We start from the raw sequence: 57,671 nt of genomic DNA, 5'->3' as shown, positions 1-57,671 counted from the left end.
TACGTCGGTGAAATTACTTATCGAAACTTTAGATGTTTCCAACACCACGCGATGGGCTGTAGTCGCATCGGAAAAAATGCTATCTTATGAAGTGGAAAAATATGGAATCATCGCAAATAATGTTCTACCGGGCTCCATTGAAACGGAGCAATTAGAAAAACTCATGGAGCAGAAAGTGGAAAAGAAGAAAGTCGATATTAAAACTATTTGCCAAGATAGTTGTCGCTCAAATTCCAGCAGGCAAAATTGGAACGCCTGCCGATGTAGCTAAAATTCTCTGTCTAACGCAATTTAGCGTTTGGCATTTTTTGGCGCTAGTGATCAATGTTCGGTATTTTCGGTATTGTGGGAGGACATTCGCAAAAACTGATAAAATATAGAAAACAGAAATTGCCGATGCTAGAAATTAAAATTGGACTATTTTCATAGAGTTTCCTAAAATAGGTCATAACCAAGATACTACAAGCAGTAAGCCACCATCAAGGGCTGAGGCACGCAGTAGTATCTGACCGAGGATCGGTTTGCAATTTAGGAGGTTGCGGCCCGCCAGCCTCGTGCAAATAGACTTAACTTATTTTTCGCTTCTTTTTCATCTCAATTTTTCTGCAGCTCTTCCACAACCTTTTTTAGATTCTCAGGCTCTTGGACGTCTCTATAAATTTCTTTCGTCAAGATTTTTGATTGGTGCAAAAGAATCAATGCTTCGGCAAACATTTCTACATTTGGATGAGCGAGAACCTTCTTAATCGTTCCCTCCGATATTAATCCTATCTTCGAAAGCGAAATAAACATATTAGAAACGCTTGGGGATTGTTGTGATCAGCAATTTCTTCTGATAAGTATTAAGCAAATCAGTGGAAGCAGCACTAGAAATATAGATAAATGACCATATTAGGGAGACAGGATCGGAAGAATCCTAAAGCAACTTCTGCAGTGAAAATGTTTCTGTAAAGCAGTAGCTTTTAGTTTTCTGAAGAAATCAAAAAAGTACGTTTGTTTTCATTTATGATTCGAATATAAAATAGTATTTTTATGATTTCAAAAGCATTTTCATAGGAAAGAATTTTATCTTTCTGCTCTTTCGGATGATAGTCGATAGGAATTTCTTCCAGGATCTTGGTCCACCAATTTCCATGTTTTTTCTTCAGTAATCATTTCTTCAAGATTATTCTCTAAACGCTCTTCAACAAAGAACATATTAAATCGTTCTACCCTGTCACTCCCAAAACCTAAAGATTCCTACAAACTTTCTTATTTATCCATTTTTTATCGATAAAGTTGATGAATTTCTTTAATTTTCTGCTACTCGTTCCTCCTCAAATATCTTTTATTTTTGATAGTAAAAGCTTATCAAGATAAGTTTATTTAAGTCTTAATATAAGATGTACATGGTTTATAATAATCAGAGAAATTTAAGACAGCTTTAATCTTTAAATATTAAAGTAGTTCAGTTACATAACCAAAGAGAATTCCAATGATAAAGAGATCCACTAGAACATCTAATTAAGGAATATGATAAAAAGTATGCTGAAGACAAAAAAAGGGGGCTTCCTGTTGCCTTTGTGTTAAAGCAGTTTATGAAATCTAAAGCATTAACTCCTACGGAGAGTCAAATTATTCGTTACAATTACGAGGATTTCCTTCAATTTTCCACTCATAATAATAAAGAATGGCCCTCACTCAAATATCTCAATACTTAAAAACCGTAGTGCCAAAATTTTTCTTGAATGGATAGAGAGCTAGATGCTGCCATACAGACAATTTAAAAAAGCGACAAGCTCAAAGAAAATTTTATTGCTCAAGTAGGGGAAGGGAGTAACCCAAAAGGAAATTAAAGAGGCCATTACTTCCTTTTCAACTAAAGGATTTGACACTATCAATGCTTTATATCTATTAATAAAATCTATTAATAAAAAATCTATTAATAAAGAGGAAAAGAAATCCCTCTATTCTCATTTGGAAAAAGAAGCCAGGCAATTTTATTTACGAGGGAATAACCACATTAGACTATTCCCCCTCCTTACTTTCCCAAACCTGCAAAAACAGGATTTTTTTACCGGAAATGACGGACTCAGAATACTCAGAATATAAAAATTTATTTACTTCTAAATTTATTTACTTCTTAAGAATTACCTATGAAAATAAAAAAATATCTAATAAATTTAGGATCAAATGAATTCGTTAAAATACATGTAAAAGAAAATGAAAATAATGATGAGAGTTATTTTTTATTTTCCTATATCAACAGAAATAGAAGCGAAGCTCAATTCACCTAAAATCAAGAGGAGTTTATTTCTGCAGCAGAGATGGTCACTCTAGTTAGACTAAATCCTCAACGGATTTTTCTTTGATCTGTACCACAGTTAGAAGCAGAAGGATATATAATTTTATATCCTTTCCGCTTTGTAATCCACTTTGTAAAAAAACCAAGGGCAGAGAAGTATTTTTGCCCAAGCCCCCTTTAATGGAAGAAATAATAAATTTTTTCCTATGGATAAACTTCATGTTAATGATCAAATGTTTAAGAAACGATTGGATCTGGCCAACGCCCCCTTATCATCTCTTGAAACGACTTCCAAAAATGAAAAATTCAAATGTGGCAATGTCTTGATTATTCATTATTCCACAACTTTAAATCTTATTTACTGTTGCTTAATAAATATAAGTCGCAGGTCAGTAAAATTTAGCACTCAACACAATACAATTTTTGTAATCAGAAATGATAATTTTTTAATACTGAATATCCCCCTAAGATAGTCATTCCCGCGAAAGTGGGAATCCAGAACTCGCATAAGTTATTCTTTTCACTGGATTCCCACTTTCGCGGGAATGACGTCCATAATTAAATTAATCTTAAAAAAATAAAACGTTTAATAAACAGAATTCTAAGTCAATTATTTTTTTAATAATTCACTTGTCAAAAATTATCGTGTACTAAAAATTTAGCAAATTTCTATAGTTTTTTTAATATTTCTATAAGATCATTTTGATATGCTAGTAAGCGAAAATCTTGTCATTCTAGCTAAAGCCCTTGTTAAATTTAATGAAACCCCTGGAATACTTACTCGAAATAATCTATTAAATGAGCAAATACGCTAATATCCTCAGCTCTAGCAATAATGAAAATTCTAAAGAAATTGCGGAAGGCTCTTATTCAGATTAGAAAAAATAATTCTTTCCGAATTCGAGAAAATAATGACCGTGCTCTTACAAAATAAACATTTTTTAAAAGACGATGTTCGACAAGCGATCGCTATCGCGCATCGAAATCTGGAAGCGGTAGCTGAGAGCTTGAGACACCTTAACAAAAGATAGGATTATTAAACTCCCAAAACATCCAAGCAGTTGCTACGCACTCCCCAGCCGAAAGCCCTGTGCGATGCCTTGTGTGCTCTGAATGGCGCTCGGATTTTAACTCAAGAACACTTAGAACTTGTGCTAAAGCAGTTAACAATATCTGATGGTAGAAATTTTGTAGTCGCCCTTTACTCAACAATTGCCTCATCCATCGCAGAATTAAAGACGAGGATACAACTAGCACTTTTAAGAAATTACTTGGAGAGACTGCTGCTTCAAGAAGATCTTCCTTATCTACCCAATCTCAGGAACCACGTTGTTCAAAATTCCCCGCACTTTTTCCCTATTCTCGCAAGATGGCAGATCTTCTGTTGTAATTGTTCCAAGATCCACAAGAGTGAGGGAAGAGATCAAATCACCTTCACTTTAGTAAAACGACGTTTTCCCACTTGGTACAAATGACTTTCACCAGTGGGGATGGTTAATTGAACATCTTCAACTCGCTCGCCGTCTATACGAACGGCACCCTGCGATATCATCCGACGAGCTTCGGAAGTCGTGCTGACTAAGCCAGCGCGTTGCAGAATGTACCCAATTCCTAAATGGTTGTTTTCAGCTGGAACCTCAATTTCCTCAAGATCGGTGGGTAATGCATGATTTTTAAAGCGATCGATGAAATGCTGATGTGCAGCTTTCGCTGATTTTTCTCCATGAAAACGCGCTACTAATTCTTCACCTAATAAAATTTTTATATCCCGTGGATTTTTTCCTTCAACTACTTCTCTGCGCCAATGATTAATTTCCTGCATGGATCGAAAACTTAATAATTCATAATAGCGCCACATTAAATCATCAGATATCGACATAATTTTGCCGAACATTTCTTCCGGAGATTCGGTGATACCAATATAATTATTCAATGACTTGGACATCTTCTGAACGCCATCCAATCCTTCTAACAAAGGCATTGTCAGAATACATTGGAGTCGTTGGCCAAAATATTTCTGTAATTCTCGGCCTACTAACAAATTGAACTTTTGATCGGTGCCACCCAATTCAACGTCAGCATGGAGAGCCACAGAATCATAACCTTGTAATAAAGGATATAAAAATTCATGGATAGTGATCGGTTGTTGCGCAACATAACGCTTATTAAAATCATCTCGTTCTAACATTCGTGCAACCGTATAAGTTGATGCTAAACGAAGGAGGTCATCGGCCTTTAAATTATTCATCCAGTTTGAGTTAAAAGTAACTTTAGTTTTCTCAGGATCTAAAATATGAAAAGCTTGTTTCTCATAAGTTTTAGTATTCTCCATAACTTTTTCAGGCGTCAATGGCTTACGTGTTATATTTTTACCGGTAGGATCGCCAATCATTCCCGTAAAATCACCAATTAAAAAAATCACTTCATGCCCTAAAACTTGAAATTGACGCAGCTTATTTAATACGACGGTGTGGCCAAGATGAATATCTGGGGCTGTGGGATCAAATCCCAATTTTATTCGCAATGGTTTTTTTTCACTTAAACGTACAAGTAATTCTTTTTCAAGAATAATTTCGACAGTACCTCGTTTAATTTCTTCTAGTGCTTCTTGTGGTGAAATCATCTAATCCTCTCATTATTCCGGATCTTTGTATTACATGGTATGATTCGAAATTGTAATCAGTCGAAATCCAAAAGGAAACTGAATGCGACCAGAAAAAGTGAGGTGGAAATCGACCGTATTGATCATTTTCACCGTAGGTCTCGTCCTGACCGTTTTAATGAGATTGCTTTGGGTTCACACACCCCCACCACCACCCGTCAAACGACTTACCCTTAACACTTCTACCCCACTTAATATTGTAAAAAAATAAACAGACTGGATCTGCAATGGCAAACCGTCGTAGTAACACGTGGTGATACTTTAGCGGCTATTTTTATTCGTTTAAAAATTAATCAGAAGGATTTGGTGCAGCTGCTCAAGCAAAATAAATTTCTCGCTGTCCTTCGTCCTCATGAAAAACTCGCTTTCCAAACCAATTCTTCTCATCAACTCATGGCACTTCAATATCCACTATCGACAGCTAAGACATTAATTTTTATTCGTCAAGGAAATGACTTTATAAAAAAGATGAAAACCCAATCCGTTACAACTACCTTGGCTTATAAGTCAATTGTAGTTCAACATTCTCTAACTCAAGATGCAAAAAAATCTGGTCTAACTTCCCGAATGCTTAGCGAATTACAAACTATTTTTGGCGGAAAGATTAATTTTGCACGTGACCTCCGTCGAGGAGATCGCTTTGACTTTCTGTATCAAGAAGATTACATTAATAGAAAGAAATACCGCAATGGTAATATCGTTGCTTCTGAATTCATTCATCGAGATAAAATAGAGCAGCAAGCCGTTCGTTATACTTATCCTATCAATCATACTGCCTATTACAATCCTAATAGTAGTAGTAGTCGCAGTGTGGCAGTGCCTTTTCTGCGTGCCCCCTGCATTATAAACGGATCAGCAGTTACTTCAGCTATCATCGCTATGATCCTATATTACATAAAATTCGACCTCACCTAGGTGTGGATTTTGCTGCTCCTCTTGGTACACCTATTAAATCTATTGGTGAAGGCCAAATCGTCTTTACGGGCCATGACGGTGGCTATGGCAGGACAATTAAGGTACGTTATGGTCACCATTATCTCGCCCTGTATGGACATATGTTGCGATTTTCGAAACCTCACCTCAACGAATGGGTGCATAAAGGAGAAATAATTGGGTACGTAGGCGAATCGGGTTGGACCACAGGGCCACATCTTCACTTTGGCTTCTATGTCAATGGTAAACCCCAAAATTGGTTGGCTATGAAACTTCCCACAGACCAAAGTGTTCCCCAAAAATATGAGAAACCTTTTTTGAATACAGCTAAACAATTGTTAGCGGAGCTGCATCTGCATCAAGATACTCAATTAGCCGCCAACAATACGAAACTTAAAAATTCAACATAAGCCCTACAAGTGTGCCATAAGAACGTTTTTACATCGGCGTCCGGCACAAGTTTGGATGCCCGTTGACGCTGTGCTTGTCCGATTTAATCCTATCCAACTGGTAGCCAGTCATATGGTAGCCAGTCATAGCGAGCCGATTCCTAAAGAAATAAGAAAAAACTTGAACCTTCCCTGTTTGTCTTCCTCTTGTTCCATTAAGTAAACTCGGGGAAATTGATGTGACGCTCGGACGATTATTTGCAGCCGTGTCGCTTAAAACCTGCTAAAAAAAGCCGATATTAAACCAAAAACGATTTACGCTATTGGTAGCCATGGCCAAACCACATCATAAGCCCGAAGGAAACTATCCTTTTACCTTGCAACTTGGAGATCCTAATACAATCGCGATCCTAACAGGAATATTACAAAGGTAGCTGATTTTCGCCTGCCGGGACCATGGCACTAGGGGGTCAATCCGCACTGCTCTTGCGCCTGCTTTCCATAATTTCCTATTGCGAAATACTAAAAAACCGACTGGTAACAAATATTGGGGGATCGCTAATCTTACGTTCCTTCCTCAGGATCCCCATCAATTTGTTATAGGTTTTGATACTGGGCCAGGAAATACTCTGCTTGATGCTTGTGGTGTGGCCGGCATTTAAAAAAAGACTGGGACCACTCTGGGAAGTGAGCAGCAAGCGGCTGCATACAACATACAAGAAACCTTATTAGAAAGCCTACTAGCAGACCCCCTATTTTCAACGTTCTCCACCCAAAAGCATCGGTTGTGAATATTTCAACACCTTAAGTGGCTCGAAGAAAAATTAATGGGAAGCGATTTTTCCGTAGAAAACATCTAAGCTACTTTAGTGGAACTCACTGCTCGAAGTATTAGTCAGGCTTTCCATCGCCTCTCTTTAAATTCCGGCAGCGTATGATTGTGTGGGGGCGCGGGGTATCCATAACCCCACACTACCGTCGTCGACCGATTGAGGGAATTATGTCAACCTTACGAGTAACCATAACCACCACTGAAGAGTCGGGTATATCTCTCGATTGGGTAGAGGCAGTTTGCTTTACCTGGTTAGCCAAACAAATTCTAGAAAAGAAAGCGAGCAACTTACATAGTGTTTGCTAGAGCTAAAAACGGCTATTTTGGAAGGGAGTCTATTGGGCGTGAAAGCTTGACTAAATCGTTTCTTCATTTTTAATTAAATCTCTGAATAGAGGCGCAAGCTCTTTAAAGTTCGAACAATACAACTTTTCTAGCAAAGGAAGTCCTCTTGCGCCGGTGAGCATTGCCTCAAAGTCAAAGGCTTCTTTACTTTTATATAAGGAAAAAAGGTTGATGCACCATTTTAGTCTAGTTAAGCGCAATATACCTCCTTTACTTGACGATTCCACAAAGATCCAAAGAGTAGAATATCTTTCCCACAAAACATTCCCCGACACTCAAGGTGTTCACAATAACAATCCATGGAAGAAAGAAGATTTAATACACCGTAATCACAAATTATCTCTTCACCCGCTCGGAAATGTCTCTAGTGGCAACTTCAATTTCAAGACCCACTCCTCGAACATTAAGGTTGACAGGCATAGTTAGTTCGTGTAGCGCCCAAAATCCCAACAAAGTATGAACGCCCCCTTCTGCATTGATGTAGACATATTTATATAAAATCTTCCGATAAGGAGGAGGAATTTTCTTAACGCTGTCTATTGAATATTCTCTATCGAGGTGACTAAAGTCCATACTACTGTACCACGAGATATTTTTTACGTAGCAATAAAAACACTATAACCAATTGTTTAGTTAATATATTTAAGTTCAGTATTTGGATGTATCATCGTCCCTAATCTTCTTTTGTTAGTTTGATTTTTAAAATCAAACAAATTTTGTGAGAAGTTATGACATTAATCAAGTGATTTTTTCAGGAGAAAATCATCACTGTTTGCAACAACGCAAAACATGGATCCCTTTAACCGTGTGGGGCTTAAAAAGGTAGGCCCCCTCAAGGTATTGAGCAAGAGGCTCATCAACCACACACTTCTTTGCCAAAGAAGCATGTCTAAAAATTAAGTTCTTTCCACTCCTCAACGCAAATTCTAGATCAGAGATATTCAAATTGGTGCCAATTTTATCTCGCATATTCCAATTAGGGTGAACGATTTCAATAATCGAACCGTTAGGAATTTGTTTAAATAACTTATCTCTACGTGTATCATCCAACAATTTCTTTAAAGAAAGATAAGGCAATCGACTCTTTTCTAATTTAACTCGAGAGGAAAAGGCTTTCAGTTTTTTTAGTAAAGCTCGTGCCTCAAAATCGGAAATTGGCTTTAATAATTTAATATTAGCCAAAGTACAATGTTTAAACCAATTAGATTGTCAATAATTGCCTCGTCTGTTTCACAAATGGAGTAATCCTCTGTATCTTTAATATCGCTGCTTATATCTTTAATTAGCTGATTTTTTGCATTCTGAATATTCTAGTCGACACTGGTATGAAGTGAAATCGATTTTCGTAACGAGAAATGGCATTATAATAACTAAAAGCCAAAATTTTTCCGAAAAAGTCATCTTTTTTTCTGACAGAGCTAAGGCACAGACTGTATTCACAAGCATCAAAAAATCAAAATAATCCGTTCAATACAATGGATTTTGGTCAAACTGTCTCTCTTCCCCTTCACCTAAAACACCTGGAAGATAGGGTTTTCTAAAAACTGATTACTATAAAAGACAATTCGCTTATCTAAGGTTTGCAATTTCAAAGAATGCAATTCGGCTAAAATATTAGCGATTGTATTATCGTAATCGCGCATACAATAAGAGAAATTATTTTAATGCTGTTTATATTTTTATTATAAAAAATTATGTGAGGTGCGTAATTCCCTTCTTACGTTATAATGTCAGCATGATCACGTTGGACTATGTTACTAAAGCTTATCCCAGTAGTTCTACCTTAGCCATGAATATAATGTTTCTTTTCAAGTAAAAGATAGCGAAATCTTAGTTTTATTAGGAGGCTCCTCCGGAATCGGAAAAACTACCTTAATGGAAATGATAAATTGATTGATCGAGCCAACGCGTGGTAGATCAAGATCGATGGCAAAGATATTATTCAATACGAAATCAGTATCTTACGTCGATCGATTGGTTACGTTTTTCTACAAATAGCGCTCTTTCCTCATATGACAGTGGAAAAAAATATAACCGCCCTTTTAAAGCTAATGCATGTTCCGAAGAAAAAACGTATTGAACGAGCTTATGAGTTATTATTGGATCTCGTCCACTTAGACCAACAAAAATTCGCGCCACCCGGTCGGTAACCCCGGATGAATTATCTAGGGGGCAGCAGCAGCGTGTAGGCGTTGCCCGAGCATTAGCCTCCCGGTTGATCCTGAATATTTATTGATGAATGAACTTTTTGGTGCTCTCGATGGCTATGACTCGCTTGGCTTTACAAGATGAGATCATCCATCTCAATCAACAACTCGGAAAAACCATTATTTTCGTCACCCACGATATTTTCCAAGTATTTCGCATCGCAGACCGCATCGCTGTATGGAACATCTGGACAGGAGTTCACGGTGAGCCGCTTTGAGGATCAAATTATTAGAACATATTTATTTAGCCTTATCCGCTACTTTCGCAGCCATCCTTATTGGTATTCCTTTGGAAATATTAATTTTAAATTGCACAATTTTGCGAAATATTATTTTAGGAATGGCTAGCATTTTCTCCAAACGATCCCTATCCTTACTTTATTGCCTTTTTTAATTCCATTTTTAGAAATTGGTGTTAACCCCACTATTGTCCGTCCTAATCGTTTACGCTTTATTGCCGATCACTCGTAACACTTATATCGGTGTTTATTATTAGAGGTCCCTTCTGAAAGTGTTGAAGCGCGGGCTCCCTCGTGCGATGGGTTTTACTCATTGAATCACGAAATAAATTATCTATTAAAAAGGAATTTAATTTAAGTTCAACCACGGTTGTTGAGAATATCTTATTAAAAGCTGCAGTTGATCTTTATCCGGAATATATCAGAACTGCATATCTGGTTGTATTGCACCATACTAAACTCCTCTCCGCTCAGAAAATATTCCAAATACTGAAAAAAGAATATGAACAACATTATCAATTAATTTGGCTAAGCCCCTTTGGCTTTAATAACTCTCAAAGTTTAGCGGTAATAGAAAATTTTTCAAAAAAGCATCGCCTTTAAAATTTAAGCGATCTCGTTCTTATAGCTTCCCAACTCACCCTCGTCGCTTCTCCTGAATTCTTGCAAAGACCTGATGCGTTTCCTGGACTTAAAAGAATTTACGACGGGTTTAAATTTAAACATATCATCCAAATTCAACCTGATTTAATGTATGGATCGATTAAAAACAAAGATATTCAAATTAGTGAAGTTTTCACTACCGACGTTCGCATCCCCTAATTTAGTGGCACTCAAAGATGACAAACATTTTTATCCTTCTTATTATGTGGTGCCGGTAATCTGGGAAGCTTTTCTAAAATTGCATCCAGAAGTGGGAAATGCTTTAGCGCCATTGGCTGATTTAATTGACAATGAAACCATGCCAGTATCTTAACGCTCTTGTAAATATTCAATACAAGACCCCGACAAGTGGCTCGCGACCTTTCTTATCGAAGAAGATTTCAAAAAAGGTTTAATTAAAACTTAATTTTTTGCAATTTATATTATAAGCAGACAGTGCCTGATCAATCCCATTGAGATGGGATACCATTATTGCTTTACCAATATTTGGGTCAGAGTCGTCAAATTCAACTTTAAATGCTCCAGAATTTAAAAGTACTACTCGAAGGTTTTAGCTGAACTGTGTCATCCAAAAAGAATATTTATCATCATCAAAACTTGAACCATAGAGAGTGAATATGGTTGATTGGCAATATATAAAATACTTTTTGATTTATAAGAATTATGTTTCTTTGTTTCCTCATAGAGTATAGCTTCGTAAATAATACTCAACGCTTCTTTGACATTCGCCGTAGTCAGAAAAACGAGTAAAATTGTATTGTATTTAGGATTTTAAAAAACTAAGCTAGACAAATTTCCATTGGTATCTGTCTCAGGAATTAACAAAGAACATTCCGCATTATTCCGATAATGCCCAATTTTATTCTATCTATAAGAACCTAAATAATTTACTCCCTGAATTACTTCAGGAATGATATTCGCCGTGTATGAGGATACACTTTCTTTAACACTAATATCATTAACAGAAAAATTACTTCCTTCAGCCAATTGCGTTATGTCGTGCAAAATCTATTCTATAGGAATTGCAAAATCAAAATTACCACCCGTTTTATCTGTAATCCGTCTAGATTTTACTTTTCGTGTAGGAACCCAAATACAGCAAATCGATTAAATGCACCTTAAAATCCGGACTTTTTTATTAATCATGATCTTATCAGAATGAATATCGCCATGATATTCTATATGAAAATGAATTTATTCTACTCCTTGAATCAAGGTATATAATAAATAAAGAGCCTCAAAAGGCAGTAAGCAATTTCCTTTTTGACGAGCAATGTAGCCCGAAAACACTTCTTCATCTATACAATCTCAAACAAGAAAATCAATTTTTTGCTTTAAATAAATGTCATCATGAAAATGACATTGAATAACGATTGGACATTTTCCTAATTTATAGATCTTTTTAGCATAATGAATGTAGGGAGCTTTCACCATTAGCCTTTCGAAGATAAAACAATTTGGCTGCCCGAATGATACCGGTTTTTCATTCTTTGACTTTATAAACTTCACCTTCCTACTCGAAACCTAAATACTCTAACACTCGATAGTACTCTAAGATTCGCCCCTTCTTTAAATCGTAAAATTAGCCATATTCAACCTAAAAATATGACAAATTAGGTGTAAATCAAGCAACTTATGTTATGCTACAGATGGAAGTAAGAGATGACAATAGCAAGTACAACACAAAGAACGTCCTCGCAAAAAGGTTTAAAACTAGAACTAATTTGCGCCCGAAGTCCAAATCTTGGATAATAGAAGTTATTGAAATTTTGCTAGATTGTGATTTAGGGGTTTTATGTCATGGACCCAGAGGAACAATCGGCTTTCTTCGAATCGATACTTTGATGAGGCGATTAAGAGAGTAATTGAGGCGAGATGCTACCCCATTTTTTAATCTAGTCTTGTCTCAAGAAATCGCTCTATCCCTAATTCCCTAAAAAAAATGCAAACCTCTCATCAAAAGAAACTGCAGGAAGAACGGAGGTGAATATAGTCAGAACAACTTCCCGTTCGAAGTAAAAATGAAAGCCAGCAAGTCAAACTGCTTTATCAATTAGGTATTTATCATCATAGAAAGCTATTCAGCGAAACAAACCAAATGCAATGGTTTTTCGCGCTCTAATGTACGAATCAGTGCATGAAGTTAATAATCAGTCTAATTACACTGCATCTATTCACTTGTTTGAAAGGGTCATCCGCTGGGTTTCCTGGATGCGATAATTCAGCGAGCGAGAATGTATTATCAGGAGCATAGAACTCCAAGACAGGATAGCCTGACATCATCAATACCATCATTCTTTTACGAATGACTACTCGACTTAGAAAACTCAACAGATAATATCGAGAATGCTTTGGTAGCTCTTACAGTAATATTTAGAGAGAATTTTACTAGAGTGACACAGTACTGCGTTTGCTCGGTAATCTGTAGAATCAACTAATCAGGGGTATTTCTTTATCTTAGAGTACTTCTAAAATTCTTATAAGAAAATTTCCAGAAGTACTTGTTAATTTAATAAAATCAAAAGCGAAACGATATTGATTCTTCTGGAACGTATAACTATACCCCAAGATACCCCATCCGAAATTTGTTGGATAAATTTAATCAAGCGAAAGCAGCTTTAAAAGAAATTTTTGAGTATATTATGAATTATAAAAGCTTTTCGGACATTTTTCTCAGGCACGTACCAATGGTGCGTGCCTGAGAAAAATGTCCGAAAAGAACTCTAACTTATACAAGCTTTTTGACGCCAAAAATTTTAATCTTATGAGAAGCTATCTCCTCTTATTTCAAATTATCTTCTTTAGCACACCAAACGATAAAAACCCACACCAAAAGAAAAAAGTAGGAAGATGAAAAATCTTCGCCGCCACTAACAAAGCTTACCCAAAAGAAGTAATTTCCCAAAAGAAGTAATTTATCCACCAGCAGAAACAATGTATTACTTCTTAGATTTAGACTTTTTAATAATTTTGATTCTATTTAAAATCGAAATTGAAGCTTTTTTTATTTTCGCAATTGAATTTGGTTTTGATATTCTGAATAAATTCTATTAAATTCTATTGTACGAATGGATAATGAAAGTGGTTCAGCAATTGATTCATAACGCTGTTCTCTATCCTCTACCTAATAAGATATCAAGCTCAAATTCTCCTGAGATTAAAATAAGGATCTCGTTCTCTAAGTTATCGTTTTTTTGGTTAAAGACCTTGAGTGACTCTTTTTTATAGTTTTTTATAGTTAAGTAGGGGTTTCTCTTGCATTAAAAACTGATCCTTAAATTAAACTTATTATCTTCATAAGAAATACGAACTTCTCTACAAAGGTTCTATATGCTTTTTTATCACAAAATTCAAATAATTATTATACTAGATTTTTTCTAAAGCCTAATAAATAGAACCGTAAATATGAACTATAGATCGACATCCAACTATTATTAGTTATAACTTACTAACCTCTATCTCTTTCCTCATCTAAAACTAAAATTAATTTATTTTAGGATTAGGCTAAAATATGAAATAATGTTACATATAAAAAATAATAAAATCAATAGTAGAGATCTATGTTCAAAAAATTAAATTAAAGCTCCAAAATTTATTAAAATTTTAAATTTAAAATAAAAATAGTATCTTAATAAATAATATTTTATAATTAAATTTTTGAAAATTATTTCATTACAGTGATTACTGAATTTCGATCAAAATGAAAAAATATCTAAAATTAATACAGACCTTAAAAAACTTCTTTTTGAAAGAAGCATGAAGTGTTCAGATTTACCCAAAAAAGTTAGACTTTCTTCTCCCACTATTCATCGCTTAATTACTAGGAAATCCAATTGCCCTCATGTAAAGTTCCTTAAAGCTTATTGCTAATTTTTTTAATATTTCAATAGAGCACAAATTAAGAGGAGAAATATTTTTCAAGAAAAAATTTTTTGACTATTCATTATCAACTAGAAAATTTATAGAAATTCCTTTACTGGAATAAGTATAACTTCCTTATATCCCTAAAAAACTAGTATCATGAATTATCATTTCAGAGAATGATTTATCGCCTGAGTGTTTTACAGTTTCCATGAATGATTCTTCCATGAAACATCAATTCTCAAAAATTAGTATTTTAATTTTAGATCCAAATAAACAATTTTTTGATCGAATTTATGTACTTGTACGTTTAAAGGAAAAAAATTATTTTTTTACAACTTATAATAGACACAGAATATATATTTCTAAAACTTTTAAATCTCGATTTAAATATATTTAAAATGAGATTGTTCGAAGAAAAATATGAATTAATATCTACTCTAGTCGGAGTTATACATATTTATAATGAAAATTATAAAAACTTAATGATTAAATTTTTAGAAAATATATTTTTTCTTTTTTAGAAAAATTAAATCTTTAGTATCAATTTTTGGAAAAAGTCGTCTACAATGTATCTGCTAAATAATTTCAATTGAAAAAAATAATAACAATAATTATGATGTATCTGTTGAAATAAAAAAAGATGCTTATACTATGCTATCCTGAATTTCCTGAAGTGCACAACGAGACTAACTTAGGAAAACCCTATATTGATACTACACATCTCCTAGGCCATAAAGATTTAAATTTTTCTGGTTTCTACAAACAAACACATGAAAATAATGATTCAACGCATTTAGCATCTCGAATATAAACTTTAACGCAATCTAAATGGTAAAAAATCTTATGAATATACTGCTGTAGAAAATGCTGTTTCAATTCGATCCTATAAGTACATTCAACTGTTAAACGCATTCTATATGACCTTTGTAATATTAACGATGGTCATAGAAAATAAAATCACCATGATAAGTAGATTTAAAATATTAAGGAGAAACTTTTATCCTTCCTCTTTCTTATTCCATGAGCGATATAATTATGGAAGTGTATAGCTATAGAGAGATACGAAATCCAATATGGATAACTCTTTTCCAATATTATATCTCTGCGGTAAAATCATTTTGATAATTATAAACTTATCAATAAGAAATGCTAATTAGACTGATATTCCTTATTATATTTTATTATTCATTTATAAATGATATAATTACTTATTCCATTTCAACAGTTCTTAATACATTTTTAAATAGTTATCTTTTAAGAAAATTTAAAATTTTAATTCTGGGAAAATATTTTTGGATGAGAAGTTTAAATTCTACTGCTATTGAGGAAAATCTTTTTATTTTAATATTAGTTTTTCTAGGATGCGGCTGATAGTATTTTTTCTATGTAACGAAACGAAAGGTACATTTTTCTGTTTTAAGAAATCTAAAAAAAATGAGAAACAATTTTCACTTGAAAATATTTAAAGAAGTTATATTTATTAATAATAAAATTTGAATGAATTTCATGTGTGTTCGAGAAACAGGCGAGTTTATATTTTCTTGATAATCGTTTAAGAAAACGTATTACTATTTTATTTTTATTCCCTACATAGATTTAGTTACATCAATTAAAAATTCTCAACAAGACTTGAGATTTTTTAGATAGACCTTACTATTAATTTTTCAAAATATAAATTAGTGAATAAAATGATTTTCTTTTTTATCATTCAGAAAACTTTAAATTATCACATTCTATATAAATTTTGAAGAGCAATGAGCTATCTTTTAAATTTTAACTATCCCGACTCATTTTTAAAGTTTAAGAACAATATTATCTAAATTAAACACAATCTATTTAATTATCATGTAATTGCTATAAGAGTTAATAGTTTTTTAGAGGGGCACTGTTTTATAAAGAAAAATCGTAAATAGAACTACTAAAGCTCTTAAACAGTAAGAATAAATTCTTAACCTATACGTAACCAAACAAAGACCTACAAAAGTAGCCATTGACTTTTAGAGAGTTCAAACGAAACCTAAAAGGCTTAAAGCGTATACAAAATTCTTATTAATGTTCTAAAGTTGAATTGCTAAAGCTTGATACAGTGGATTATAAATTAGTTCCGCGATGGTTGTTAAGAAAACAGCCACAATACACCCCATCAAAAGACCGGATACGGAAAATAAGTAAATAAAGTACTGACACTAGTCATAGAGTTATCCACAATAATAGATTTTCGGTAGCTTATTTTTTCAAAGAATCGAGTAACAATACAGCTTGAAAAATAACTACCAAAAACCACTTATCAAAAACAAGACACTTATTACAATCTCCCCTTAAGGTAGGGATAGCAAACATGAGGAAAATATAATAAAATTGACTATGGCCCATTAAGGTTAATCACCATGACTATTAAAAAAACCTACTGTTTAATTATAACTTATAATTTCATATTTTTTTAGTTTTTACATCTTTTGGAATTTTAAGTGCAGTAAAAATAGAAATCAGCGCAAAAGGAATGTCACTTAGCAGTATCCATTTTTGATAGTAATACAAAACAAAAGAGCCTATAAGAGGACCAATCCATCTACTTAAGTTTATGGATATTAATAAAGAAAACTCTCATGTGTGTTTTTCACATTTGACCTGAAGTTCTACTACTGAAGTAGAGCTAAAGAGGTAACCGAAATAAAAAGCCCAAGGAGTAAGGAAATTAAAACCAAAATTAAAAGTATTTAAATATGTTACTGCGTAACACCCATATGCATATATAATGCATACATAAATCAATGATATTGCAGTCAAGCTAAAAAGAATGACATTCTTTTTGTGATAATGATTAACGTTTTACTGGAAGCCACCGCAGCGAAATAAATTAGAAAATATCCCAAAACTGACTACATCTGCACTTGAGTAACTATCAGAAGCTTTTCATCAAAAAGCTAAACAGAAAAAAACGGAAAAATATTCTTTGAGTAAAAATTTGAAAAAGCGAGTAATATAAATGTACTTCCTGTTAATAATTGTCTTGATGTATGAATTGAGCTTAAAGAATCTCTTTAAGACTATAAATCCTCAAAAACTACACTACATCCCTTTAAAAAGGGTGTACATTTTTATTTATAGCCTACCATAAAAATTTTTCTAAAAATTTTTCTCAATGGAGGTAAAACTTTATTATTTATCTGTATAGGATGAGCCTTGGTAATTTCTTTCACGTATTCGACAGCGAAGTTGGTTTGCTGCTCAATATTCGAATGGGGCCCCGCAGTCCTATCCCTTTTATCCAATTAAAAATCTCTTGACAATTGGACATTTTTTGGAAATACGTGTTTTCCTATAGTTGTAAAAACTTTGCCTCGGTCCTCACTAATAAGTCATAATAATCTGGTAATTTATAAAGTAGTTCTATCAATGTTCCGTAACATAAATTACTTAATAAAGCTTGCCAAGCTGCATTACTTTGTAAAATTTTAATGGTCATTTGGTACGAAGGAGAATGAAAATTATTTTGCATCTAGAATCCAAATACTCCGCCCTGATTTAATAGTTCTAGAAGCTTAGAAATCAATACGTCATGAGCATTAAGCCACTGAAAAGATACATTAGCAAAAAGATAATCTGTCTTTTCCGAAGGGAAAAAATTCGCTATATCTCCTTCAATAAATTTAAGATCTGGGTAGAAGACTTTTGTTTCCTTCAGCATGTCCAGGGAAGAATATAGTCCAATCACATTAGCATTAGGTCACCGTTCTTTTAATAAAATGGTACTATCCTTTTTTCATTATGAGTCTCACTTCTCGTTACATGTTCTTAGGATTTTTCGTCTAATAACCAGTTTAAAATCTTTGAGCTCCGTAAATTAAGATTATCAAAATAAGTTAAAACAAAATCATAAAGCTCCGTCCGCATCAGTGAGTTCGCCACAAAAATTTACCTGCTACAGCGTATCCTTCATTATTATTTCTTTCAAAAGAGCGACCTAGAAAGGATTTTCTAATAGAACCATTAATATGGTTGTATATTTTTTCATGATGTTAAAAAATATATCTATTAAGTAGTAATTAGTTTAAATCTTAGAATAATACAAAATGATATATATCTTCAATATTTAATTGAGAGTAGGGATGGTTGAGAAGAAGCTTGATATTAATAGTAAAAGCTTCTATAAGCACATTTTTTCATTATCTATAAATATGGGTCCTACACTACTTTGTTAACATGATTATAATATTTTCGTCATAACAGAATATACATAGTCATTATTCATATTAATATTAATAAATTCTATACGTTTCTTAAAAATGTCACCATCACCCCGACTTTTCTTGGCATAATTAAACGGGATTACATAGCACGTAATGATAAAAAAATTCAAACACAGTATACAACAGATCGGAGAAATGAATTAGTATTCCGCTCTCTGATAAGGACTCCCAATGAATGGAACTGCCACAAAATCTGCTTATACCGAACTCCCGGAGTCTATTAAAGCTCGTACCATTCAAGCATAGCATGAAGTATTAAAAGCAGTTAACAAAGAATTAATCGCTCTCTATTGAGATATTGACCAGTCCATTGCGGAGCACCAGAAATCTGAAGGTTAGGGAAAATCTATCTTAGAAAGACTAGCTCATAACCTTCAAATTTTTTACCTAGGGATAAGGATTCTTCACCTGAAAACATTTGGTGTATGAAATCATTCTATGAAAACTATCGTTTTCAACCAAAACTTGCACCACTGCTGCGAGAAATTAGCTGGATCTATAATCCGGTTATTATAGAGAAATGCAAAGATAATCTAAAACGTGAATTCTACATCCACATGTCTCGTAAATACGGATGGAGCAAAAACGTGTTGATTCAATATGTCGAAAATCAAAATTATGAAAAAATTCTCTACTTAATTAGACTAATTTCGATAAAACTCTTCCAAATAAGATATGCGATCAAGCTAAATTAGCTGTAAAATATGAATATATCTTCGGCTTTTTAGAATTAGTCGAGGAGCATACTGAGTGTGAGCTAGAAGAAGGATTGTTGACTAAAATTGAATGCTTCTTACGAGAAATAGGTAGCATATTTACTTTTATAGTAGTCAATATTGCTTGTAAGTCGACGGACATAAATTTTTTGTTTATATTTACTTTACTATCAGTAATTACAGTGGCAATTGAATTAAAGTCTGATGAATTTCAATCTGAATACGTCAGAAAAATGCAATTTTATTTACGAGCACTTGATAAAGACGTTAAATTAAAAAGTGAAAATTTTTCGATAGAAATTATTCTTTTCAGAAGTAAAAATAAAACGATTGTTAAATACACATTACACTATACTACTAAACCCCTATCAGCGTTTCCGAATATAAGCTTTTTAACGAATTACTGGAAAAACTACAAAAACAACTACCATCACGAGAACTTATTGCTACCTTGCTCGATGGAATTTGATTCAAAAGGGCTTCATATTTGATACACGTTAGAAATTCTAGCGAGATCAAGTTTAATAAAAGACTGATTGATAAGAAAGAAAAGCTTTTAGATATTAATAAAAATTTTTACATAACTTTCAAACTCTCAGCTACCGCGGGTAAAACATTTTATCAATAGCGGTAGAGATTATTCATATGTAGCGTTTCACTAAAAATACTTCACTAAAGGCTTCCGTCACAAAATTAAATTAATTCAACAGTGCTTATGGCTTTCGAAACTTTGAGAATTATCATTTACGGTTTAGAAGTATTATGTTTGTGATAAAGTGCCCCACAATTGAGAAAGACCCCCTTTATGGTGCCGGTGCGCAGACTCGAACTGCGGACCTACTGATTACGAATCAGTTGCTCTACCACCTGAGCTACACCGGCAAAACTTCTTAATTTTCCTCCGTACCTCCCTGTAATTGTTTTTTCAGTTTTCTCAGTGCACCCCTGCCCGCCATTCCTTGGCGGGCGTTCGGCGGCGCAAAGTCTTCGGCTTCGGGGAATTTCTGCCTCACACACACCTGAGCTACACCCACTACGGGTGGGTGGTGCTTATAATCACGTAAGCTAACACCGAGGTCAAGTCGTTCAAAACAAATTCCCAAATTACAAATTAATACCCCTTTACTTATAAGAATCGAACATTTATCGGCAAGAAAAGTTACGTAATGCAAAGGCAAAAAGCCACTTCTGGGTTTACATTGATGAAATTTCTGGTTGTAATCTCGCTATTATTGGAATCTTGGTAATCGTTACCATCCATTCTTAATAAATTAGACGTTGAAGAATGTCATCAAATGACTGGAGATCTTGCTGAGATATGCTCAAGCCGGCGAAAATGGTATTCCTCCTGCTATAAGTGCCGACAGCGGACGAGGATTTATAAATATGATTGACTTTAAAGACCGAATTATTACGGTAATACCATAGGCAAAATATCTAAAGACGACTATATTTTAACATCCCATCCTGAAAGAAGAAATTTTATTGTGGTCAACCAGCGGCGGAGGAGTAGCGGCCGATTATGTCAACTGATTTCGAAGGCTTGACCCACATCCTAGTTCAACAAACCATCTTGACCCCAAAACAAATACTGTAAAGCCCTGGAGCAGGCCCCCACCAGAAGGTCTGGTCTCTTCGCCTTTCTTACATTATCTGGTAACTCAAAAAATTATACCTTCAAAGGAGATAGCAAAGACTTGGGCAAATGATTTTAAGTTCAAAACTATCGATTTAAATAAGTCTTCGGACTATTTTCTAACGGAACTGCCGCCACGTAATTATTTAAAATATTATGCTTTCTTTCCTATTATGCTTTCTTTCCTATTCCTAAAAATCCAAATACGCTCATAATTAGCGACACTACGGTTTTCCCACTGATTGAAAAATTATAATTTTAAACTAATAAACAATATAAAATAGTTTTTGCTCCTTACAATCAATTTATTGTCTTAATAAATAAATTAACCAGCCAACAGATTTACAGTTCTGTAATTCATATCAAGAGCATTGTTAGAGCACTGTTAATGAAACAGCGTTATCACATTCGAATGTGAGTCGACGGAATTTTTATATTCGATAATAGAATTATCCCCGACGCAATCAGCAGCAATTTGTAGTCCGTTAAAAGTGCTTGAAATTTGGATATCTCAGAGAAGCATCTTCCTCAAGATGGTCAGTTTCAATTTACTATGTCCTCGAACCTAACTCGAGATTGTCGCCTCATTAGTTGTCCAACAGTATCTAGAGAGAAAATTTTCATTTGTTTATTGAACCCAGTTCACCATTTATTGAATTTGGAAGAACTTGGACTGGATGAAAGATTACAACAATTATTCATAAAGAAAATTGAACAACCTCAGAGCTCGATCCTAATCACTGGGCCAACGCGGGAAGCAAGAAAACAGTTTCGCTTTACGCAGCTCTTAACCACATTAATTCCTTTCAAAAAAATATTTCTACCGTAGAATATCCTATCAAAATTCAACTTTTTGGTATCAATCAAGTGGCCATTAACAAAAATTAGGGCTTAATTTTTCTACCATTCTACAAACTTTTTTTGCGCCAAGATCCCAACATTATCATGATTGGCGAAATCTGTGATCTTGAAACAGTCTCAATCGCTATACGTGCCGCTTACACTGGAAATCTTATTTTAGCCACCTTACTATTAATAGCACATTCGAATCTATTGCTCATTTAATGGATATAGGTATTGAGCTCTATTGTTAACGCGCTCAAATTCGTCATTGCTCATGGATTATAATTCGTTGTCTCTTTTCCCATTACAAAACCACTTTTTCGCCACGCACCTTCTGTTCAAACGGCTTTCAAGGGCGAACTAGTATCTATAAATTATTATCTCTTACCTCGACTATCCATGAATTTATTTTAAATAAATTTTGAGCGCGGATTATTGCAGAAAAAACTGTAAAAGAAGGTATAAAAACTCTCTGACAGGCAATTTTAACGAATGTGCGAGCAAACATTACCGATCTTATAAAGCTCCGTCGCGTTGTTTAGGAGGATAGTTATGTTTAATTTTTGGTATAAGAGAATCAAGTGAAAGGCTATTGTTAATTTTTTGCAGCTCTTAATTAGTCAATGCTGGGCTTTTCAAAAGCTGCTCACTTTCCTTGTTGGCATCGAACAGCGCATTGAACCTTCTATGTCAATTAATTTTAGAAATTGGCGAAAAAATTGAAAATGGATGGAGTCTATCTAAATCCATGAAGGTATATCCTCGTTATTTTAAACCAATTTACTAGGAAATGGTTTATGCGACCGAAAAATCCGAAAAATTAGGACATTTATTGAAATTACTTATTCAGCATGAAGAAAAACTTTTTACGCTTAAGAAAAAATTAGCAAAGCGGCTCTATCCTTTAGTTGTTATTTGCAATACAATTTTAATTACTTTTTGTTTCCTAGAATTTATAATTCTCCAATTTCAAAATATTTTCGCCGAATTTGGCACTCGATTACCTCCGTTTACTCGTTTTATTATTATATGATCCCAATATATACAGCAATATAGATTAATAATAGCTTTCCTAATAAGCTTTTCGTGAATTGCTTTGATCTACATCAAAAAAATTTCTCCAAGACTTCAGATTATATAGATTTGATTTTATTAAAAATACTTTTTTAGCAGCTTAATAAAAAATATCCCACTTTCGTTGTATCTAAAGATAGTGACAACGATGATAGCAGCGAGTATCCCTTTGGTGAAAACTTTACTAACAGCGAATCATATTGTCTCTAATAGAATTTTAAAGCATCGTCTCGCTAAATTACCTGATTGGATTAATGCGGGTGAATCCTTACAAACCTCCATTCAAAAAAAACAAATTTCTTTTCGCTACAGATTATTCAATTTCTTCATATTGCAGAAAATTCAGAGATTTTAAACGAAATACTTTAGACCATTGCTAGAATTTACCACGAAACAATTAATTAGCAATATACTCGTTTAATTGAATGTCTCGAACCTCTCACCATGATATTATTTTGGCTTTAGTCATCGGAAATCTTGTTATTGTTATGTATCTATCTTTATTCCACATCAGTTCCGTTTTATAAAATAAGGAATTTTTTATGCAATTTATCTCAAACTTTCAAACTAATTTTTATATTATTGTTACTATAAGTACTCTTGTAGTAGGATTAGTAGTAAGTAGTTTTCTAAATGTCGTTAAATGTCACCGTCATCTCAATCTTTCTCTTGAAACAAATCCAAAATTTAATTTGCTCATCTCTCGCTCACACTGTTCGCGATTTAAAAATCCTAAAAAATTGTTCACAATATACCCTTAGTGAGACACTTCCTATTACGGGGACTCTGTGTCAATTGTTACAAGAAAATACCGACACATTACTTTCTGGTAGAATTATTGTCTGCCATTCTTTCAGTTTTGATTGTGATTCGTTATCAAATTACATGGAATTCGCTAGCTGCTCTCTTATTTATATGGCTATTAATAGTGCTTTTTTATCGATCTTCACAAGCAATTCTTACCGGATAGCATCACCTTACCTATATTGTGGCTTGGACTCTTTTTAAGTTTGTTCTCAGTTTTTACGACACCTCATTACGCCATCTTCGACGCTATCGCTATCTTGACTTATGGGCTCCTGTGGATTACAGCTATTTTCTATCGATTAATCCGCGGAAAACAAGTGATAATACATGGAGATTTTAAAATGCCGGGGATGATTGATTCCTGGTTAATGCCTGGTTAAGAGAGCTCAATCTGTATTAAATAAACTCTTATTAGCTGTATTTCTGGGTCTTCTATCTAGCATTCTCCTCTTTTTTCTGAAAAAATATCTTTCAAAAATCCGATTTCATTTAGTCCCTTTATTCCTATTGGAGGCTGGGTTCCCATTTTATGGGAACCAGGGGTATTATTATGCTTTATTTTCTTCTTTATTTTAAGAATAGAAAATGTTACGAATTGGTTTAACTGGAGGAATTGGCAGCGGTAAAAGCACCGTTGCAAATTATTTTTCTGAATTGGGGATTCCTATCATTGACGCTGATGAAATTGCCCGTGAAATTACGATCTCGAGCCAAGTAGCATTTAAAAAAATCGTGGCGCATTTTGGAAAGAAAGTTCTAAGTAGAGAAAACTCCTTAAACCGCTCTCGATTACGAAGATTAATCTTCAAATATCCACAAGAACGACAACGGTTGGAAAACTTATTACACCCTCTTATTATTTCGAAAATGAGGGAAAATCTTGAAGAAATAAACTCTCTTTATTGTATTTTAGTGATTCCTTTATTAGCAGGTACTAGACATTCAATAAATTTTCTTGATCGCATTTTAGTAGTTGATGTCCCTGTGTTTTTGCAAATTCAGCGCATAAAAATACGTGATCATCTTTCTGACAAACAGATTAAATTAATCCTTGAATCACAAAGCAGCCGAGAAGAACGACTAGCCATAGCGAACGATGTGATTGTTAATGATAAAACGCTTTCGGCATTACGTAAGACAGTGCTTCAGCTACACGCTCAATACCTGAAATTGGCTAAATAAGAAATAAAAAACACAGATCAAATCAGCCACCTCCCATTGAGAGCCTGTTGAACAAAAATTAAGCGAAAGGAAGTGTTTAAATAAGCAAACCTCACTTCTCTGGAACTTCAACTTCATCCTGCTATTGTTTATTTTTCTGATTAAAATTTCATGCTATGATGAATAAACGTATGAAGAACCTCAACAGCCATGATTGAAGAGACTATTACTTATAAACAGCTACTTAATAAGCTTATCCGGATTTGTCTGAGACTTTTGAGTACCTCTTTTGTTAACTTCACTCCAACTTCAATGCTTCTACCTCAGTGGGGGAAGTTATTTTAGTTATTGTTAGATTTGTTCAAATCATTAAACGTTATCGATCGCCCCAACTTAAGGAGTAAGCTTACTCAAGCCCTTGCCCAACAAGCCTCAGACACCAGGAAGAATAGCTGAGAATCTTCGCCAAAATACTTTCTTAAATCAAATTTGCGCTTGAATCAAATTCGCGTTCGTTTACATAATCTAGCAGGGCCCCTCCCTTGCAACTTCACTACCTCTGCTTATTCATTATGGTTGCGCCAACCTAGCGAAAATCGTGTTGCTGACTTACAAAACTGGGCAGGCAATTTAAATCGTTATCCCTAATGATTAATACCATTTTATAGATCACTCGCGAAAGTACCTCTCCTCAAAATGTCATCTCACAAGAGAGTTTTTAAAAAAATGCTTAACGCCAATTCACTCTGTCAACTCATCCAATTAACTTTGCCTATCAAAAAAAGGTTTATCTAGAGATCTTTGTAGGTGAAACATCGTCTTGTCATCCATTTTTTATCATTAGATGTTAAGGACAATAGCAGCAGTGGCAAGAGCGTCTCTGGTGATATTTTCTTTATGTTAAATTTCTGCAAGATTTAATAAACGATGAATAATCGACTTATTGGGTTTAGGAAAAGATAATTCTTGTAATTTCTTCAGCCGAATAAACTTAATCTCTTGACCCTCTAAGCCACGAGGATGTCCTGTAAATTCTTTAATTTGCCATACATATAAAATAACTTCGTTTTCATCATACGAATGATGAATATTCATAAATGGCTGTGCCATCAAAACTGTTATAAAACTGTTATATTTAACTCTTCTTTTAATTCTCGACATAACGCTTCATAACTATTTTCACCCGGTTCTAATTTTCCTCCAGGAAACTTCCAAAGCCCTCCTTGAGCCATATGCATAGGCCGCAATGACACAAGAACTTCATTTTTTAAATTAGTAACAAGACCAACAGCAACATGAAGAAGGCAGCCTCTCATCAAATGAGGTTAGGTTAATTTTCCGTGACAATGTTTATATTTCTGGCCACTACCACAAGGGCAAGCTTCATTACGCCCGATTTTAGGTTGGGAGCGTATAAAAGGCTGCACGGACTCAGGTTCAGCGATAGCAACATCTGTTTCGCCTTGTAAAGCAGTCATTTCAGTATGTTGATATTGCAATTCGGTAGTCGTTTGGTGAAACAATCGTTTCTGCTGCTTCACTATTTGTTGTTCCGTCGTGATTTCTAATTTCGATAAAGTAGCAACAACCTCATATTTAAGTCGCGCCAACATTTTCGTGAATAATTCAAAAGATTCACGCTTATATTCTTGTGCAGGATTTTTTGAGCATAACCACGCAAATGGATACCTTGTCGCAAATGATCCATTGCTGCCAAATGCTCCTTCCAATGATGATCCAACAATTGCAGCATAATTGTTTTTTCCGCATCGCGCATAACGTTTGAACCGACTCTCGCTTCTTTTTCTTTGTAGCCATGGGTAATTTCGTCAATTATCCGCTGATGCAATGTTCCTTTATACAGAGCTTCGTCTTTTTCGAGCCATTCCGTTATAGGGGCGGCCATACCAAAATCTTCACGAATCTGCTTCTCTAAGCTCGTGACATCCCATTCTTCTTCTAAACTTTGAGGTGGTACAAAAAGACTAACCATATCACTTACTGCTTCTTCGCGAATTGCTTCAATGGTATTGGCAATATTATCGGCTTGTAATAATTCAAATCGTTGCTGATAAATTACTTTGCGTTGGTCATTAGCTACATCATCATACTCTAATAACTGCTTTCGAATATCAAAATTCATTCCTTCTACACGTTTTTGGGCTTTTTCAATAGCGCGACTAATCCATTTATGTTCAATAACTTCTTCTTCTTTTACTCCTAAGCGACGCATCATATTGGACATTCGTTCAGCGGCAAAAATGCGTAGTAAATTATCTTCCATTGAAAGATAGAACTGGGAAGATCCAGGATCGCCTTGTCGTCCCGAACGACCACGCAATTGATTATCAATGCGACGAGACTCGTGACGTTCAGTTCCTAATACGTGTAGCCCCCTTGCTGCAATAACGGCGTCATGTCGTTTTTGCCACTTTACTTTACGCTTTTTGATTTCTTCCTCAGACAGGTTATCCAATTCAGCCAATTCAGCTTCCAAATTTCCACCTAAAACAATATCGGTCCCACGTCCAGCCATATTCGTGGCAATGGTCACCGCCCCCGGACGCCCTGCTTCAGCAATAATTTTCGCCTCGCGCTCATGATTTTTAGCATTCAAAACTTCATGTTTAATATTGGCCTTTTTCAAAAACTGTGATACTATTTCAGATGATTCAATCGAAGCAGTTCCAATTAACAATGGTTGTCCTTTTGCATGACGTTTTTTAACTTCTTCAACAATTGCCTGGAATTTCACTTTTGAAGTTAAGTAAACTTGATCCGGCTCATCTTGTCGAATCATCGGTTTGTTAGTAGGAATGATGACAACCTCTAAACCATAGATTTTCTGTAATTCAAACGCTTCGGTATCCGCCGTACCTGTCATTCCGGACAGATTTTCATAGAGGCGGAAATAATTTTGGAAAGTAATCATCGCCAAGGTTTGATTTTCTAATTCAATAGGAACACCTTCTTTTGCTTCAACTGCCTGATGCAAACCATCAGACCAACGACGTCCCGGCATTAACCGCCCCGTATGTTCATCGACAATAATCACCTCGTTATTTTTTATAATATAATGAACATCCCGGTAGAACAGTGCATGTGCGCGCAAAGCGGCGTATACATAATGCATTAACGATATGTTTGCCACATCATATAAGCTTTCTCCGGCTTTCATGAGCCCTTCCTTTACAAGCAAAGCTTCGATGGTTCGGTGACCTTGTTCCGTCAGATAAATTTGTCGATTTTTTCATCTATGGTGTAATCGCCACGATCTTCTTCCGAAACCTCTTCTTCTTTTTGCCCTTCTTCCATTTTTTGTAATCTTAAGAAGGGAACAAGTTTGTTTATTTTGATATAAAGATCCGAGGACTCTTCGGCCTGGCCTGAAATAATTAAAGGTGTTCGGGCTTCGTCAATTAAAATTGAATCGACTTCGTCGATAATGGCGTAATGCAATGGGCGCTGAACACGTTGGTCCAGGCTAAAAACCATATTGTCCCGTAAATAGTCGAAACCAAATTCATTATTGGTACCATAGGTGATATCTGCTGCATAAGCAGCTTGCTTTTCTGAAAGCCCCATTCCTGGTACATTAACTCCCACCGTCAAACCCAGAAATTCGTAAATAGGCTTCATCCATTCCGCATCACGTTTAGCTAAATAATCGTTTACAGTGACAAGATGGACACCTTTTCCAGTGAGGGCGTTAAGATAAGCAGGCATCGTTGCTACCAGCGTTTTCCCTTCCCCTGTACGCATTTCTGCAACTTTACCATTGTGAAGAGCAATTCCCCCTATTAATTGCACATCAAAGTGACGAAGTCCTAGGGTTCGGATGCTCGCCTCGCGCACTACAGCAAACACTTCGGGCAATAGTGGGTCCAGACTTTCACCTTCTTTAAGTCGATTCTGAAATTCACTGGTTTTGGCACGCAAAACCTGATCAGATAAAGCCTTAATTTCGGGTTCTAAGGTGTTAATTTTGAGGACTGTCCTGGAATAGCTTCTGAGCAACCGCTCATTGCGAGTACCAACTACTTTCTTAATAAGATTGCCAATCATAAACGGCATTGTATATCATTGATGGATGAAGGAGAATTTTCTCATAGTATGAAGTAAATGCAAGCCAGTGATGCTAAATCGATTAAACAGTGTTTTCAAACCAATTCACTTAAGCTAATTGTTCAAAAAGCACAGCAAATGCTCGTGGTGGAAAGGTTTTTGAATCAAATTCTGCCTCTAGAAATTGTTCCTCATTGCCGAATTATGAATCTTTCGAAGGGAACGTTAACCCTCCAGTTAGAGAGCCCGGTTTGGGCCACCCGAGTCCGCTACTTAGTTCCTCATCTATTGGAACAGCTTGCTCAACAAAATCTTGCGATTCAGAGGATCCAATGTCGGGTTCGACCCAATTTATAGAAGAGATAGGCACAGCAGCCTCAAATATCGATTTGAAGCTGCGTCAGATTTACCAATAATTTTTAATACTTAAAAGAAAGTATATAAGTTGCGTCTGGCGTGATATCTTCCGTTACGTCAGGATTTCCGCTAGAGCAAAATAGATCGGACCTTGAGTCCAAGAATTTACTTGATTTGAGCCCTGGGTTATTGGTATTTTGGGACAAGCTTCTGAGACCTTCTCGCAGGGGTAATTTTTATTTACCAGAATGATAGGAAAAGAATCAACGTTGGTATCAGTAATTGCAACTCAAATGTTGTTTTCATTAACTCACTTTCTTCGTGAGGAAGATTAATATCCTTTAATGCAGCCATCAATACCTCTGATAGTTAACTTCTAATAGTTATGTATGCTTTTTATAGTTGTTTTTGGAAGTTCTTTCATAGAAATGATGCTAAGAGCTTCTTCTACCTCCTTCTTAACATCCTTATCAGGGGGGCGAAGCTTCCAATAAAAGGCATACCACAGCAGCTATAAACTCATAAGTTTTTTGTGCTTCTAGCTTTTCTAAAAAGAGATTTTCAGGCTGCAATTCCTTGTCAGTTTGTAAATATGCCTTTGTAGTTTTTACCATTACAAGCTCCTAAATCGACGATAATACCAAACATTTGGTATATACAAAGTTTATAAGCAGCAACAGCAATTAATAACCGAAATGTTATCGAAGGAATTCCCAATGATAATTATTAACTACCACGAACCATGACTATGGCTTCTTGATCCGTCCAGTCAATTACCTCGCGAGCCGATGAAGCAACCGATCTTACTATCGGTTTACTGAATTCTAAAATTTTTTCCAGTGAAAAATTAATAGTATCAATTATTTCTTTCCCAGCTTCCATTAATTAATTTTATACTTTCAACTTTTAAGCGATTTATTTGTCGCTCTACGTCAGTACCCATAGCAACAACGCTATCTTTTATAGTATTCCAAACCGATTCAATTTCTCCAATCGCTGTGTCTTTGACAACGTTAATTCTATTAATATCATCTTTAACGATTTGAATTTTTTTCTAACTCTTCACTAAACTTTTTAAGTTCCTGATCACTTATTTTTTGACTTCATTAAATTTTTCTAGAGAAGAAGCAAAAAGGGTATCTAATTCGATTTTTACGTCTATTTTTATTTTCTTGATTTGCTCTTTGAAGCTATTTAAAGCGAAATTAAATAATTTTTCAGCTTTCTTTCTTATTTTACCTGGAATTTTACCTGGATTAAATTTATCAAAAAAATTTCCAATACCACATTTTTTTGATATGATGTTCGAGCTCCAACTTACTTATTCCCTTTATAAGGTTAATTTATATTTCATTTAATTTTACTGAAGAAATGGAATGAGCAAATAGATTGTAAAACGGAGTTTCTATCACGATAGGGTTAAAGTCTAAATCAAGAGTAAACTCATCCACCTATCTTCCAAACTTGTTCATGATCCGAACGGAAAGATTATTCGTTATGATCATTCGTTATGAATGGATGCTCTAGCAGCTTGAATTACTGAAAAAGTTTTTTAACTGACATAAGCCTGCGGCTAGTAAAACAAATAGATATGGAAGAAAATTACTAAAAGAAAAATTAGCAAAAATCTTCGATATACTACAATATATTAGGGAAAATCCATGACTGATTTTTTCTAATTTGTTCTTCAATCTTTTTTTCAATGTTCTTCGCTAATTTCACAATTGATTCATTATCAAAGAATTTCGAGTTTTTATTCTTTCCACCCAATTAGCTAATTCATAAGATAATAGGCGGGCAGATGGGTCAATCATTGAAATTTCTATTACAGTTTCTTGAGCGGATCTCGTTATTTCTTCTTCTTTGAATTTAATTATTATTTAAAATAATATGACAAATTATATTCTGAGATTATTAAAATATTCTTAAAAAGAATATTTTTGGGAATAATTAGAATAGCGGTGCTTTTTAGCTATGAAGTGATTTATTTTGCAGAACAAGAATAAAATTCTCTAAATAGGAATATTTTATTTACAACAAAATAAAAAATGCCCATTTTCCTCGTGCACACAAAATAAGAATAAGCCTCCATGGGGACACCAAAGGAATAATTAATTTATCCAATCAGATTAAGCAATCACAGCAACGGGAGTAAAAGAAAATGGTAATTCTGAAGAATCTTTGAAAGTAATAATTTCCCAAGCTTCATTTTGAGCTAATAATTTCTTTAATAAAGAACTATTCAGAGTGTGACCAGATTTAACCCCGTGAAAGGCTCCAATTAGTCCATAGCCTAATAAATAAAGATCACCAATCACATCGAGGATTTTATGTTTAACGAATTCATCGGGGTAACGCAAGCCATCTTGATTTAAAATTTTATATTCATCTAAGACAATCGCATTATCCAAACTAGCACCTAGGGCTAAATTATTTTTTCGAATGAATTCATAGTCCGATAAAAAACCAAAAGTGCGTGCACGAGAAACTTCTTTTACGTAGGAAGTGCTCGAAAAATCAAGAGTTGCATTTTGGTTCTGTTCATTAAATAAAGGATGATCGAAATCGATACTAAAACTAATTTTAAATCCGTTATAGGTTTCGACTATTACACTTTTTTCGCCCTCTTCTACCTTAATCCTTTTTTTAATTCGAATAAATTCTTTAGCAGCATTTTGTTCTTCAATCCCAGCCGACTGGATTAAAAATACAAAAGGACCAGCACTTCCATCCATAATGGGAAGCTCTGGCGAAGTAAGGTCAATATATAAATTATCAATACCAACACCCGCTAAAGCTGATAATAAGTGTTCGACAGTAGCCACCCGAACATCGTCTTTTGCTAAACAAGTCGATAAACTGGTATCACCAATATGATTAACTGTAGCAGGAATTTCTACAACAGGATTTAAATCCGTTCGGCAAAAGATAATGCCGGTATTGGGTGGCGCGGGACGGAGGGTCAAATAAACTTTTTCGCCAGTGTGAACACCAACACCGGTTGCTCTGACAACATTTTTCAGAGTTCTTTGCTTGATCATTATTTCAATCCTTTCCCAAAAGGAGGCACATTCTAGCACATCCTTTATTTAAATTTAACAGGAACGCGTTATCCCCCCCCCCCCCCCAAAAAAGAAAGAGGCACGTTTTACAAACGTTAATCTTCTTCCTGACGGCGTAAAAAAGCAGGAATATCTAAATATTCAAAATCACGGTCTCGATGTTTATCTATTTCCACTGTTCGTTTAGAGGGTTCCTCTTGGTTTCGCATATACGTTGGACGATCCAATTGGTGATAATCCAACGTGACATCTTTTTTTATATTTTTTACAGATTTAAGAGGCACACCACTAGCACCTCCACTATTTTGCGTACCAAGTCCAGTAACCACAACAGTCACTCGCAATTCATCGCTCATTTCAGGATCGATCACCGTGCCAACCACTACCGTTGCGTTTTCCGATGAAAATGCTTTAACAGCTTCACCTACTTGCTCAAATTCTCCAATAGAGAGATCCATTCCAGCAGTAATATTTACCAATACTCCACGGGCACCCGTGAAATCTACGTCTTCCAATAATGGGCTGGCAATAGCTGCTTCGGCGGATTCGCGTGCACGATTTTCACCATTGCTAACGCCCGTTCCCATCATAGCCATACCCATTTCGGACATCACTGTTCGTACATCCGCAAAGTCCACGTTGATTAAACCCGGTCGGGTGATTAAATCTGCAATACCTTGCACTGCACCTAACAATACGTTATTGGCAGCTTTAAATGCATTTAATAAGGTAATATTTTTACCCAGCACATTCAGCAATTTATTATTAGGAATAGTGATCAAAGAATCGACATATTTAGTTAATGCTTTAATCCCTTCTTCAGCCACTTCCATTCGCTTTTTACCTTCAAAAACAAAGGGCTTGGTCACAATAGCGACGGTTAATATTCCTAATTCTTTAGCCACTTCCGCAAATATGGGCGCCACCCCGGTTCCCGTACCGCCTCCCATGCCGGCCGTTAAAAAAACCATATCAGTCCCTTCGAGAATTTCTCGCATCCGATCGCGCGCTTCTTCAGCTGCCTGACGTCCAATATTCGGATCTGCACCCGCACCCAAACCTTTTGTTATTTCTTCACCTAACTGGAGCACGATTCGAGCGCTGGAACGACCCAATGCTTGAGCATCAGTGTTCGCACAAACAAATTCGACGCCATCAATACTTTCAGCAATCATATGCTCGATTGCATTTCCGCCGCCCCCACCGATACCAATTACTTTTATTTGGGCATCTTGGGGTGAAGTTTCGCCAAGTTCAAACATGCTTTTTCTCCTAAAAATTCCCCTGGAACCAACTTTTCATTCGTTGCCATAAACTCAAACCACAATCTAAATCAAACGCCGCTGAATTGTTATTTTGATTTTGATGACCGTGGATCAGTAAGCCGACTGCTGTTGCATAAATAGGATTATCTCGAACATCTGCTAATCCGTTAATGTACTGAGGCAGCCCCAGCCGCACGGGCATTTGAAAAATTCTTTCACCCAATTTAACACATCCGAAAATTCGTGAAGCACCGCCTGTCAAAACTATACCAGCAGCAATTAAGTCTTCAAAGCCGCTACGTCGTAATTCGGTCAATACCAATTCGAATAATTCCTCATAACGTGCAGCAACTACCTGAGCCAGTCCTCTTTTTTGGACTTGTTTCGGTGGTCTTTTAGCAACACTCGGGACCTGTATGGTTTCTTCAAGATCAACTTCTTCCGGCAATGCTGACGCGTGCTTCATTTTAATTTGCTCAGCATATTGCGTAGGGGTGCACAAAACTACCGCTACATCGTTGGTTACATGATCGCCCGCAATCGGAATAACATGAGTATGACGAATAGCCCCTTCCGTAAAGATAGCTATATCCGTGGTACCCCCGCCAATATCAACCATACAAACACCTAATTCTTTTTCATCATCAGTCAATACCGAATGGCTCGAAGCAAGCTGTTCCAAAACAATATCACCCACTTGTAACCCGCAACGGCGAACACATTTAGTAATATTCTGAGCAGCACTCATGGCGCCGGTAACGATATGTACTTTCGCTTCTAAGCGAACTCCTGACATTCCCACAGGTTCGCGAACACCTTCTTGGTTATCAATGATGAATTCTTGCGGCAAAATATGCAGTATTTTTTGATCAGCAGGAATAGCCACTGCTTTCGCTGCATCGATTACCCGATCTACATCCGATTGATTAACTTCGCGATCGCGAATTGCCACAATCCCATGAGAATTTAAACTGCGAATATGACTACCGGCAATCCCCGTGTAAGCGGAGCGAATTTGATAGCCGGCCATTAATTCTGCTTCTTCAATCGCACGCTTAATGGATTGCACGGTTGATTCAATATTGACTACCACACCACGTTTTAGTCCACGTGATGGATGTGTTCCAAAACCAATAACTTCAATTTGGTTATCTTGGCCCACTTCTCCAACGAGCGCAGCTATTTTGCTAGTGCCAATATCTAACGCAAAAATAAGATTTTTTTCCGGATTTTTCGGCATAGTTGCCAAAGTCTCCCTGTGTCCCTGCCCACATTGACTGTTAAATCATTAGTATAAGCGATATACCTTGAAAGCACTATTAAAAATTAATCGCAATTCTAGCACTATTTTTCAAATTTTATCACTCTTAAATATATTTTTTTTAAATTATCAAAATCTTATAACATTGTCTTTATTTTCTACTTAAAATAAAGAGAGCGTCCAAAATTAATTCAGTTCAGGATGGACAATTCAGGATGGACAAATATAATCCAAAACTTATACAATTGCATTAGTTAACAGAAAAAGGGATACTTTCCAAAATAATCTCAATCAGTCCAAAATAGTCTCAATCAGATTAACAAGTAAAAAAATTCACAGGTGTCTTTTCAATTGCTCTATTCCTCTGCTCTACTACACCCCCAATTTTCGCTCATTTCTATACATAAATACACTATCTTATATGAACACTATCTTAATGACAGCAACGCAATGTTGGAACCAAAGCAATCTCAAACAATATTTGAAAATCTATCGTAACTCCTCCGGACACGTTATGCATCACGCATTCTCTTGTTCACGGCTACTTTTCTCAAATCCGAGAAAATTTAATCCATCGCTTTCCCAACTCAAAGGCGATGGGAAAACTAATTTTATTCCCTTATCTGATCGATCGGTTATCACAGGATTATGTTTTAGTTGTGGGTCGTTATTATTTAAAGTAAACTTCAGAAAACACTTTTTCTAGTGGTTTTTTATGGTTTTTTTACAACCCTTTTTCCAACACACCCAAGCAGGTTGGAAAATAATCTCAGACCATACTTCGTAAAATAGAAAAATCTTTTAACAAAATTATTCAAGGCTACTTTCCCTGTTCTTTCCGAAAAAATACGCCACTGGCGATAACTTTGTGATGCAGGATCTGGCTTACTATGACCAACGCCCTGAAATCAGGGTAGTATATAGCTAGCTTGTTGCGATTCGCGTGTTGATCCTATCTTAGTTCTTCAGTTGACGACCCAGGGAAATTATTTATCGTGCGTAATGTAGCCAATATTATCTCACCCTATGAATCGTATGAAGGGTATCGGCATCATAGCACAAGTGCAGCATTAGAATTTGCAATTTATTACTTGCAAGTAAAATATTTTATTATTTTAGGCCATAATCAGTGCGTAGGCCATAATGAGTGCGGTAGGTTGCAAGCCTTGTTAAACAGCGAAAATAAAAGAAAACGATTTTATTACCCGTTGGGTTTCGTTAATTGAAGCAACCAATCAAACCAAAAAATGCCAATAAATTTTTAAAACAAGCTCTAATTTCTTTTTACCAAAATTGTTTAATCTTTTCCTAGATTCAGAATTGCCTTACCCAAAATCAATTTGCTATCCATCTTTAATTTTTTGACATTAGGGAAGGCGAAATTTGCGTACTCCTTTGCCAATAACCGTTATCAAAAATTAATCGCGGATCACTAATCAGCTCTCGACAACTCTTCGGAAACTCTATAGCATTTTTTTAAATAGACCTTAGATGTTTCGATCGCATAAGATGTTTAAAATAGCCTTTTGACCCTTACACTCGAATATTATTGCTTGGGTTGACTTTGCATTTTATGCCTATTTTGCACCAGTTTTATCAACTATTTTCTTTCCATTCACAACTCAAGCTAATACAACAACGCTCATCGGCTTATTGCCTTCTTATACCTCTATTGGTTTTCTTTCACACTCTTTTTATTAACTATTTTCCAGATTCTGCAAACTATGGCCGTTAGGGCAGAACCAACCAATTCAAGCGCTTTGCTAAGGATTATTAAGGCGCTCTCCCTCAGTCATTTTTAAATGATACACTATCTGCTTTTTTATCGGTACGAGATTTAGCAAGAGCTCAACCGACTTGCCAATTTTTTCGGCTTGAAATTAACAAGCTATATTACCGGCGCTACCAATTATTCAATCTCGGTTATAACCAAGCTTTGAATTTAATGGAGGTTTACTAACCATTCTATGAAAAATCATGATAAATCTATTCAAATGTTAAAGAAAATTCCTTCTTTTAAAAGACGTTTCGTAACGCTTTGGCAACTTTATTGTCTCAGCGGTGAGGAATCTGTGATAAAATAAGCTATTGCTAAAAGGGCTCAGCGCGAAAACAACAAACCCACGCGGGCACCAACGTCTTGTATTAGGGGGTTGGTTGGACCCTGAGTAGGACGCAACTGCGATGAGGCTATTCGCAGTCACTTGGGAAGCCAACCTGGCGCAAAATGATGTCAATAATACGAATCCCTGTATATGGCGACCTTAAAAGTGGTTCTCTTGGAAGCTATCCGATATGCCCATGAAGAATTCGAGGTTGCAAGAGATTTCACAGACACCCAGTGTGCCAATCTGCTCGACCTCGCCGCACAAAATAATTTTATCGAAAAAATGGAATACGTTATTAATAATTTGGAAATTGATCCCCATAGAGCGGGGGTGAAGATGGATCGATTGGATTACGCTGCTCGCGGCAATTTCTATACGCGCAATGAAATATTGCGTAGAAGCGCTTAATATTCCCAAGGATATTTCATGCAAAGACGGTGATGGCAAGGACGTAGTACTTCTTTCGGTAGCGGAAAAAGGCGCTATTGAAGCAATAAATTTTTCCATCATGGAGTGGAAGTTGGGCAATAATTCCTGCGAACCAGGCTCGATAGGATGGAATATAATATTGCTTCTCACTGCTAAAAGCGGCTCTGTCGAAGCTACGAAATACGCAACTGCAGTCTTTGTATCACCCACCCGCCCGGGGCGCGCATAATGACTATAGAGAGGTTCAAGATCCTGAGCTTCTAGACGCCGCCCCTGCGTCTTCTCGCCCTCCTCCGTAGTAGAAATCGACAATCTACTAACGCATCACACATTGTATTGTGCTGCTTGGAATCGAAATACCAAAACGGTATCTTTTATTCTTCAGTTAACGGCTAGCTTGGGCATTAAATATGATAGACTTCATTAAATAGACCTCTTAGAAATATGATGCCCAACACTATGGGAAATTCTCCGCCAATCGAGAGGCAATTGCTGCACTACTGGCTACACCTGTTCCTCAAATTAGGGAAAACCTTATTGGGGATTTGCTAAAAGCTAGGCTTGGGAATTAAAAATATCAGCCCCTGGGAAATCAAACCACTGGTTTAGCTACGGAAGAAAGGAAAAAAGGACCGAAGCCTCGTGCTACATTTTCGGAGCGAGTTAATTTCCTTCTACATTAGACGAGTTATGGCGAGGGCACTCTCTTCCATTGAACGGCTAAGCCATTGGGATAACGAAGATCGACATGTTCAACCTGCTCGCTTTGATTCCCAATAATTTGACGGTAAAAACGAACCAGCTTTTCAAATCGTTGATCGATATCTTCATGCCCCAAATAAACTTGGATATGATTGTTTAATACGAGAAACCAAGCTTCACGGTCGCTTACCTGCAAGGCGGTTATTTTTATATGCAACGGTTCCAATAATCGCAATAATCGATCGAATTGTTCAAATCGAGCGAGAACAATTTTTTCACTGCCCTCAGGCCCTTGGAGTTCAGGCAAATCTTTAGGAATTGTTGCAATGGGCGGGGTAAACAATGTACCTAGCTTGGATATTAATTGAGTTTTCTTCCATCGGGCTAAAGGCTTTTGCTCCGCGACCGCAATTTCTAATTCGCTCGACCATATTCGCCGAATAGAAACATCATACACCCATGGTAACGCCGTTAAAGCGAATCGCAATTCACGAGCATTAAAAGAAAAAATCCTCCGTTTATATGATGAATTACAATATTCTTTAATTCCGGTATTTTCAGGTGAGTCCCAGTCGCGGTTATTTTAATCTGACGAAAAGGGAAGGTTTTAGGATTACGTAGGGTAAATATTCCTGCTAAAACCATAGCAAAAACGACTAGCCCTAAAAGAGAAGGAATTGATTTTTGCAGCTGGATTGCCCACAAATATTTAATTTTATTTTTCTTACGCCATTTCATAATCACCAACAATATGCACTTCTCTGATCAATTGGATGCCATGAATTTCATAAACTCGCTGGGCAACATTTTGAATTAAACGTTCGATATCGGAAGCGTTTGCCTCGCCTTTATTTAAAATAAAGTTAGCATGTTTTTCTGAAACTTCTGCATTACCGATTTTTGTTCCCTTCAATCCTGCAGATTCAATGAGTCGAGCCGCATAATCGCCCGGCGGATTTCGAAAAACGGAACCACAACTAAAAGTCCCGATGGGTTGAGAGCTACTGCGTTTTTTTAACAACGCACTTATGGCTTTCTTAGCTCTAGTAGTATCCCCCTGATTAAAACAAAAATAACCGGCGACAAAAAATTGATTGTTAAGACCCTGAATTTCGCGATAACTAATTTTAAACTCATCCGGCTGTCGCTTATGGAGAACACCTCCATGATCGACTATTTCGACACGAACAACATGACGCCAGGTTTCTCCGCCGAAAGCACCAGCATTCATGGCTAAAGCTCCGCCTACGGTTCCCGGAATTCCTGCAAAAAAAGCGCCGTCCTCTAGCCCTTGGCTCGCGCAAAATTTTGCTAACTTAGCACAAGTTACACCCGATTCGGCACGGATCATTAATAGCTTGTCTTCTTTAAAAAATGAAACGTTTTTTAATCGGTTCAAAGTTAAAATTACTGTTCCTTTGATTCCACCATCCCGAATTAAAATATTACTCCCCAAACCCAACCAGGTTAATAGCTCACCAGGTGGTAATTGGCCAAGAAAATTTTGTAAATCCGATAAATCAGCAGGCTGGTAAAATCGTTCGGCATTACCGCCCACTCGCCAGGAAGTGTAACGCGCTAAATTATGGTTATAAATTAACTCCCCTCGTACATTATTAAATTTTTCTTCCCGCATCCGAAAACTCTGCTAATTAAAAGAAACTCACTGGTGGACTTCCAATTAAAGTGGTTGCAACAGCTCCCACATTACCGGCACCTTGCAGAATAACTACGTCATTGGGTTGCACCAACTTTCGCAATATTTCGGGTAAATCCTGCAATCTCGGGACAAAGACAGCCTTTTTAGTGGTCTGTTGCTCGATAATCTTTAACAATGTTTTTCCATCGGCCCCTGGAATAGGCGTTTCCCCTGCACTATAGACCTCAAGCAATATTAATAAATCAGGCTCTATTAAAACCGAAGCAAAATCGTGGATTAATTCTTTTGTCCGACTGTAACGGTGTGGCTGAAAAACAAGAATGAGTCGCCTTTCAGGCCAGGCAGCGCGCGCCGCTGATAGAGTCGCTTTGATTTCATTCGGGTGATGCCCATAATCTTCAACCACCAGTGCTTGTCCATTCGAAAGAAGCATTTCACCTCGAATAGCAAAACGACGATCTACTCCAGAAAATTGCGCCAAGGATTGCAACATTTTTTTTCATCCATCCCAATTAATTCACCAACCCCTATGACCGCTAAAGCATTAAGGGCGTTATGGCGACCCACTAGATTAAGTTTAACCGGCAAAGGCGATTTATCTTGCAACAATCGATGAACTTGAAAATGGGTTTGTAACCCTTTTTGTAAATAATTATCCGCTTGATAATCAGCTTCCGCCGAAAATCCATAGCTAATCACTCTCTGAGATAACGTGGGAATTAATTCATTTAACACAGGATCATCCTTACACAAAATAGCCACCCCCCTTGGGGAATTTGATCAAGAAATTGTACATAGGTTTTTTTCAAACAATTAAAATCTCCTCCGTAGGTGCTTAGATGATCGGCATCGATATTTGTTATTATGCCAATGTTAGGATGCATATAGAGAAAAGATGCATCGCTCTCATCAGCTTCGGCAATAAAATAAGGTCCATTTCCCACCCGCACAGGCGTTTGGCTATCATTTAACACACCGCCAACCATAAACGTAGGATCTAAATCAGCAATAACAAAAGCATTAGCCAGAAGAGCACTGGTGGTGGTTTTTCCATGGGCACCGGCCACTGCAATCGATTGGTAAGCCGCCATCATTTTAGCTAGCATTTGACCCCGCTTTAAAAGCGGGATTTTGGCTTGTTGGGCGGTAATGAATTCAGGGTTGGTCAACATAATTGCACTTGAATAAATAGCACAATCCGCTCGCATGACAGCTGTCCCGTTATGATTAAATATGATTTCAGCTCCTAAACGATGGAGCCTTTCGGTGTTTTTATTAGGAGCAATATCAGAACCACTAACTTGGTATCCCTTTTTCAATAAAATTTCAGCAAGCGCGCTAACGCCAATTCCGCCAATCCCTAGGCAATGAATATACTTAATTACTTTTCCATTCAGAATCATAACAGCTTCTTACATTCACTAATGACATTCTGCACGGCTTTAGGCTCCGCTAAATTCCGCGCGCATTCTGCCATTGTTAACAGACGATTCCTGTCGAGAGCAAATTGCTCAAAATAAAGGATCAAACATTTTTCCGTTAATGATTTCTCTGGAATAATAATAGCAGCCCCTGCTTGCGCTAAAAAGCAACCGTTGTGAAATTGATGATCATCTACAGTATAAGGATAGGGAACAAAAATACTGGCTACACCTACTGCTGCAATTTCACTTACCGTTAAAGCACCTGAGCGGCACACAATCAAATCAGCCCATGTGTAGGCTTTTACCATATCGTCGATAAATGCATCAATTCGTGCTTCGAAGTCCAGCGTTTCATAAGCTTTTTTAAGCCGATCAAAATCCGCCTGACCCGTTTGATGCCATAGCATGAGTTCTTGGGGATTAGGGTAATTCCTTAGAGTAGTCACCATTTTTTGGTTAATCGGACGAGCACCTTGACTACCTCCCAAGACCAAAACTCGCAAAGGACCTTTCCGATTCAGCAAGCGGACTCGCGGCAAAGGAGTGTTGATTAATTCAGCTCGGATGGGATTTCCAGTAGTCCTTACGTTTCCTCCCCCAGCAAAAGTCCCCGGGAAAGCTTGTAGTACAGAGCGGGCTATTTTTGCTAACACACGATTAGTCAATCCTGCCACCGCATTTTGCTCATGAATTACCATTGGAGTACAAGTCAACCAGGCGGCAAGACCACCAGGCCCTGCCACATATCCTCCCATCCCTAAAATAATTTGGGGCTTCACTCGTCGGATCACTCGATAAGATTGAAAAATGGCTCGGGCCAGACGAAAAGGCAGAAAAAACTTCTGTAATAATCCTTTGCCTCGAAGTGCTCTAATTCGGATAAGATTCAATGGAAATTCAGGAAAAACCAGTTTCTTTTCCAAGCCGCTCGCAGTTCCTAACCAATGAATCTCTACGCCTTGCTGTTGCAGCGCACGCGCCACCGCCAGAGCAGGAAATATATGTCCTCCCGTGCCTCCAGCTATAATTAATATTCGCTTCATTTATTTTATACTGCCCAGCAGAGTTTCCCATTAGGCTGCCTGACTAGTTTTTTTATTGTTCAAGCTCAATTCATAATCCCAGCATTAATAATTCGTCAATCGTGATCCCTTCGTGCTATTTTCCCAGTGAATTTCATAAGCAATTCGCAGTAAGATCCCAACTACTAAACAATTAATCAGCATGCTACTTCCTCCATAGCTGATAAAAGGTAAAGTCAAACCTTTAGTCGGTAAAACACCTATGTTGACACCAATATTGATGAGTGTCTGCAAGCCGAGCCATAAAGCAAATCCGTAAGCGAGATAGGCTGAAAATAATTGATTATTCGTTTCAGCACAGCGCCCAATTACAAAAATGCGAACAATTAAAATAATAAATAAGGTAAACACCAAAAGCTCGCCAATGAGACCCAGTTCTTCAGCAAGCACTGCAAATAAAAAATCCGTGTGCGCTTCCGGCAAATAAAACAGCTTCTGTATGCTATTGCCTAAACCAACACCGAATAACCCTCCACGCCCAAAAGCAATTAACGATTGAGTTAATTGATAACCTGAACCAAACGCATTATGCCAGGGGTTTAAAAAAGCGGTTAGTCGCTGCAATCGATAAGGGGATAAAACTGCCAATAAGGCTAAAGAAATTAGCACTAGAATTAACAACACACAAAAGGGCCACAAGCGCACACCACCGAGAAATAAAAGAGCCATATAGGTTATAGTAACCACCACAGCGGCGCCAAAATCAGGCTCTAATAATAATAAGCTGGACAAAAACATCACAAGAACCATAGGTTTTAAAAAACCTTTGAGCTCTTCACGTACTTCGTTATGGTAGCGTTGCAAATAACTGGCTAAATATAAAATTGCAGCCAATTTCACTATTTCTGAGACCTGCAATGAGAAACATCCCAACTGGATCCAACGTCGGCTCCCATTAACCATTCTGCCAATCCCGGGCAATAAGACGATTATTAACAATAAAAAACTTAATAAAAATAAATAACCACTATATTTCTGACAAATTTTAATTGGCACGCGAGAAGCTGTAACAGCAAGCAATAAGCCTAAAATTAAATAAACCAATTGATGAATAAAATAATGAAAAGGATAACCAAATTGACGGTCTGAAATAACCATAGAAGCCGAAGCCACCATGAGTAAACCCAAGGCCAACAAGGATAAAGTAGAAATAATAATCCAACGGTCGTAAAGTCCTAAGGCTGGCAATTTTTGCCGCATTAAAGTCCTTCCACCGTTTCAATAAACACATCACCCCGATGTCCATAGTGTTTAAACATATCATAACTGGCACAGGCAGGGGATAACAAAACGACATCACCCTGTTGAGCAATGTCGGTAGACTGTTTTACAGCTTCTTCCATGGAAGAAGCGCGCGAGATTTTCGTGTAACGCCGCAAAGCTTTTTCTAATAATGGCGCATCTTCGCCAATTAAAACGATTTGTTTCACATAACGCTTGACTACGTTCTTTAAAGCGGAAAAATCAGCGCCTTTACCTTGGCCACCGGCAATTAAAATTAATTTTCCTTTGGCGACTTCTCCCAAGCTTATAATAGCTGCTTGAGTTGCACCGACATTGGTTCCTTTTGAATCGTTATAATAATCAACGTCTTTGTATTTTCGTACCCACTGACAACGATGACGGATTCCCGTAAAGTCACGCAAAATCTCAAGCATAGCCTCCATAGGTACACCTACTCCTTTTCCTAAGGCTAAAGCAGCCAATGCATTTTGAATATGATGGATAGCGTTTAGTTTTAACTCTTCAATAGGCATAAGCCTCTGGCGCTGATAAGCGATGAAAGTTTTATGATTATGTTCTATTAACGAAAAATCAGCACGATTCTCTAATCCAAAGGATAGAGGTTTTTCCTTAAATGAAATTTTTTTCCAGATTTCCGGTTCATCCCCATTGACAATAGGAGTCTGGCAGCAATGATAGATCCGTTGTTTGGCTCGAATATACTCTTGAAAACTAGCATAGCGATCCATATGATCCTCACTAATATTCAGTATCGTCGCAGCGTGAGGTTGGAGGGAAAAGGTTGTTTCCAATTGAAAACTCGATAATTCCAGAATGTAATATTCAGGATCGAGGTGAAGTTGCTGTAATACCGGTTGTCCGATGTTACCACAAACAATAGCATTGATCCCTGCGGCCTTCATCATTAACCCTACAACGGTCGTCACCGTTGTTTTACCATTGGAGCCCGTAATGGCGATAACGGGTTTTTTGACGGCGCGAGCAAATAATTCAATATCACCAATAATAGGTTTACCTATCGCCACTTGATTGGCAATGGCAAGATTATAAAGAGATACACCGGGACTTAATACAATTTGGTGTGCTTCATTTAATAAATTTTCACAAAATTCCCCTAGCGCTAATTTGGCATGGGGATAAGCTTGGATAAATTCTTTTAATTGTGGAGGTTCTTGTCGGTTATCAGTAATCGCAAATGGTTGATTTGTTTCCGCCAAAAATTGGGCGCAGGATAATCCGGTTTTGCCTAAGCCTAAAATAACGGTTAGTTGTTTGCCTGTCATATTATCTCAATTTTAAGGTAGTCAACCCACAAAGCACTAAAATAAAAGTAATAATCCAAAACCGAACAATAACTTTGGGCTCAGGCCAACCTTTTAATTCAAAATGATGATGCAGTGGTGCCATTCGAAAAACCCTTTTACTCCCTGATGATAGTTTAAAATAACCTACCTGGATAATGACAGAGAGAGTTTCTAGAACAAAAATCCCTGCCATAAAAAAATAAACTATTTCCTGACGAACTATTACGGCAATTACTCCTAAAGCAGCCCCCAACCCTAATGAACCCACATCCCCCATAAAAACTTGCGCCGGATAAGCGTTGTACCACAAAAAACCCAGGCTACCGCCGACTAAAGCACTGCAAAAAACAACAATTTCACCTACCCCTGGAATATAAGGAATCGCTAAATATTCTGCAAAAAGGTGGTTCCCACTAGAATAAGCGAAAATTCCTAGTGCCACACCAATGACTATAGTTGGCATAAGAGCTAAACCATCTAAACCATCGGTTAAATTTACAGCGTTACTGCTACCCACTATGACAAAATAAGCAAGAAAAATATAAAGAAGGCCTAAATTAGGGGCTACATTTTTTAAAAAAGGAATGACTAATTGAGTTTCAGCAGGAGTTGTGGCGGTAAGGTAGAGGTAAATCGCTGCTACGAGGCCAATTAGTGATTGAAGCAGGTATTTCGAACGCGCAGATAACCCCTTACTATTTTTTTTAATTACCTTACGATAATCGTCAACCCAACCTATAAGCCCGAAGGCTACTATAACCAATAAAATAATCCATATAAATCGACTGGTAAGCTCTCCCCATAATAACGCACTAATAGCAATAGCCAAAATAATGAGAATACCACCCATAGTAGGAATGCCGGATTTTTTCAAATGGGCTTGAGGACCGTCATCTCTTACCATTTGGCCAATTTGTAATTTTTTAAGTTTTTTTATTAAATATGGAGAAAAAGAGAGAACAATAATCAATGCAGTCAAAGCACTTACGATAGAACGAAATGTTAAATAATTAAAAACGCGAAAACCATAAAAATGGTTACTTAAAAAATTAGTGAGCCAGAGCAGCATGCTTATTCCTCGATTAGTCCCTTCACAATTTTTCCCATATTCATGTAAAGGGAACCTTTTACCAACACGACTGTATTTTTATCTAAATTATTTTTTAACGCTCTCAGTAATTTCTCTTGATCATCAAAATGATACGCATTGTTGCCAAAAGCCTCAACGGTATGTCGGGTTAAAGATCCATAACAAAAGAGTTCATGAATACCAGACTGCAACGCCTGCTCACCCATTTTACGATGTAATTGATCTTCTCCTTCACCTAATTCCCGCATATCTCCTAAAACCAAAATCGAGCGATTGCCACAAGTAGCTAAAACGTCAATGGCAGCGGATACTGATAAAGGATTAGCATTATAACTATCGTCAATAATAGTGGCTCCTCGATACCCTTTTAGAGACGCTAAACGTCCGCTAACTGCCGAAGTTGCCTCTAAACCGGCTTTTATCGCCATAATCGGCAACTGTTGAGCGTAGGCCGCCGCCGCCGCTGCTAAGGCATTCATTACATTATATCTGCCTAAAAGCGACAATTGAACATCAACTTCCCCATCCGGCAAAATCAAACGGAAGTGAGGTTGCCCTTCTGGGTTTACTGAAATATTTTTTGCGGCGACATCGGCTCGATTATTACACGCAAAAGTAATAGTTCGCCGAACACCTATTATTTCTCGCCAGAAATCTCCAAAACGATCGTCGTTGTTAACGATAGCAATCCCATTCGGAGGTAATCTTTGATAAATTTCGCTCTTCGCTTTTGCTGCGCCCTCAATACTGCCAAAACCCTCTAAATGCGCAGGACCTGCATTGGTAATAATAGCGATGTTGGGTTTTGCTATTTGCGCTAACTGAGCAATTTCACCAAGATGGTTCGCTCCAAGCTCTACGACAGCATAATCATGCTCAGCACGCAATCGCATCAAGGTCAATGGTAATCCAATATTATTGTTAAAGCTTCTTTTGCTAACTAACACATTCCTCTGCTGGCGAAAGACACTGGCGAGTAATACTCGGGTGGTTGTTTTACCACAACTCCCTGTCACCGCTATTACAATTACTTCTTTCATTTGGTCGCGTTGGTAACTTCCTAATTGAATAAGAGCGGCATGGGTATCATTGACACAAATTTGGGACAAGGGTGTTTCTATCCAACGACTCACAATCGCTCCTATGGCCCCTCGTTCTGCCGCCGCATCTATGAAATTATGAGCATCAAAATGCGGACCTTGCAAAGCAATAAAAAGACTCCCGGGTTGGATGGTGCGAGTATCAATACTGATGGATTCGAAATCTCCATCTTTTCCTTTGAATTTTGCATTAAGAATGTGAGCGGTTTGTGAAAGTTTCATAGGTTTAACGCCTTCTGGGCCTCCTGAACGTCATCAAAAGGTAAGACGTCCCTGCCGATGACTTGGGTGGTTTCATATCCTTTACCTGCGATTAAAACAATATCATCAACGGTAGCTTTTTGCACCGCATAATGAATTGCAGCAGCGCGGTCAGTTTCGACTACCACCGACTGCGGATTTTTAAACCCTGCTTTAATATCTTGGATAATTGCCAAAGGCGATTCACTGCGGGGATTATCATTAGTCACGATAACCTGATCCGTATAGCGTTCCGCAATAGCCCCCATTTGCGGACGCTTACCTCGATCGCGATCACCACCACAACCAAAAATACAAATTAATTGGCCACGGCAATGCTCTCGCAGTGACATCAACGCCTTTTCTAAGGCATCGGGAGTATGCGCATAATCCACCACCACCTGAGGACCACTCGCACATTCAACTAACTGCATTCGACCAGGAACGTTTTTTAATTTTGATAACTCCAAAAATGATTTTTCTAAAGACACACCCGATAATCCCAAAACCCCGATGACAGCCAGGAGATTACTAATATTAAATCGTCCAAAGAGAGGAGGGGTAGTTAATGTACCATTTCCCCACGGGGTTTGAACCGTCACCGAAAATCCTTGGTCTAATGTTTTTATAGCTGTTGCCATTATTAAAGGAACTCGATCATTCTTTATTCCCTTCATAGAATAACCAATCAGCATGAGTTTTTTATGATATTTCGCAATAAGGTATCTGCCAAACTCATCATCACAATTAACCACTCCGTAACTTAAACCAATTTTCTCAAACAATAATTCTTTTGCCCGAGCATAATTTTCCATACTTCCATGATAATCCAGATGATCACGAGATAACTGGGTGAAAACGGCAATATCAAAATGCACGCCATTCACTCGATGCTGGTCTAAGGCGTGTGAGGAAACTTCCATTACAACAGCCCTCGCCCCTTCTGTACGCATTTGCACAAAAGCTTGTTGCAATTGAAGAGGATCCGGAGTGGTGTAATTTGTTTTGGTTAAATTTCTTACAAAACCATAGCCGAGAGTCCCTACTACCGCACACGGCATTCCTTGGGATTGCAATAATTGGGCGATAAAATGCGTGCATGAAGTTTTTCCATTGGTTCCTGTGACGCCGATAATTTTCAGGTGCTTTGTGGGATGGCTGTAAAAACGAGCGGCAATTTCTCCCACCTGATTTTGTAATCGTGAAATAGGAATTAGAGGAACTGGGCTTTCTATAGAAGGTTTATAGTCATGTGGATCGAAAAACACAGCCACCGCCTGTTTATCAATCGCTTCTTTAATATACTGACGTCCGTCTGAACGCATCCCCGGATAAGCAATAAAAAGATCGCCTTTCTGGACTTTTCGACTATCGGTTTGAAGTCCTAGAATTAACACATCGGATGACAGCTCATTGCTAAATCCTTTTATCAATCGATTAAGAAGAGAGACGCCGTTCATTTAAGAAATTATAAGCCAGGATGGCTCCTAAGCGAATCTATAACCCGAATCAGCAGAGCGGGTTTCCCGCGGGGCTAGAGGGTATAGGAGGAAGATTAAGTTGAGGGCTCTGGTGGAATGTCCAGTAATCTCAAAGATCCACTCATAATTTTGGAAAATAAAGGAGCTGCCACAAGTCCCCCGAAATGTTCATCTTGAGGTTCCCGGATGACGACAGCCACTACTAACTGAGGATTATTAGCCGGCGCCAGTCCAACAAAAGAAGACATGTAATGGTGCTTATCGTAGCCTTTAGGACCCGCAATATAAGCCGTTCCGGTTTTACCCGCAACACGATATCCATACACGGCTGCTCGAGTTCCCGTACCCCCTTTTTGAACCACGGTTTCCAACATTCCCACAATTGTTTTTGCTACCTTTTCTGGCAAAATTGGCACACCGGCCGGGGGATGCTCTACTTTTAAAAAAGTTACCGGCCTTTTAATTCCTCCGGCTCCCAAAATGGCATAGGCTTGGGCCAATTGAAGAGTGGTGACTGCCATACCATACCCATATCCTAAAGTTGCCACGACGGAAGGCACCCAGGTGTCGTAGGAAACTAATGCACCGGAAGATTCTCCGGGAAAGCTGCTACTGGTGGACTGGCCAAATCCTAATGCGCGTAATAAGGCATAGTAATGTTGGGGTTCCAATGATAGTAAAATTTTTGCTGCAGCGATATTACTTGAATGCTGCAATAACTGGGTGAGTGAAATAACGCCAAAATTTAACTCATCATCGCTAATCCGGTAACCGCCAATTTTCATCCATCCCGGGTTGGTATCAATCTTAGTGTCCGGGGTATACTTTCCACTTTCTAACGCCAAAGCAATAGTAAATGCTTTAATCACGGAACCAGGTTCGAACATATCTGTCACTGCCCGATTGCGGTAACGACCATCGTGACCGGCTGGACGATTGTTAGGGTTGTAACTAGGCTGATTAACCATTGCTAAAATTTCTCCACTCTTTACATCCAAGACTACCGCGGAACCTGCTTTCGCATGATAAGCAGAAACTGTTTCTTTTAAAGCTTGATAAGCTAAATATTGAATACGATGATCGATGCTTAAAGTTAAATCATGCCCTTGAATTGGTTTTTTCACCATGGCAATATTCGCCACTATATGACCCAGACGATCTTTAACCACTTCCATCTTTCCGGGTTCTCCTGCCAACCATTGGTTGTAACCTAACTCCAAACCTTCTTGTCCTTGATCATCAATATTGGTGAGTCCCACTACATGGGCTGTCACCTCCCCTTCTGGATAATAACGACGATATTCACGTTGAAAAAAATACCTGGAATATTTAATTGGCGAATTTCTTTTGCAATATAAGGGGGGTTACCTCGTTTTAAATAGACAAATTGGTGATTTGCTTTATGTTGAATTCGTTTTTTAATAAAAGAAATAGGTAGGTGTAAGAGAGGGGAGAGTACAACAATTTGAGAAGGTGTTGCTTGAAACAGTTGCGGATTGATCCAAATAGAATCAACGGGCGTACTAATGGCTAGCGGTATTCCTAATCGATCGGTAATCATACCGCGATAGGCCAGAATATTGACAACACGAAGGATTCTCGCCTTGCTTTGTTTTAGTAAAAAAGATCGATCCAGAATATTTAAATCGATCAAACGCCATAACAATCCGGCCACCGCGACACATAATAAAAACCATAACGAGTAAAACCGCCAAGTTCGTTGTTGCACGTGAATTTACCTAGGGGGCGACATTTCATCATATCCATTGACTAATACCATCTCCTTTGCAGTGGGAATTTGCATCCCCAATTGTTTTTGCCCTACCTTTTGAATCCGCGATTGTGTGGACCAGGTACTTTGTTCTAATAACAATTTTCCCCATTGAATAAGTTCTTCAGCTTTTTCGCGCCTTAAAATTTGGTATTGAATAAACAATCGTCGATTGAGATCTTTAACGTAAATAACTCCAAAGGCTGAACATAATAAAGCAATCACTAAGGAAACAATCAAAATTCCTCGTTTCGTTATTTGAAACGTGCGGCTTCGTCGTCTCCTTAGACTTTCTGCGATAATGACACGAGTTGTAGTGTTCATGCTAATTTCTCCACGATTCGTAAGCGAGCACTTCGTGCTCGCGGATTTTCCCTGATTTCCGCCTCCATAGGCTTAATCAGAGCGCCTATTTTTTTCAAACGGTATTTCACTTCGCTTGCCAAAATGGGCAACTCCCGCGGCAAAAGATCACACGATTCTTTTTGAATAAAACGTTTAACAATGCGATCTTCCAATGAATGAAAACTAATTACACATAATCGACCCTTTATCGCTAATATTTCTAAACATTGAGGAAGGCATTTACTCAACTCATCCAGCTCGCGATTAATAAAAATTCGGATCGCTTGGAAGGTGCGCGTTGCTGGGTGTTTTTTAATTTCATGGCGAGGCGATGCCTTCACTACAATTTCGCTTAATTGCAAGGTATGGGTAATGGGTTTCTCTTCCCGCATTTTTACAATTGCTTCCGCAATACGTTTGGCATAACGTTCTTCGCCATAATTCCAAAGCACACGCCGAATATCTTCTTTGCTAGCTTGATTGAGCCAAGTCGCTGCATCCATGCCTTCTTCTGGATTCATCCGCATATCCAAGGGTCCATCCTTTATAAAACTGAAACCTCGCTTGGGTTTATCTAATTGGGGTGATGAAACACCTAAATCAAGCATGATTCCATTCACTTTTCCGTACCATCCACGATTCCGTATTATTTTTTCCAGATTCGCAAAAGTCTCATGGACGATAGCGAATCGTTGTTGGTCCTGAAAAGGGCCTTCAATACCGGTTGCAATGGCCTCGGGATCTTTATCCATTGCAAGCAAACGGCCCTCCGGCCCAAGTCGCTGCAACAAGCCGAGACTGTTTCCCCTCTACCAAATGTTGCATCGACATAAATTCCATTTTGACGAATAGCAAGTCCTTCCATAACTTCATTAAATAAAACCGGTCGATGCGTCATTTTATAAAGAAATTGTTCTTAATTCTGGGGGCAGTTCCTCTCTCTTCTCTGGGAAGTTCTTCTGCCAACCAATCCTCGCGCGCCAACTCCCATTGTAATTCACCCCATAATTCAAATTTTTTCCCTTGTCTTACCAGCATTACCATCTGTCCTAATCCCCCCGGCATACTCTCAACAAAAGCGGAGGCACTAAAATCCGGCCATGACGGTCCAAAGCTCCAATTCAGTCCCATGCCCAATTAATAGCCGTTGAATTCGCCAGCTTACCGGATGGTAGCTCTTGGTAGACTCTCTATTTTTTTCAATTTCTTCCCACTGAGGGTGGGGGACAAAGTAAAAGACAGCGTTCTTCTGCGTCGATAGTGATTTTTAAAATACTCTATCTGCTTCGCTTTGGAGCCGATCCCGATAGTGGGCCGGAATAGCCATCCTACCCTTCGAATCAACAGCAATGGCAGTTAAACCTCGAAACATCAGAATGTTCCCACATTTATACACATTATACCACTTTTTTCCACAACGCATTTAACTATCTAATCTATAGCTCTAACTATAGCTATAGCCTACTTTTGGAAAAAATGGAGAAAGAGCCCCTAAGCTTCACGAGGGAATTTCTGCAACGGTGGTCCCTCTATCAAGTGAAAGAGAAGTTTGGCGTATCCTCTACTCTCGAAGAGGAGCTGGTAGTTTTTTTGAGAGAAAAATCGTGGAATAAAAAATGCTCAGAGACTTAACAAAGTACTTTACTGATTTTAGTCGCGGAAGTTATTAAATTGGAGGGGAACGCCGATATCTTGTTCGCGCAAGAAACTGATCACGGATTGCAAATCATTCCGTTTTTTACCCGTAACGCGTACTTTTTCGGCTTGGATAGCGGCTTGTACCTTTAGTTTTTGGTCTTTAATGAGCTTAATGATTTTTTTTGCTGCTGTTTGGTCAATCCCTTCCATAAGGGTAACCACTTGTTGCGCACTTTTGTGTTGGATCACCGGTTCTTCGATTTTCATATGTTCCACATCGATTTGCCGTTTGGCAAATTTATTTTTCAATATATCAATCATTTGCTTGAGTTTAAAATCCGTTTCTGCTCGAAGAGTGATGCTGTTCCTTTCATAGTTATAAGTTGCTCCTGATCCTTTAAAGTCAAATCGGGTAGTGACCTCTCGGTTAGCCTGATCTACTGCATTGCTCACTTCATGTTTGTCCAATTTAGAAAGAATATCAAATGAAGGCATGACTTGACTCCAGCTCAATTATTGAATAAGAATTTTATCATCAACTGCTTTTACCTAAAATAAAATATTAAAAGAGCATTACATTATTTAATAAAAGGCTATGTCTTTTCAATTTTTTCTTGTGAGAAAATATAGAGGAATAATAAATAATATATAATAGCACTATAAATATAAATAAAAATAAATAAAAAAGCGAGAAGTTAATGAGACTAACATTTTTTCTACAATAGCACTATAAATATAAATAAAAATAAATAAAAAAGCGAGAAGTTAATGAGACTAACATTTTTTCTACGCCCTTAGAAAAAACTGAAGAAAAATTGGCTGAATTGACAATACGCCGCTTGGTAGAAGATCAAGCGAACATAAAGAGTATCTAGCACGAATGGCTTTAAAAATATCTCCCACTCGCACTTAATTTGCTAACGGAGAGGGGGCAGTTCTTTGCCTAACCAGAGAAGAGAATCATTAAACCCAATCTAGGATTACTTTTCCGGCTTTACCAGATAACATCACATCGAAAGCTTGTTGAAACTCTTTCAAAGGAAATTCATGAGTAATCACAGGTGAAATATCAAGTCCACTTTGCAAAAGATTGATCATTTTGTACCACGTTTCGAACATCCGTCGTCCATAAATCCCTTTTATTGTTAAACTCTTAAAAACCACCAAATTCCAATCGATAGCAAAAGGTGCTGGTGGAATTCCCAAAAAGGCAATTTTTCCCCCATTGTTCATAATGGTTAACATACTGCGAAAAGCTTCTTCGTTGCCCGACATTTCCAAACCAATATCAAAGCCTTCTGTTATGCCTAGATTTTCCATAACTTTCGTTAGCGACATGCTCGTGGGGTTTACTGCTAAGGTCACTCCAATTTTTTCAGCCAACGCTAATCGGTATTCATTAACATCTGTAATGACCACATACCGGGCACCGACGTGACGCGCAATAGCCGCTGCCATTAAACCCACAGGTCCTGCTCCCGTAATGAGGACGTCTTCCCCTACTAAATCAAATTCCAATGCAGAATGTGCCGCATTACCAAAAGGGTCTAAAATAGCTGCAGTATTATCGCTAATTTGCGGAGGAATTTTATAAGCATTGCGAAAGGGAATTACTAAATAATCCGCAAAAGCACCGGGACGATTAACGCCCACTCCAAGGGTATTGCGGCAGAGATGTCTTTTACCCGCGCGGCAATTACGGCAATAACCGCAGGTGATATGCCCTTCTCCTGATACCCGGTCTCCAATATTAAATCCTTTTATTCCTTTTATATCCTGACCCATTTCAACAATTTCACCCACAAATTCATGGCCTACATGCATAGGAACCGGTATAGTTTTTTGCGCCCATTCATCCCATTTATAAATATGTAAATCGGTTCCGCAAATCGCCGTTTTTTTAATTTTAATTAATACTTCATCACTCTCAGGTTTGGGTGCAGAGACTTCTGACAGCCAAATCCCAGGTTTTGATTTAAGTTTAGAAAGGATTTTCATAAGTTTTAAACGGCTCCTATTTTTTTCCTACACGTTCAAACGCATTAATCGCTCGATCAAGCTGTTCTTTAATGTGAGTCGCCGACATTTGGACACGAATACGGGCTTTACCCATCGGCACAACAGGATAAGAAAATCCAATTACATAAATACCTTCTTTCAACAATTGATCGGCCATTTTCTTGGCTAATTGTGCATCACCAAGCATGATGGGAATAATAGGGTGATTGCCCGGAACTAATTGAAAACCGAGCTTTTCCATATTCGAACGAAAATACTGACTATTTTTTTGCAATTGTTGGCGTAATCGTTCGCCTTCTGTTTTTAATAACCCAAGCACTTCTAACGAAGTGGCAACGATAACTGGCGCTACAGAATTAGAAAATAAATATGGTCGGGAGCGATTACGCAACCATTCGATAATTTCTTTGCGACTAGAGGTATAGCCGCCCGAAGCTCCCCTAATGCTTTTCCTAGTGTTCCCGTGAGAATATCAACTCGATTTGCGACGCCACAATATTCTGGCGTTCCACGCCCATTTTCACCAATGAAACCTACCGCATGCGAATCATCCACCATCACAAATGCATTATATTTATCAGCTAACTCACAAATTGATTTTAAATCAGCGATAATACCGTCCATTGAAAAAACCCCATCAGTCGCGATTAATTTATAACGTGCGCCTTTTTTGTCAGCTTCCCGGAGTTTCGTTTCCAAATCCTTCATATCGTTATTTTTATAACGATAGCGTTGCGCTTTACACAATCGAATTCCGTCAATAATACTGGCGTGATTCAATTCATCGCTAATAATTCCATCTTCCGATCCCAATATTGTTTCAAATAATCCTCCGTTTGCATCAAAGCAAGAAGAATAAAGAATCGTATCCTCCGTTCCTAAAAATTGACTGATACTTTTTTCCAGTTCTTTGTGAATATTTTGCGTTCCACAAATAAATCGAACTGATGCCACGCCAAAACCATATTGTTCCAGTGCTTTCTGTCCTGCCTTAATCAACTGCGAATGGTCCGCTAATCCTAAATAATTATTAGCACAAAAATTAAGAATATACTCTGATCCCACATTAATCTGGGCATTTTGGGGGAAGTGATAATCCGTTCTGCCTTGTAAATCCCTGATTTTTTTAAGCTTTCAATATCGGTGCGTAACTTATCTAATATTTCCTGCATTGACGAATACCTCCAAAGGAAAATTATTTACTCTTGAACACAACAAGTCCTGAATTATATCCTTAATCTGGTTAGATAAGAAAAAACCTATAACCCTTAACTTAGGGATCTATAACTTTGCGAAGAGTTTAAATACTTTTGCCCATCAAAAGAGAATTATGCTTCTTACTTAAGCTTGCTGCAATGGGACTTTTCTCCAATTATTAATGCGAAGTTATATTTTTTAGTCCTTACCACAATCAATGCTAACGAATGTCAACTAATAGTAATAGGAATTCACGACTCCCAAATGCACAAACTACTAAATCATCACCTGCTCACTACTACACAGTAGAAACAAGAATGTTTGACCCTCATCTCTCCTTCTTATGCTTTGATATAGGATTCCACCAACAGGAAAGGGCTCGATGCCTACAGTACTTAGAATTAAAGGCTATCGTTTTTTCTTCTTTAACCTAGAAATAAATGAACAGCCTCATATTCATGTTGAATATGGAGACAAAGTAGCTAAATTATAGTTAAATACGATAAACTTGGCTAGTTCATTCAGTTTTAGAAGTCATGAATTAAGTAAAATTAGGGCAATCGTTATCGAATACAGTGAAAAATTTTTGGAAAAGTATTAATATTTTAGCGGTTAAATTTGATGATCACGCTATTGACGTATCATTCACACAAACTTCATTACATTACAAAAATAATCAAATCACCGCTATTTCGAGCGTGGAGAAACTAGTGGGAAGTACAAATTTTTAACTAAACCATCAAATAAAAGAAAGTTCTCCTTTCTCTATTTTCTTAATTGACTGTATCGATCTCCTTTGGCTTCCTTTTTTTACTCTTTCCGCGTTCTTAGGGCAGGTGACCATGGGTGAGTGAGCCTCCGGTGGAAGGAAACGGATCTGTGCTATGATAAAGCTTCTTTTGGACTCAATTTCGCTCAAGGCTTCTGATGCTCCTTTCGCTTCCCTTTCTTCATCGTTTTTTTCTTCTTCTATTAACCGAATAACCGAACTTTTTTGCGAGGATTCTCTAACTCCCGATCTCCTTCCTTTAAAGGTGTTTGAATTAGGGCAAGTGAATTTTGCAAGGATACATTTTCTTTTTCAAGCTGTTGCACTTTTTCCTTCAGATCTCAGATTTTTTGTAACGAGTTTTCTTTTCCTAATTCTTACTGCTTAACTTAATCAGATGAAAAAATGGAGCAGTACTTTTCTAAAAATCCCACATCAATAAGTTTTTCGTTTAGCAGAGAAATTACGTAGCTTTTATAAGCTACTTCGTCTTCGTCTAAAGACAAATTTTTTAACAAAAAATTAATTGGATTCTCATCGAAGGGGTCCTGCCTCACAAAGCTTCAGAAAATCATCGGATAAAAAATCCTCCTCAGACCAAGGAAGATATTTTATTACTTCTACTACAAAAGGGTTTTCCTCGCTACAAAGGGTTCTCACAAATAAGTAATCATTCTCCTCCGCAAGTACAGCTCTACCTTCTTGGGGAGCAGCTTTCCAAATGTCTTTCGCAAGTTCTAAACCGTGCTCGTAGTCGTAACGCCTGCAGAATACTGCTGAGGAAAAAACTTGGGATACGACCCAAAAACCCCCACTCCTCCACGTCGCTCATCATCACAGCCATTTGTTCTTTATCTGTATCAGTTGCCTTTGACCAAAAGAAATTTAACTGTTTCAAAGCCACCACCCTCATGCGGTTTCCAGAAGGCCAAATAATTTTCATAAGTTAAAAATTCTCGTTGCTTTTTTTGACACGGAATCCCATAGGTATTCAACCACACTAATGCTAATGCTATTAGCATGGCCAAGAAGCCTTTTTTTCGAAAAAAGTTGATGTGAATACGGTTCTCTCCCTGGGTTTATGAGCTAGTGAAACGAGTTTTGCACAATATTCACACTCGATCGTTGATGAAAACGCAGCCGAAAACATCC

The 57,671-nt window shown here is 37.2% G+C and carries 50 protein-coding genes, 1 tRNA gene and 7 pseudogenes; 24 read left to right on the top strand and 34 right to left on the bottom strand.

Annotated features, from left to right (window positions below):
- The first annotated feature begins 7 nt into the window (after nt 1–7).
- Entirely contained in the window at nt 8–271 is a 264-nt protein-coding gene (locus MRH55_RS02980; protein WP_304985958.1) for a Rossmann-fold NAD(P)-binding domain-containing protein, read from the top strand.
- 3,436 nt (nt 272–3,707) lie between these two features.
- On the opposite strand, the gene tyrS is transcribed toward MRH55_RS02980, so the two are convergent.
- Nucleotides 3,708–4,907 carry a tyrosine--tRNA ligase gene (tyrS, locus tag MRH55_RS02975; RefSeq protein WP_304985957.1) on the bottom strand — a complete coding sequence of 400 codons (1,200 nt, stop codon included), beginning with the start codon at nt 4,905–4,907 and terminating at the stop codon, nt 3,708–3,710.
- A 345-nt stretch (nt 4,908–5,252) separates the two neighbouring features.
- Between tyrS and MRH55_RS02970 the strand changes: the two genes are divergently transcribed.
- The 4 genes from MRH55_RS02970 (at nt 5,253) to MRH55_RS02960 (ending at nt 7,406) form a co-directional block, all read left to right on the top strand.
- Entirely contained in the window at nt 5,253–5,861 is a 609-nt protein-coding gene (locus MRH55_RS02970; protein WP_304985956.1) for a hypothetical protein, read from the top strand.
- A 2-nt stretch (nt 5,862–5,863) separates the two neighbouring features.
- Nucleotides 5,864–6,289, top strand: a complete 426-nt coding sequence (locus MRH55_RS02965) for a M23 family metallopeptidase (protein WP_304985955.1) — start codon at nt 5,864–5,866, stop codon at nt 6,287–6,289.
- Between the two features lie 491 nt (nt 6,290–6,780).
- Nucleotides 6,781–6,930, top strand: coding sequence for an anhydro-N-acetylmuramic acid kinase (locus MRH55_RS07655; RefSeq protein ID WP_369421398.1), 150 nt, complete (start codon nt 6,781–6,783; stop codon nt 6,928–6,930).
- A gap of 272 nt (nt 6,931–7,202) precedes the next feature.
- Nucleotides 7,203–7,406: an anhydro-N-acetylmuramic acid kinase gene (locus MRH55_RS02960; RefSeq protein ID WP_304985954.1), complete on the top strand. Its 204-nt coding sequence runs from the start codon at nt 7,203–7,205 to the stop codon at nt 7,404–7,406.
- Nucleotides 7,407–7,781: 375 nt separating this feature from the next.
- On the opposite strand, the gene MRH55_RS02955 is transcribed toward MRH55_RS02960, so the two are convergent.
- Both MRH55_RS02955 and MRH55_RS02950 read right to left on the bottom strand, forming a co-directional pair.
- Nucleotides 7,782–8,018, bottom strand: a complete 237-nt coding sequence (locus tag MRH55_RS02955) for a hypothetical protein (protein ID WP_304985953.1) — start codon at nt 8,016–8,018, stop codon at nt 7,782–7,784.
- A gap of 192 nt (nt 8,019–8,210) precedes the next feature.
- Entirely contained in the window at nt 8,211–8,627 is a 417-nt protein-coding gene (locus MRH55_RS02950) for an N-acetylmuramoyl-L-alanine amidase-like domain-containing protein (RefSeq protein ID WP_304985952.1), read from the bottom strand.
- A 645-nt stretch (nt 8,628–9,272) separates the two neighbouring features.
- On the opposite strand from MRH55_RS02950, the gene MRH55_RS02945 reads away from it, so the two are divergent.
- From MRH55_RS02945 to MRH55_RS02925, 5 genes are all read left to right on the top strand, one after another.
- A complete protein-coding gene (locus tag MRH55_RS02945) occupies nt 9,273–9,338 on the top strand; it encodes a hypothetical protein (protein WP_304986102.1) in 66 nt (21 codons plus the stop codon).
- A 119-nt stretch (nt 9,339–9,457) separates the two neighbouring features.
- Complete coding sequence (locus MRH55_RS02940; RefSeq protein ID WP_304985951.1) at nt 9,458–9,595, top strand: hypothetical protein; 138 nt, start codon at nt 9,458–9,460, stop codon at nt 9,593–9,595.
- Nucleotides 9,596–9,693: 98 nt separating this feature from the next.
- The gene (locus tag MRH55_RS02935; RefSeq protein ID WP_304985950.1) at nt 9,694–9,870 is read left to right on the top strand and encodes a hypothetical protein; all 177 of its coding nucleotides are present in this window, start codon (nt 9,694–9,696) and stop codon (nt 9,868–9,870) included.
- Nucleotides 9,871–10,185: 315 nt separating this feature from the next.
- The gene (locus MRH55_RS02930) at nt 10,186–10,494 is read left to right on the top strand and encodes a glycine betaine ABC transporter substrate-binding protein (RefSeq protein WP_304985949.1); all 309 of its coding nucleotides are present in this window, start codon (nt 10,186–10,188) and stop codon (nt 10,492–10,494) included.
- 151 nt (nt 10,495–10,645) lie between these two features.
- Nucleotides 10,646–10,867, top strand: a complete 222-nt coding sequence (locus MRH55_RS02925) for a glycine betaine ABC transporter substrate-binding protein (RefSeq protein WP_304985948.1) — start codon at nt 10,646–10,648, stop codon at nt 10,865–10,867.
- A gap of 753 nt (nt 10,868–11,620) precedes the next feature.
- Here MRH55_RS02925 and MRH55_RS02920 read toward each other — a convergent pair.
- Nucleotides 11,621–12,112: pseudogene (locus MRH55_RS02920) on the bottom strand (protein kinase family protein); the annotation flags it as partial.
- Between the two features lie 5,805 nt (nt 12,113–17,917).
- On the bottom strand, nt 17,918–18,106 hold the full coding sequence (locus MRH55_RS07650; protein ID WP_369421393.1) for a methyltransferase domain-containing protein: 189 nt from the start codon (nt 18,104–18,106) through the stop codon (nt 17,918–17,920).
- 987 nt (nt 18,107–19,093) lie between these two features.
- Between MRH55_RS07650 and MRH55_RS07645 the strand changes: the two genes are divergently transcribed.
- Both MRH55_RS07645 and MRH55_RS07640 read left to right on the top strand, forming a co-directional pair.
- Nucleotides 19,094–19,363 (top strand): DUF1016 N-terminal domain-containing protein, encoded by a 270-nt coding sequence (locus tag MRH55_RS07645; RefSeq protein WP_369421391.1) that lies wholly within the window; start codon nt 19,094–19,096, stop codon nt 19,361–19,363.
- Nucleotides 19,342–19,875 (top strand): PDDEXK nuclease domain-containing protein, encoded by a 534-nt coding sequence (locus tag MRH55_RS07640; protein WP_369421489.1) that lies wholly within the window; start codon nt 19,342–19,344, stop codon nt 19,873–19,875. The genes MRH55_RS07645 and MRH55_RS07640 overlap by 22 nt, the downstream gene beginning before the upstream one ends.
- A gap of 315 nt (nt 19,876–20,190) precedes the next feature.
- Here MRH55_RS07640 and MRH55_RS02915 read toward each other — a convergent pair.
- Together MRH55_RS02915 and MRH55_RS02910 are read right to left on the bottom strand one after the other, a co-directional pair.
- Nucleotides 20,191–20,266: transfer RNA gene (locus MRH55_RS02915), tRNA-Thr, on the bottom strand.
- Nucleotides 20,267–20,274: 8 nt separating this feature from the next.
- Entirely contained in the window at nt 20,275–20,562 is a 288-nt protein-coding gene (locus MRH55_RS02910; RefSeq protein ID WP_304985947.1) for a hypothetical protein, read from the bottom strand.
- Nucleotides 20,563–21,573: 1,011 nt separating this feature from the next.
- Here MRH55_RS02910 and MRH55_RS02905 point away from each other — a divergent pair.
- The 7 genes and pseudogenes from MRH55_RS02905 to zapD all read left to right on the top strand — a co-directional run bounded on the left by MRH55_RS02905 (nt 21,574) and on the right by zapD (nt 25,553).
- Complete coding sequence (locus tag MRH55_RS02905; protein ID WP_304986101.1) at nt 21,574–21,849, top strand: ATPase, T2SS/T4P/T4SS family; 276 nt, start codon at nt 21,574–21,576, stop codon at nt 21,847–21,849.
- Nucleotides 21,816–22,085, top strand: a pseudogene (locus tag MRH55_RS02900) (ATPase, T2SS/T4P/T4SS family). Before MRH55_RS02905 ends, MRH55_RS02900 begins: the two are co-directional and overlap by 34 nt.
- Before the next feature lie 568 nt (nt 22,086–22,653).
- Nucleotides 22,654–22,896, top strand: a complete 243-nt coding sequence (locus tag MRH55_RS02895) for a hypothetical protein (protein WP_304985946.1) — start codon at nt 22,654–22,656, stop codon at nt 22,894–22,896.
- An 801-nt stretch (nt 22,897–23,697) separates the two neighbouring features.
- Complete coding sequence (locus MRH55_RS02890; RefSeq protein ID WP_304985945.1) at nt 23,698–23,907, top strand: prepilin peptidase; 210 nt, start codon at nt 23,698–23,700, stop codon at nt 23,905–23,907.
- Between the two features lie 16 nt (nt 23,908–23,923).
- Entirely contained in the window at nt 23,924–24,124 is a 201-nt protein-coding gene (locus MRH55_RS02885; protein ID WP_304985944.1) for an A24 family peptidase, read from the top strand.
- 205 nt (nt 24,125–24,329) lie between these two features.
- Complete coding sequence (gene coaE, locus MRH55_RS02880; protein ID WP_304985943.1) at nt 24,330–24,926, top strand: dephospho-CoA kinase; 597 nt, start codon at nt 24,330–24,332, stop codon at nt 24,924–24,926.
- Nucleotides 24,927–25,394: 468 nt separating this feature from the next.
- Nucleotides 25,395–25,553 carry a cell division protein ZapD gene (zapD, locus tag MRH55_RS02875; RefSeq protein ID WP_369421387.1) on the top strand — a complete coding sequence of 53 codons (159 nt, stop codon included), beginning with the start codon at nt 25,395–25,397 and terminating at the stop codon, nt 25,551–25,553.
- Nucleotides 25,554–25,805: 252 nt separating this feature from the next.
- Here zapD and MRH55_RS02870 read toward each other — a convergent pair whose 3' ends face one another.
- From MRH55_RS02870 to secA, 3 genes and pseudogenes are all read right to left on the bottom strand, one after another.
- A complete protein-coding gene (locus MRH55_RS02870) occupies nt 25,806–26,015 on the bottom strand; it encodes an NUDIX hydrolase (RefSeq protein ID WP_304985942.1) in 210 nt (69 codons plus the stop codon).
- 8 nt (nt 26,016–26,023) lie between these two features.
- On the bottom strand, nt 26,024–26,221 hold the full coding sequence (locus tag MRH55_RS02865) for an NUDIX domain-containing protein (protein ID WP_304986099.1): 198 nt from the start codon (nt 26,219–26,221) through the stop codon (nt 26,024–26,026).
- A 9-nt stretch (nt 26,222–26,230) separates the two neighbouring features.
- Nucleotides 26,231–28,970, bottom strand: a pseudogene (gene secA, locus MRH55_RS02860) (preprotein translocase subunit SecA).
- Between the two features lie 57 nt (nt 28,971–29,027).
- On the opposite strand from secA, the gene MRH55_RS02855 reads away from it, so the two are divergent.
- On the top strand, nt 29,028–29,327 hold the full coding sequence (locus MRH55_RS02855; RefSeq protein ID WP_304985941.1) for a DciA family protein: 300 nt from the start codon (nt 29,028–29,030) through the stop codon (nt 29,325–29,327).
- A gap of 470 nt (nt 29,328–29,797) precedes the next feature.
- Here the strand turns inward: MRH55_RS02855 and MRH55_RS02850 are convergent, their stop codons facing one another.
- From MRH55_RS02850 to ftsA, 5 genes are all read right to left on the bottom strand, one after another.
- Nucleotides 29,798–29,941 (bottom strand): hypothetical protein, encoded by a 144-nt coding sequence (locus tag MRH55_RS02850; RefSeq protein WP_304985940.1) that lies wholly within the window; start codon nt 29,939–29,941, stop codon nt 29,798–29,800.
- A gap of 112 nt (nt 29,942–30,053) precedes the next feature.
- Entirely contained in the window at nt 30,054–30,209 is a 156-nt protein-coding gene (locus MRH55_RS02845; RefSeq protein ID WP_304985939.1) for a hypothetical protein, read from the bottom strand.
- A gap of 1,247 nt (nt 30,210–31,456) precedes the next feature.
- Entirely contained in the window at nt 31,457–32,368 is a 912-nt protein-coding gene (gene lpxC / locus MRH55_RS02840; RefSeq protein ID WP_304985938.1) for a UDP-3-O-acyl-N-acetylglucosamine deacetylase, read from the bottom strand.
- Nucleotides 32,369–32,484: 116 nt separating this feature from the next.
- Nucleotides 32,485–33,651, bottom strand: coding sequence for a cell division protein FtsZ (gene ftsZ, locus MRH55_RS02835; protein ID WP_304985937.1), 1,167 nt, complete (start codon nt 33,649–33,651; stop codon nt 32,485–32,487).
- A 10-nt stretch (nt 33,652–33,661) separates the two neighbouring features.
- Nucleotides 33,662–34,903, bottom strand: coding sequence for a cell division protein FtsA (ftsA, locus tag MRH55_RS02830; protein ID WP_304985936.1), 1,242 nt, complete (start codon nt 34,901–34,903; stop codon nt 33,662–33,664).
- Between the two features lie 1,007 nt (nt 34,904–35,910).
- Between ftsA and MRH55_RS02825 the strand changes: the two genes are divergently transcribed.
- From MRH55_RS02825 to MRH55_RS02815, 3 genes are all read left to right on the top strand, one after another.
- The gene (locus MRH55_RS02825; RefSeq protein WP_304985935.1) at nt 35,911–36,141 is read left to right on the top strand and encodes a carbonic anhydrase; all 231 of its coding nucleotides are present in this window, start codon (nt 35,911–35,913) and stop codon (nt 36,139–36,141) included.
- Nucleotides 36,142–37,170: 1,029 nt separating this feature from the next.
- Nucleotides 37,171–37,431 (top strand): hypothetical protein, encoded by a 261-nt coding sequence (locus MRH55_RS02820; protein WP_304985934.1) that lies wholly within the window; start codon nt 37,171–37,173, stop codon nt 37,429–37,431.
- Nucleotides 37,406–37,681, top strand: a complete 276-nt coding sequence (locus MRH55_RS02815) for a hypothetical protein (RefSeq protein WP_304985933.1) — start codon at nt 37,406–37,408, stop codon at nt 37,679–37,681. Before MRH55_RS02820 ends, MRH55_RS02815 begins: the two co-directional genes overlap by 26 nt.
- A 459-nt stretch (nt 37,682–38,140) precedes the next feature.
- On the opposite strand, the gene MRH55_RS02810 is transcribed toward MRH55_RS02815, so the two are convergent.
- From MRH55_RS02810 to MRH55_RS02725, 18 genes and pseudogenes are all read right to left on the bottom strand, one after another.
- On the bottom strand, nt 38,141–38,641 hold the full coding sequence (locus tag MRH55_RS02810) for a cell division protein FtsQ/DivIB (RefSeq protein ID WP_304985932.1): 501 nt from the start codon (nt 38,639–38,641) through the stop codon (nt 38,141–38,143).
- Entirely contained in the window at nt 38,626–38,892 is a 267-nt protein-coding gene (locus MRH55_RS02805) for a hypothetical protein (RefSeq protein WP_304985931.1), read from the bottom strand. Before MRH55_RS02805 ends, MRH55_RS02810 begins: the two co-directional genes overlap by 16 nt.
- A complete protein-coding gene (gene murB, locus MRH55_RS02800; RefSeq protein ID WP_304985930.1) occupies nt 38,879–39,790 on the bottom strand; it encodes a UDP-N-acetylmuramate dehydrogenase in 912 nt (303 codons plus the stop codon). Before murB ends, MRH55_RS02805 begins: the two co-directional genes overlap by 14 nt.
- 16 nt (nt 39,791–39,806) lie before the next feature.
- A pseudogene (gene murC, locus MRH55_RS02795) lies at nt 39,807–41,217 on the bottom strand (UDP-N-acetylmuramate--L-alanine ligase).
- Complete coding sequence (gene murG / locus MRH55_RS02790) at nt 41,214–42,281, bottom strand: undecaprenyldiphospho-muramoylpentapeptide beta-N-acetylglucosaminyltransferase (protein WP_304985929.1); 1,068 nt, start codon at nt 42,279–42,281, stop codon at nt 41,214–41,216. Before murG ends, murC begins: the two are co-directional and overlap by 4 nt.
- 84 nt (nt 42,282–42,365) lie before the next feature.
- Nucleotides 42,366–43,520, bottom strand: a complete 1,155-nt coding sequence (gene ftsW, locus MRH55_RS02785) for a putative lipid II flippase FtsW (RefSeq protein WP_304985928.1) — start codon at nt 43,518–43,520, stop codon at nt 42,366–42,368.
- A complete protein-coding gene (murD, locus tag MRH55_RS02780; RefSeq protein ID WP_304985927.1) occupies nt 43,520–44,848 on the bottom strand; it encodes a UDP-N-acetylmuramoyl-L-alanine--D-glutamate ligase in 1,329 nt (442 codons plus the stop codon). Before murD ends, ftsW begins: the two co-directional genes overlap by 1 nt.
- Before the next feature lies 1 nt (nt 44,849).
- On the bottom strand, nt 44,850–45,938 hold the full coding sequence (gene mraY, locus MRH55_RS02775) for a phospho-N-acetylmuramoyl-pentapeptide-transferase (RefSeq protein WP_304985926.1): 1,089 nt from the start codon (nt 45,936–45,938) through the stop codon (nt 44,850–44,852).
- A 2-nt stretch (nt 45,939–45,940) separates the two neighbouring features.
- Nucleotides 45,941–47,281, bottom strand: coding sequence for a UDP-N-acetylmuramoyl-tripeptide--D-alanyl-D-alanine ligase (locus tag MRH55_RS02770; protein ID WP_304985925.1), 1,341 nt, complete (start codon nt 47,279–47,281; stop codon nt 45,941–45,943).
- The gene (locus MRH55_RS02765) at nt 47,278–48,759 is read right to left on the bottom strand and encodes a UDP-N-acetylmuramoyl-L-alanyl-D-glutamate--2,6-diaminopimelate ligase (RefSeq protein ID WP_304985924.1); all 1,482 of its coding nucleotides are present in this window, start codon (nt 48,757–48,759) and stop codon (nt 47,278–47,280) included. The genes MRH55_RS02770 and MRH55_RS02765 overlap by 4 nt, the downstream gene beginning before the upstream one ends.
- Before the next feature lie 95 nt (nt 48,760–48,854).
- Nucleotides 48,855–50,515 (bottom strand): annotated as a pseudogene (locus MRH55_RS02760) (peptidoglycan D,D-transpeptidase FtsI family protein).
- Nucleotides 50,516–50,875, bottom strand: coding sequence for a cell division protein FtsL (ftsL, locus tag MRH55_RS02755; RefSeq protein ID WP_304985923.1), 360 nt, complete (start codon nt 50,873–50,875; stop codon nt 50,516–50,518). It abuts the pseudogene before it with no gap.
- Nucleotides 50,872–51,794, bottom strand: a pseudogene (gene rsmH, locus MRH55_RS02750) (16S rRNA (cytosine(1402)-N(4))-methyltransferase RsmH). The gene ftsL and the pseudogene rsmH overlap by 4 nt, the downstream one beginning before the upstream one ends.
- Nucleotides 51,791–52,027: a hypothetical protein gene (locus MRH55_RS08155; RefSeq protein ID WP_304985922.1), complete on the bottom strand. Its 237-nt coding sequence runs from the start codon at nt 52,025–52,027 to the stop codon at nt 51,791–51,793. Before MRH55_RS08155 ends, rsmH begins: the two are co-directional and overlap by 4 nt.
- A 136-nt stretch (nt 52,028–52,163) precedes the next feature.
- Nucleotides 52,164–52,268 (bottom strand): MraZ-related protein, encoded by a 105-nt coding sequence (locus MRH55_RS08150; protein ID WP_304985921.1) that lies wholly within the window; start codon nt 52,266–52,268, stop codon nt 52,164–52,166.
- Nucleotides 52,269–52,546: 278 nt separating this feature from the next.
- Nucleotides 52,547–53,029, bottom strand: coding sequence for a YajQ family cyclic di-GMP-binding protein (locus MRH55_RS02735; RefSeq protein WP_304985920.1), 483 nt, complete (start codon nt 53,027–53,029; stop codon nt 52,547–52,549).
- Nucleotides 53,030–53,497: 468 nt separating this feature from the next.
- The gene (gene tdh, locus MRH55_RS02730; RefSeq protein ID WP_304985919.1) at nt 53,498–54,532 is read right to left on the bottom strand and encodes an L-threonine 3-dehydrogenase; all 1,035 of its coding nucleotides are present in this window, start codon (nt 54,530–54,532) and stop codon (nt 53,498–53,500) included.
- Between the two features lie 16 nt (nt 54,533–54,548).
- A pseudogene (locus MRH55_RS02725) lies at nt 54,549–55,725 on the bottom strand (glycine C-acetyltransferase).
- Between the two features lie 407 nt (nt 55,726–56,132).
- On the opposite strand from MRH55_RS02725, the gene MRH55_RS07635 reads away from it, so the two are divergent.
- On the top strand, nt 56,133–56,243 hold the full coding sequence (locus tag MRH55_RS07635) for a DUF4160 domain-containing protein (protein WP_369421376.1): 111 nt from the start codon (nt 56,133–56,135) through the stop codon (nt 56,241–56,243).
- Between the two features lie 479 nt (nt 56,244–56,722).
- Here the strand turns inward: MRH55_RS07635 and MRH55_RS02720 are convergent, their stop codons facing one another.
- A complete protein-coding gene (locus tag MRH55_RS02720; protein WP_304985918.1) occupies nt 56,723–56,845 on the bottom strand; it encodes a hypothetical protein in 123 nt (40 codons plus the stop codon).
- Between the last annotated feature and the right edge of the window lie 826 nt (nt 56,846–57,671).

The organism is Coxiella-like endosymbiont, from assembly GCF_030643785.1.
Taxonomy (GTDB): Bacteria; Pseudomonadota; Gammaproteobacteria; order Coxiellales; family Coxiellaceae; genus Coxiella.
The sequence above is the reverse complement of the archived record's forward strand: the minus strand, read 5'-3'. Positions and strand labels throughout refer to the sequence as shown.

What these genes read in the sequence shown, in the direction of transcription:
- murG (WP_304985929.1), bottom strand. Translation starts at nt 42,281, where the DNA reads ATGAAGCGAATATTAATTATAGCTGGAGGCACGGGAGGACATATATTT.
- ftsZ (WP_304985937.1), bottom strand. Translation starts at nt 33,651, where the DNA reads ATGTTTGAACTTGGCGAAACTTCACCCCAAGATGCCCAAATAAAAGTA.
- MRH55_RS02905 (WP_304986101.1), top strand. Translation starts at nt 21,574, where the DNA reads ATGTCCTCGAACCTAACTCGAGATTGTCGCCTCATTAGTTGTCCAACA.
- tyrS (WP_304985957.1), bottom strand. Translation starts at nt 4,907, where the DNA reads ATGATTTCACCACAAGAAGCACTAGAAGAAATTAAACGAGGTACTGTC.
- MRH55_RS02805 (WP_304985931.1), bottom strand. Translation starts at nt 38,892, where the DNA reads ATGAAATGGCGTAAGAAAAATAAAATTAAATATTTGTGGGCAATCCAG.
- MRH55_RS02770 (WP_304985925.1), bottom strand. Translation starts at nt 47,281, where the DNA reads ATGAAACTTTCACAAACCGCTCACATTCTTAATGCAAAATTCAAAGGA.
- MRH55_RS02820 (WP_304985934.1), top strand. Translation starts at nt 37,171, where the DNA reads ATGGCGACCTTAAAAGTGGTTCTCTTGGAAGCTATCCGATATGCCCAT.
- MRH55_RS02865 (WP_304986099.1), bottom strand. Translation starts at nt 26,221, where the DNA reads ATGAGAGGCTGCCTTCTTCATGTTGCTGTTGGTCTTGTTACTAATTTA.
- MRH55_RS02850 (WP_304985940.1), bottom strand. Translation starts at nt 29,941, where the DNA reads ATGGTAAAAACTACAAAGGCATATTTACAAACTGACAAGGAATTGCAG.
- lpxC (WP_304985938.1), bottom strand. Translation starts at nt 32,368, where the DNA reads ATGATCAAGCAAAGAACTCTGAAAAATGTTGTCAGAGCAACCGGTGTT.
- MRH55_RS02765 (WP_304985924.1), bottom strand. Translation starts at nt 48,759, where the DNA reads ATGAACGGCGTCTCTCTTCTTAATCGATTGATAAAAGGATTTAGCAAT.
- MRH55_RS07650 (WP_369421393.1), bottom strand. Translation starts at nt 18,106, where the DNA reads ATGCTGAAGGAAACAAAAGTCTTCTACCCAGATCTTAAATTTATTGAA.
- MRH55_RS02960 (WP_304985954.1), top strand. Translation starts at nt 7,203, where the DNA reads ATGATTGTGTGGGGGCGCGGGGTATCCATAACCCCACACTACCGTCGT.
- murD (WP_304985927.1), bottom strand. Translation starts at nt 44,848, where the DNA reads ATGACAGGCAAACAACTAACCGTTATTTTAGGCTTAGGCAAAACCGGA.
- MRH55_RS02895 (WP_304985946.1), top strand. Translation starts at nt 22,654, where the DNA reads ATGGTTTATGCGACCGAAAAATCCGAAAAATTAGGACATTTATTGAAA.
- mraY (WP_304985926.1), bottom strand. Translation starts at nt 45,938, where the DNA reads ATGCTGCTCTGGCTCACTAATTTTTTAAGTAACCATTTTTATGGTTTT.
- MRH55_RS02815 (WP_304985933.1), top strand. Translation starts at nt 37,406, where the DNA reads ATGAAATATTGCGTAGAAGCGCTTAATATTCCCAAGGATATTTCATGC.
- murB (WP_304985930.1), bottom strand. Translation starts at nt 39,790, where the DNA reads ATGCGGGAAGAAAAATTTAATAATGTACGAGGGGAGTTAATTTATAAC.
- MRH55_RS02870 (WP_304985942.1), bottom strand. Translation starts at nt 26,015, where the DNA reads ATGGCACAGCCATTTATGAATATTCATCATTCGTATGATGAAAACGAA.
- ftsW (WP_304985928.1), bottom strand. Translation starts at nt 43,520, where the DNA reads ATGCGGCAAAAATTGCCAGCCTTAGGACTTTACGACCGTTGGATTATT.
- ftsL (WP_304985923.1), bottom strand. Translation starts at nt 50,875, where the DNA reads ATGAACACTACAACTCGTGTCATTATCGCAGAAAGTCTAAGGAGACGA.
- MRH55_RS07645 (WP_369421391.1), top strand. Translation starts at nt 19,094, where the DNA reads ATGAAATCATTCTATGAAAACTATCGTTTTCAACCAAAACTTGCACCA.
- MRH55_RS02940 (WP_304985951.1), top strand. Translation starts at nt 9,458, where the DNA reads ATGACAGTGGAAAAAAATATAACCGCCCTTTTAAAGCTAATGCATGTT.
- MRH55_RS02925 (WP_304985948.1), top strand. Translation starts at nt 10,646, where the DNA reads ATGGATCGATTAAAAACAAAGATATTCAAATTAGTGAAGTTTTCACTA.
- MRH55_RS02855 (WP_304985941.1), top strand. Translation starts at nt 29,028, where the DNA reads ATGCAAGCCAGTGATGCTAAATCGATTAAACAGTGTTTTCAAACCAAT.
- coaE (WP_304985943.1), top strand. Translation starts at nt 24,330, where the DNA reads ATGTTACGAATTGGTTTAACTGGAGGAATTGGCAGCGGTAAAAGCACC.
- MRH55_RS07635 (WP_369421376.1), top strand. Translation starts at nt 56,133, where the DNA reads ATGCCTACAGTACTTAGAATTAAAGGCTATCGTTTTTTCTTCTTTAAC.
- MRH55_RS02735 (WP_304985920.1), bottom strand. Translation starts at nt 53,029, where the DNA reads ATGCCTTCATTTGATATTCTTTCTAAATTGGACAAACATGAAGTGAGC.
- MRH55_RS02845 (WP_304985939.1), bottom strand. Translation starts at nt 30,209, where the DNA reads ATGGAAGCTGGGAAAGAAATAATTGATACTATTAATTTTTCACTGGAA.
- MRH55_RS08155 (WP_304985922.1), bottom strand. Translation starts at nt 52,027, where the DNA reads ATGGGACTGAATTGGAGCTTTGGACCGTCATGGCCGGATTTTAGTGCC.
- MRH55_RS08150 (WP_304985921.1), bottom strand. Translation starts at nt 52,268, where the DNA reads ATGTTTCGAGGTTTAACTGCCATTGCTGTTGATTCGAAGGGTAGGATG.
- MRH55_RS02955 (WP_304985953.1), bottom strand. Translation starts at nt 8,018, where the DNA reads ATGGACTTTAGTCACCTCGATAGAGAATATTCAATAGACAGCGTTAAG.
- tdh (WP_304985919.1), bottom strand. Translation starts at nt 54,532, where the DNA reads ATGAAAATCCTTTCTAAACTTAAATCAAAACCTGGGATTTGGCTGTCA.